62 protein-coding genes are annotated in these 55,633 nt (G+C 31.6%); 3 read left to right on the forward strand and 59 right to left on the reverse strand.

Annotated features, from left to right (window positions below; all coding sequences use genetic code 11):
• From IDG66_RS04380 to IDG66_RS04505, 26 genes are all read right to left on the reverse strand, one after another.
• A partial coding sequence (locus tag IDG66_RS04380) for a competence type IV pilus minor pilin ComGF (RefSeq protein ID WP_086040824.1) occupies positions 1 to 431 on the reverse strand: 431 nt, incomplete at its 3' end.
• Complete coding sequence (locus IDG66_RS04385; protein WP_000844413.1) at positions 349 to 648, reverse strand: hypothetical protein; 300 nt, start codon at positions 646 to 648, stop codon at positions 349 to 351. The genes IDG66_RS04380 and IDG66_RS04385, both read right to left, overlap by 83 nt.
• Complete coding sequence (gene comGD / locus IDG66_RS04390) at positions 635 to 1,081, reverse strand: competence type IV pilus minor pilin ComGD (RefSeq protein ID WP_001788899.1); 447 nt, start codon at positions 1,079 to 1,081, stop codon at positions 635 to 637. Before comGD ends, IDG66_RS04385 begins: the two co-directional genes overlap by 14 nt.
• On the reverse strand, positions 1,059 to 1,370 hold the full coding sequence (comGC, locus tag IDG66_RS04395; protein WP_000472256.1) for a competence type IV pilus major pilin ComGC: 312 nt from the start codon (positions 1,368 to 1,370) through the stop codon (positions 1,059 to 1,061). The genes comGD and comGC overlap by 23 nt, the downstream gene beginning before the upstream one ends.
• A 13-nt stretch (positions 1,371 to 1,383) precedes the next feature.
• Positions 1,384 to 2,454, reverse strand: a complete 1,071-nt coding sequence (comGB, locus tag IDG66_RS04400; RefSeq protein WP_000776422.1) for a competence type IV pilus assembly protein ComGB — start codon at positions 2,452 to 2,454, stop codon at positions 1,384 to 1,386.
• Positions 2,426 to 3,400: a competence type IV pilus ATPase ComGA gene (comGA, locus tag IDG66_RS04405; RefSeq protein ID WP_000697220.1), complete on the reverse strand. Its 975-nt coding sequence runs from the start codon at positions 3,398 to 3,400 to the stop codon at positions 2,426 to 2,428. The genes comGB and comGA overlap by 29 nt, the downstream gene beginning before the upstream one ends.
• A gap of 51 nt (positions 3,401 to 3,451) precedes the next feature.
• Positions 3,452 to 4,075 carry an MBL fold metallo-hydrolase gene (locus IDG66_RS04410; RefSeq protein ID WP_001223010.1) on the reverse strand — a complete coding sequence of 208 codons (624 nt, stop codon included), beginning with the start codon at positions 4,073 to 4,075 and terminating at the stop codon, positions 3,452 to 3,454.
• Complete coding sequence (locus tag IDG66_RS04415) at positions 4,072 to 4,401, reverse strand: MTH1187 family thiamine-binding protein (protein ID WP_001018871.1); 330 nt, start codon at positions 4,399 to 4,401, stop codon at positions 4,072 to 4,074. The genes IDG66_RS04410 and IDG66_RS04415 overlap by 4 nt, the downstream gene beginning before the upstream one ends.
• The gene (locus IDG66_RS04420) at positions 4,401 to 5,387 is read right to left on the reverse strand and encodes an ROK family glucokinase (protein WP_000161314.1); all 987 of its coding nucleotides are present in this window, start codon (positions 5,385 to 5,387) and stop codon (positions 4,401 to 4,403) included. Before IDG66_RS04420 ends, IDG66_RS04415 begins: the two co-directional genes overlap by 1 nt.
• Positions 5,384 to 5,587: a YqgQ family protein gene (locus IDG66_RS04425; protein WP_000087561.1), complete on the reverse strand. Its 204-nt coding sequence runs from the start codon at positions 5,585 to 5,587 to the stop codon at positions 5,384 to 5,386. The genes IDG66_RS04420 and IDG66_RS04425 overlap by 4 nt, the downstream gene beginning before the upstream one ends.
• The gene (locus IDG66_RS04430; RefSeq protein ID WP_001017865.1) at positions 5,568 to 7,031 is read right to left on the reverse strand and encodes a rhomboid family protein; all 1,464 of its coding nucleotides are present in this window, start codon (positions 7,029 to 7,031) and stop codon (positions 5,568 to 5,570) included. The genes IDG66_RS04425 and IDG66_RS04430 overlap by 20 nt, the downstream gene beginning before the upstream one ends.
• An 11-nt stretch (positions 7,032 to 7,042) precedes the next feature.
• Positions 7,043 to 7,582, reverse strand: a complete 540-nt coding sequence (locus tag IDG66_RS04435; protein ID WP_000164546.1) for a 5-formyltetrahydrofolate cyclo-ligase — start codon at positions 7,580 to 7,582, stop codon at positions 7,043 to 7,045.
• A gap of 208 nt (positions 7,583 to 7,790) precedes the next feature.
• Positions 7,791 to 7,940 carry a 50S ribosomal protein L33 gene (gene rpmG, locus IDG66_RS04440; protein ID WP_001265709.1) on the reverse strand — a complete coding sequence of 50 codons (150 nt, stop codon included), beginning with the start codon at positions 7,938 to 7,940 and terminating at the stop codon, positions 7,791 to 7,793.
• A gap of 112 nt (positions 7,941 to 8,052) precedes the next feature.
• Entirely contained in the window at positions 8,053 to 10,128 is a 2,076-nt protein-coding gene (locus IDG66_RS04445; protein WP_000919776.1) for a peptidoglycan D,D-transpeptidase FtsI family protein, read from the reverse strand.
• A 120-nt stretch (positions 10,129 to 10,248) separates the two neighbouring features.
• On the reverse strand, positions 10,249 to 10,848 hold the full coding sequence (locus tag IDG66_RS04450) for a superoxide dismutase (protein ID WP_000863556.1): 600 nt from the start codon (positions 10,846 to 10,848) through the stop codon (positions 10,249 to 10,251).
• A gap of 275 nt (positions 10,849 to 11,123) precedes the next feature.
• Positions 11,124 to 11,534: a Fur family transcriptional regulator gene (locus tag IDG66_RS04455; protein WP_001095260.1), complete on the reverse strand. Its 411-nt coding sequence runs from the start codon at positions 11,532 to 11,534 to the stop codon at positions 11,124 to 11,126.
• Positions 11,521 to 12,384: a metal ABC transporter permease gene (locus tag IDG66_RS04460; protein ID WP_000564316.1), complete on the reverse strand. Its 864-nt coding sequence runs from the start codon at positions 12,382 to 12,384 to the stop codon at positions 11,521 to 11,523. The genes IDG66_RS04455 and IDG66_RS04460 overlap by 14 nt, the downstream gene beginning before the upstream one ends.
• Positions 12,385 to 12,425: 41 nt before the next feature.
• The gene (locus IDG66_RS04465; RefSeq protein ID WP_001213908.1) at positions 12,426 to 13,211 is read right to left on the reverse strand and encodes a metal ABC transporter ATP-binding protein; all 786 of its coding nucleotides are present in this window, start codon (positions 13,209 to 13,211) and stop codon (positions 12,426 to 12,428) included.
• Between the two features lie 125 nt (positions 13,212 to 13,336).
• Positions 13,337 to 14,227, reverse strand: coding sequence for a deoxyribonuclease IV (locus tag IDG66_RS04470; protein WP_000924220.1), 891 nt, complete (start codon positions 14,225 to 14,227; stop codon positions 13,337 to 13,339).
• Positions 14,228 to 14,236: 9 nt separating this feature from the next.
• The gene (locus IDG66_RS04475) at positions 14,237 to 15,583 is read right to left on the reverse strand and encodes a DEAD/DEAH box helicase (RefSeq protein ID WP_001062177.1); all 1,347 of its coding nucleotides are present in this window, start codon (positions 15,581 to 15,583) and stop codon (positions 14,237 to 14,239) included.
• A 113-nt stretch (positions 15,584 to 15,696) separates the two neighbouring features.
• Positions 15,697 to 16,797, reverse strand: a complete 1,101-nt coding sequence (locus IDG66_RS04480; protein WP_000683932.1) for a Nif3-like dinuclear metal center hexameric protein — start codon at positions 16,795 to 16,797, stop codon at positions 15,697 to 15,699.
• Between the two features lie 2 nt (positions 16,798 to 16,799).
• A complete protein-coding gene (locus tag IDG66_RS04485) occupies positions 16,800 to 17,477 on the reverse strand; it encodes a tRNA (adenine(22)-N(1))-methyltransferase TrmK (RefSeq protein ID WP_000624585.1) in 678 nt (225 codons plus the stop codon).
• Positions 17,478 to 17,607: 130 nt separating this feature from the next.
• Positions 17,608 to 18,714 carry an RNA polymerase sigma factor RpoD gene (gene rpoD, locus IDG66_RS04490; RefSeq protein ID WP_001283055.1) on the reverse strand — a complete coding sequence of 369 codons (1,107 nt, stop codon included), beginning with the start codon at positions 18,712 to 18,714 and terminating at the stop codon, positions 17,608 to 17,610.
• A gap of 223 nt (positions 18,715 to 18,937) precedes the next feature.
• Positions 18,938 to 20,755: a DNA primase gene (gene dnaG, locus IDG66_RS04495; protein WP_001217235.1), complete on the reverse strand. Its 1,818-nt coding sequence runs from the start codon at positions 20,753 to 20,755 to the stop codon at positions 18,938 to 18,940.
• A gap of 60 nt (positions 20,756 to 20,815) precedes the next feature.
• Entirely contained in the window at positions 20,816 to 21,634 is an 819-nt protein-coding gene (locus IDG66_RS04500) for a pyruvate, water dikinase regulatory protein (RefSeq protein WP_000411298.1), read from the reverse strand.
• 10 nt (positions 21,635 to 21,644) lie between these two features.
• A complete protein-coding gene (locus IDG66_RS04505) occupies positions 21,645 to 22,268 on the reverse strand; it encodes a helix-turn-helix transcriptional regulator (protein WP_001797828.1) in 624 nt (207 codons plus the stop codon).
• A gap of 334 nt (positions 22,269 to 22,602) precedes the next feature.
• Between IDG66_RS04505 and IDG66_RS04510 the strand changes: the two genes are divergently transcribed.
• Positions 22,603 to 23,994 (forward strand): glycine--tRNA ligase, encoded by a 1,392-nt coding sequence (locus IDG66_RS04510; protein WP_001030080.1) that lies wholly within the window; start codon positions 22,603 to 22,605, stop codon positions 23,992 to 23,994.
• Between the two features lie 150 nt (positions 23,995 to 24,144).
• On the opposite strand, the gene recO is transcribed toward IDG66_RS04510, so the two are convergent.
• The 19 genes from recO to lepA all read right to left on the reverse strand — a co-directional run bounded on the left by recO (position 24,145) and on the right by lepA (position 42,950).
• Complete coding sequence (recO, locus tag IDG66_RS04515; protein WP_001566664.1) at positions 24,145 to 24,891, reverse strand: DNA repair protein RecO; 747 nt, start codon at positions 24,889 to 24,891, stop codon at positions 24,145 to 24,147.
• 27 nt (positions 24,892 to 24,918) lie between these two features.
• On the reverse strand, positions 24,919 to 25,818 hold the full coding sequence (gene era, locus IDG66_RS04520) for a GTPase Era (protein ID WP_000134765.1): 900 nt from the start codon (positions 25,816 to 25,818) through the stop codon (positions 24,919 to 24,921).
• Positions 25,819 to 26,223, reverse strand: a complete 405-nt coding sequence (cdd, locus tag IDG66_RS04525) for a cytidine deaminase (RefSeq protein WP_000121875.1) — start codon at positions 26,221 to 26,223, stop codon at positions 25,819 to 25,821. It abuts the gene before it with no gap.
• Positions 26,224 to 26,233: 10 nt separating this feature from the next.
• Positions 26,234 to 26,578, reverse strand: a complete 345-nt coding sequence (locus tag IDG66_RS04530) for a diacylglycerol kinase family protein (protein ID WP_000819532.1) — start codon at positions 26,576 to 26,578, stop codon at positions 26,234 to 26,236.
• A gap of 2 nt (positions 26,579 to 26,580) precedes the next feature.
• Entirely contained in the window at positions 26,581 to 27,048 is a 468-nt protein-coding gene (ybeY, locus tag IDG66_RS04535; protein ID WP_000494135.1) for an rRNA maturation RNase YbeY, read from the reverse strand.
• Entirely contained in the window at positions 27,049 to 27,996 is a 948-nt protein-coding gene (locus tag IDG66_RS04540; protein ID WP_001117767.1) for a PhoH family protein, read from the reverse strand.
• A 303-nt stretch (positions 27,997 to 28,299) separates the two neighbouring features.
• The gene (locus IDG66_RS04545; RefSeq protein ID WP_000110600.1) at positions 28,300 to 28,998 is read right to left on the reverse strand and encodes an SPOR domain-containing protein; all 699 of its coding nucleotides are present in this window, start codon (positions 28,996 to 28,998) and stop codon (positions 28,300 to 28,302) included.
• A gap of 16 nt (positions 28,999 to 29,014) precedes the next feature.
• The gene (floA, locus tag IDG66_RS04550) at positions 29,015 to 30,004 is read right to left on the reverse strand and encodes a flotillin-like protein FloA (RefSeq protein WP_000492114.1); all 990 of its coding nucleotides are present in this window, start codon (positions 30,002 to 30,004) and stop codon (positions 29,015 to 29,017) included.
• A 17-nt stretch (positions 30,005 to 30,021) separates the two neighbouring features.
• Positions 30,022 to 30,705, reverse strand: coding sequence for an NfeD family protein (locus tag IDG66_RS04555; protein WP_001802667.1), 684 nt, complete (start codon positions 30,703 to 30,705; stop codon positions 30,022 to 30,024).
• A 243-nt stretch (positions 30,706 to 30,948) separates the two neighbouring features.
• Positions 30,949 to 31,125 carry a 30S ribosomal protein S21 gene (gene rpsU, locus IDG66_RS04560; RefSeq protein WP_000048060.1) on the reverse strand — a complete coding sequence of 59 codons (177 nt, stop codon included), beginning with the start codon at positions 31,123 to 31,125 and terminating at the stop codon, positions 30,949 to 30,951.
• Positions 31,126 to 31,417: 292 nt separating this feature from the next.
• Complete coding sequence (mtaB, locus tag IDG66_RS04565; RefSeq protein ID WP_000108667.1) at positions 31,418 to 32,764, reverse strand: tRNA (N(6)-L-threonylcarbamoyladenosine(37)-C(2))-methylthiotransferase MtaB; 1,347 nt, start codon at positions 32,762 to 32,764, stop codon at positions 31,418 to 31,420.
• Positions 32,765 to 32,770: 6 nt separating this feature from the next.
• Positions 32,771 to 33,523 (reverse strand): 16S rRNA (uracil(1498)-N(3))-methyltransferase, encoded by a 753-nt coding sequence (locus IDG66_RS04570; RefSeq protein ID WP_001190118.1) that lies wholly within the window; start codon positions 33,521 to 33,523, stop codon positions 32,771 to 32,773.
• A gap of 1 nt (position 33,524) precedes the next feature.
• Positions 33,525 to 34,463: a 50S ribosomal protein L11 methyltransferase gene (gene prmA, locus IDG66_RS04575; protein ID WP_001104611.1), complete on the reverse strand. Its 939-nt coding sequence runs from the start codon at positions 34,461 to 34,463 to the stop codon at positions 33,525 to 33,527.
• Between the two features lie 3 nt (positions 34,464 to 34,466).
• Entirely contained in the window at positions 34,467 to 35,606 is a 1,140-nt protein-coding gene (dnaJ, locus tag IDG66_RS04580) for a molecular chaperone DnaJ (protein ID WP_001119021.1), read from the reverse strand.
• Positions 35,607 to 35,741: 135 nt separating this feature from the next.
• The gene (dnaK, locus tag IDG66_RS04585) at positions 35,742 to 37,574 is read right to left on the reverse strand and encodes a molecular chaperone DnaK (protein WP_000034716.1); all 1,833 of its coding nucleotides are present in this window, start codon (positions 37,572 to 37,574) and stop codon (positions 35,742 to 35,744) included.
• A 68-nt stretch (positions 37,575 to 37,642) separates the two neighbouring features.
• Positions 37,643 to 38,269 carry a nucleotide exchange factor GrpE gene (gene grpE / locus IDG66_RS04590; protein ID WP_000182215.1) on the reverse strand — a complete coding sequence of 209 codons (627 nt, stop codon included), beginning with the start codon at positions 38,267 to 38,269 and terminating at the stop codon, positions 37,643 to 37,645.
• Positions 38,270 to 38,300: 31 nt separating this feature from the next.
• Positions 38,301 to 39,278 carry a heat-inducible transcriptional repressor HrcA gene (hrcA, locus tag IDG66_RS04595; protein WP_000627140.1) on the reverse strand — a complete coding sequence of 326 codons (978 nt, stop codon included), beginning with the start codon at positions 39,276 to 39,278 and terminating at the stop codon, positions 38,301 to 38,303.
• A gap of 100 nt (positions 39,279 to 39,378) precedes the next feature.
• A complete protein-coding gene (gene hemW / locus IDG66_RS04600; protein WP_000218103.1) occupies positions 39,379 to 40,503 on the reverse strand; it encodes a radical SAM family heme chaperone HemW in 1,125 nt (374 codons plus the stop codon).
• A gap of 623 nt (positions 40,504 to 41,126) precedes the next feature.
• Positions 41,127 to 42,950, reverse strand: a complete 1,824-nt coding sequence (gene lepA / locus IDG66_RS04605) for a translation elongation factor 4 (protein WP_000368338.1) — start codon at positions 42,948 to 42,950, stop codon at positions 41,127 to 41,129.
• Positions 42,951 to 43,295: 345 nt separating this feature from the next.
• Between lepA and rpsT the strand changes: the two genes are divergently transcribed.
• Complete coding sequence (gene rpsT, locus IDG66_RS04610; protein WP_001274017.1) at positions 43,296 to 43,547, forward strand: 30S ribosomal protein S20; 252 nt, start codon at positions 43,296 to 43,298, stop codon at positions 43,545 to 43,547.
• A gap of 44 nt (positions 43,548 to 43,591) precedes the next feature.
• Here rpsT and holA read toward each other — a convergent pair whose 3' ends face one another.
• The 13 genes from holA to mtnN form a co-directional block, all read right to left on the reverse strand.
• Positions 43,592 to 44,566 (reverse strand): DNA polymerase III subunit delta, encoded by a 975-nt coding sequence (gene holA, locus IDG66_RS04615; RefSeq protein WP_001282568.1) that lies wholly within the window; start codon positions 44,564 to 44,566, stop codon positions 43,592 to 43,594.
• 56 nt (positions 44,567 to 44,622) lie between these two features.
• A complete protein-coding gene (locus IDG66_RS04620) occupies positions 44,623 to 46,824 on the reverse strand; it encodes a DNA internalization-related competence protein ComEC/Rec2 (RefSeq protein ID WP_001566670.1) in 2,202 nt (733 codons plus the stop codon).
• A gap of 4 nt (positions 46,825 to 46,828) precedes the next feature.
• Positions 46,829 to 47,290 carry a ComE operon protein 2 gene (locus tag IDG66_RS04625; protein WP_000439693.1) on the reverse strand — a complete coding sequence of 154 codons (462 nt, stop codon included), beginning with the start codon at positions 47,288 to 47,290 and terminating at the stop codon, positions 46,829 to 46,831.
• A gap of 91 nt (positions 47,291 to 47,381) precedes the next feature.
• The gene (locus IDG66_RS04630) at positions 47,382 to 48,068 is read right to left on the reverse strand and encodes a ComEA family DNA-binding protein (RefSeq protein WP_001793467.1); all 687 of its coding nucleotides are present in this window, start codon (positions 48,066 to 48,068) and stop codon (positions 47,382 to 47,384) included.
• A 39-nt stretch (positions 48,069 to 48,107) separates the two neighbouring features.
• Positions 48,108 to 48,824, reverse strand: a complete 717-nt coding sequence (locus IDG66_RS04635; protein ID WP_000084829.1) for a class I SAM-dependent DNA methyltransferase — start codon at positions 48,822 to 48,824, stop codon at positions 48,108 to 48,110.
• Positions 48,825 to 48,826: 2 nt separating this feature from the next.
• Positions 48,827 to 49,180, reverse strand: a complete 354-nt coding sequence (gene rsfS / locus IDG66_RS04640) for a ribosome silencing factor (protein WP_001088022.1) — start codon at positions 49,178 to 49,180, stop codon at positions 48,827 to 48,829.
• Positions 49,181 to 49,765 carry a bis(5'-nucleosyl)-tetraphosphatase (symmetrical) YqeK gene (gene yqeK / locus IDG66_RS04645; protein WP_001019324.1) on the reverse strand — a complete coding sequence of 195 codons (585 nt, stop codon included), beginning with the start codon at positions 49,763 to 49,765 and terminating at the stop codon, positions 49,181 to 49,183. It abuts the gene before it with no gap.
• Positions 49,755 to 50,324 (reverse strand): nicotinate (nicotinamide) nucleotide adenylyltransferase, encoded by a 570-nt coding sequence (gene nadD, locus IDG66_RS04650; RefSeq protein WP_000725167.1) that lies wholly within the window; start codon positions 50,322 to 50,324, stop codon positions 49,755 to 49,757. The genes yqeK and nadD overlap by 11 nt, the downstream gene beginning before the upstream one ends.
• 2 nt (positions 50,325 to 50,326) lie before the next feature.
• Entirely contained in the window at positions 50,327 to 50,617 is a 291-nt protein-coding gene (gene yhbY, locus IDG66_RS04655) for a ribosome assembly RNA-binding protein YhbY (RefSeq protein WP_000955235.1), read from the reverse strand.
• 3 nt (positions 50,618 to 50,620) lie between these two features.
• Positions 50,621 to 51,427 carry a shikimate dehydrogenase gene (gene aroE, locus IDG66_RS04660; RefSeq protein WP_000666748.1) on the reverse strand — a complete coding sequence of 269 codons (807 nt, stop codon included), beginning with the start codon at positions 51,425 to 51,427 and terminating at the stop codon, positions 50,621 to 50,623.
• 13 nt (positions 51,428 to 51,440) lie between these two features.
• Positions 51,441 to 52,541, reverse strand: coding sequence for a ribosome biogenesis GTPase YqeH (gene yqeH, locus IDG66_RS04665; protein ID WP_001280141.1), 1,101 nt, complete (start codon positions 52,539 to 52,541; stop codon positions 51,441 to 51,443).
• On the reverse strand, positions 52,542 to 53,069 hold the full coding sequence (locus IDG66_RS04670) for a YqeG family HAD IIIA-type phosphatase (RefSeq protein ID WP_000524902.1): 528 nt from the start codon (positions 53,067 to 53,069) through the stop codon (positions 52,542 to 52,544). It abuts the gene before it with no gap.
• 19 nt (positions 53,070 to 53,088) lie between these two features.
• Entirely contained in the window at positions 53,089 to 53,775 is a 687-nt protein-coding gene (mtnN, locus tag IDG66_RS04675; protein WP_000579275.1) for a 5'-methylthioadenosine/S-adenosylhomocysteine nucleosidase, read from the reverse strand.
• 313 nt (positions 53,776 to 54,088) lie between these two features.
• Here mtnN and IDG66_RS04680 point away from each other — a divergent pair, with 313 nt between their 5' ends.
• Positions 54,089 to 54,358, forward strand: coding sequence for a hypothetical protein (locus tag IDG66_RS04680; RefSeq protein ID WP_000829750.1), 270 nt, complete (start codon positions 54,089 to 54,091; stop codon positions 54,356 to 54,358).
• A gap of 201 nt (positions 54,359 to 54,559) precedes the next feature.
• Here the strand turns inward: IDG66_RS04680 and IDG66_RS04685 are convergent, their stop codons facing one another.
• Positions 54,560 to 55,324, reverse strand: coding sequence for an exotoxin (locus IDG66_RS04685; protein ID WP_029644402.1), 765 nt, complete (start codon positions 55,322 to 55,324; stop codon positions 54,560 to 54,562).
• Between the last annotated feature and the right edge of the window lie 309 nt (positions 55,325 to 55,633).

The raw sequence follows: 55,633 nt of genomic DNA on the forward strand, positions 1-55,633 counted from the left end.
GATTTATAGTAGATATTTGCAGTAAATGCTGTAACATTATTAATCATTGTTATATTTCCTCTGTCATTTACAACTTTAATAATTTTATTATTAATTAATTTGTATTCGATCATTTCTTCACCTTTATGTAAAATGATACGGTGTTGCCTAATTTCAATATCGTTTCTATCTACTCCTTTAAAATCATCTAGAATATCTCTTGAGAAAAATTCGAAATCTACAGTTGTTAAATCCCTACTTTCAATTAGAAAAGTTTTACTAAGTCTAATTAAGTCTGGAACAATTAGTAAAGTTATACTTATAACCATCATCGCTACTAACATTTCAATGAGCGAAAAAGCTTTGACATTAATACTGTATACATGTCTTTTGATAAGAAGTGGTATTTTTTGAAATAGCACAAATTTGTTGGTCACTTTGCTTAATATCATACTTCCCTATAGTTACCCCCTTCTTAAGTTCTTCTTTATTAATTTTAGATACAGTCGTCAAAATTACTTTAGAAGCATCAATTGTTTGTAGTTTATGGTTTATACTCGCTTGCATTTGATTCATCATTGGTATCAATAGTAATGTAATCAATCCAATTAGCAAAAATCCAGCCATACTATCTATTAAGAATGAACCTTTACACTTATAGCTTTTCATAACGAATTCTTCCTTTTTCAATATGGAATATTATTCTATAAATTGAATTGTTATTGTCAATTGTTATGCTACCAAATTTATTGATATTCCCTTTTTTATCAAAGGCAATAATATCAACTTTTGCAACATTAATTATTTTGCCTACTTTTAATTTTAGAAATCGTATTTTATTATTCTCTATTACTTTAATAGTGTCACTGTTTTCATAAAATCTAACATTGATATATCCTTGATTTGCTATAGCTTGCGACTTAATATAATTCAATTCAGTAATAAAAGAAATGATATTTGCCTCATCATCTATTACTCTAAGATTGCTTAATCCTTTAGATGTCATTGTCAAAAGTAGAAATATACTGATTAACATCATTACCACAAGCATCTCAATCATAGTAAATGCTGACTGCTTTCTAATTTGCAACTGCTTCTCCATTACTAATTGTGATTGTCTCTCCTGATTTACATGTCTTTTGTGCTTCTTTTATAAAACCATCTGCAATTAAGTCTTCAATAGACGATGGATTTCTATTATGTTTCAATGCATACGCTTCAATTTGACTATTAACCATTTTTACCTGTGCATTACAACCTGTTGATTGTATGTGAGCAGTTTGTTTAGCAATATTTGGAATGATTAAAATTAATAATAAACTGATGATTAATAACACTAATAGCATCTCTATCAATGTAAACGCTTGAGTTTTCTTAAGAAATTTAAACATATATTAACCTCCATTATTTTATACTTTGCATCATTTGAAACATTGGTAACATAATTACTAAATAAATTGCGACAATAAATAAACCTAAAATCAAAAATAAAATAGGCTGTAAAAACTGAGTCTGTTTTATCGCTTTATCTTCTATTTGTTTTACTAATATTTGTGAATATAACTTTAGTTCTACTTCTAGCTTCCCTCTCTTTTCACCTTGTAGCACAAACTTAATTAATTGAGGCTTAAAGCATTTTAGTTTTTCTAAAATTTGAGGCAAACCATATCCCATTTCTGAATAAGTTAATAAGTATTTACCTAGAAACTGTCTAAATGGATCACTACTATGGTTAATATAAACGTCTACTATTGATTGAAGTGTAATACCATTTTTATAAAACAACACTAATTCATTAGTTACAAAATAAGTTTTAAATAATTGGAAATAGCCTGATATTAGCGGTAGTTTCATCACAAAGTTTATCTTATTGAGCATATTTAAATTGTTATAAATTAATTTCATAATAATAGCCAACATAGATACTATTATGAGCATTACTACAATTATAGTAGGTAAGCTGGTAATGAAAAAAGACAATGTTTTTTGAAAAGAAGATAGTTGAATATTCATAGAAGTATATAATTGTTGAAACTGTGGAATTACTGTGAGGTTTAATATAATAATCATAGCAATAAAGATAGAAACTAGTATTAAGGGGTATTGCAGTGTCTTTAACAATCGTTGTTCTGACTTTCTATTCACTTTCATATAATTTACGGTTTCTTCTAGAACGTCTATAATATTGCCAAATCTTTCTGCCAAATATACTTGCATGACGATAGTATCGCTATAACCTATCAGTGATAATATTTGATTGCATGGTGCACCATTTGAAATTTCACTTAGAATGGTGGTACCTAATTGCTTATTTTTATATGTCATTTGAAGATTTAAAAATTGAAAACTTTGATACAGAGTGAAACCATATTTCAACAAATTACATAAATTTGAAAGTAAATCGATTTGTTGGGCCTTACTTAATTGTCGCTTCTTAGAATGTAGTTTAAATGTATTTATCCATTGTAGTTTCACAAATGACACCTGCTTTTGTCATATCATCAAGTTTATCTTCTAAGTTCTTAAATGATGATGGTAATGAATGATTATGGGAAAAGAAATATCGGAGTTGTTGCTGAGATAGAATTTCGCATACTAATTGTCGCTGTTGCTTAATAGTAGTTACAAGTCGTTGGTTTATAATTAAGTTAGTTGCCTGTATCAATTCTTGTACAGAAATGCCCATTTCTAATAGCCTTAAAATAGCACCTTTACAATCAGTTGCATGCAATGTAGTCAGAACAAGGTGACCACTTAAACTAGCCTGTATAACACACTTGGCAACATCTTTATCTCTGATTTCACCTATTAAAATAACATCAGGATCACATCTTAAAATAGCTTTAAACGAATTTACATAGTTAATGCCAGCTTTATCATTCACATTAATTTGGACGATACCAGGAATTTGCATCTCTACAGGATCCTCTATAGAAATTACATTTAAATTCAAGGCTTTATTCGCGTATGAGACCATTTGATACATTAATGTACTCTTTCCTGAACCAGTTGGCCCACTAAACAATAGTAATCCTTGTTTCTTATTCATGAGGTGTTTAAAATCATTGAATTTATAAGTTGATTTTTGTTGTTGAAAAAATTGAGGTACAATTCTGATAACACAACTTTCTTGGCCAAGTGACAATGGTAAAGTTGATATTCTCAAAAAATATATTTTATTGAAATGGTAACTATATCGACCGCTCTGTGCGACTTGCTGTGTAGAAACATCAAGCCCAGCTTGAAACTTCATATAAACTAATAACTTTTGATAAATGCTATTCCCAATTTGTTCATACTGCTCCAAGTTATCATTAATTCTAAATTTAATACTTACTTCATTTTTAACTGGAATAAAATGTACATCACTCGCTTTCATTTCTATCGCTTTATTAATTATTTCTTGAAATAGAATCTTCAAAAAAACACCTCCTACATATAATCACGTAGGAGGTGTTTTTATTACTTCAATTTAACCGTGTAAAAATGGATTTAATTGTTCATCATCAACCGTCGTATATGGACCATGTCCAGGGAATAAAGGTAAATCGCCTTCTAATTCAAATATTTTATCTTGAATAGAATCAACTAGCGTTTCATAATCACCTTTATATAAATCTGTACGTCCGATTCCATTATTAAATAATGTATCTCCAACAACTGCGAATTCATCGAACACATATGTTAAACTTCCTGGTGAATGTCCAGGTGTGTGTAACACATTAAACTTAAATCCTTCTATTTCTGTGCTACCTTCGTTTAACTTTTCAGGAGTTACCTTACTTGTAATAATTGGTAATCCATATTGCTTAAATTTATCTGCCCCATTTTTAACGGGATCTTTTAGAAAATCAAACTCTGCTTCATGCATATAAACCGGGACATCGAATCGATCAACTATATCATCGACTGCTCCGATATGATCAAAGTGTGCATGTGTTAATAAAATAGCTTTTAACGGTTTATTTATTTGGTTTAATTTTTTAATAATTTTTCCACTTTCACCTGAAGGGTCAATCAGAATAACAGCTTTGTCATTTTCGATGAAATACGTATTAGTATCAACTAAGCCTAAAGTTAAGCTTGAAATCCTCATAGGTTTTCACCACTATTTTCTAAATGTTTTTGTACTGATGTTAGTTTATCATTCATTTTTCTAGATTTGTCTCGTCGGTCATCAATACGGATATTTGTACAAACTCTACTTAAACCTTTATCAAAAGGTAATTCATGTATCACTTGCACAACTTCTAATACATCGCTTAATTCACCTTCAATTAGAGTATTCATTGGTGTTAATTGAAAATCAATTTTACCCATTGCTTTATATTCTTGAAGTTTTTTCTGAATATCTGCAATATATTTACTAACACTCGGACCTTCCGTTCCAACTGGAATAACAACCACATCAACAATAGCCATTATTTTACCCCCTCTTTATCTAATACATAGGTCTTGATTAATCCTGCTGCTCCTGTAATACCTGCATCATTACCTAATTTCGCTTGTACAATTTCAGTTTCAAATTGAGCAGGTGCAAATGTTAAATTATGATATTCTGTTTTAATATTTTCAATTAAAATAGGTCCTGCAGTAGACATTCCTCCACCTAGAACGATATATTTCGGATTACTTGTAACACTAATAATACTACATAAATATCCAATATAGTTTGCAACCTTTTCAGTAATGAAAATACAGAATTGGTCACCAGCTTTTGCCGCATCAAAAACAGCTTTTGCTGTAACCTTATTTTCTTTAATCAATTCTAATATAGAAGATCTAAACGTCAACTTCGGATAGTAGAAGTTAACTAAGTTAACAACGCCTGTCGCTGAAGCAACTGTTTCAATACATCCAGAACGACCACAATTACATTTAAATCGTTGATCGAAGTCTGCTCTAAAATGACCTATTTCTGCGCCAGAGCCATTATGACCATGTACGATTTCACCATTTGAAATAATTCCTCCACCTAGACCTGTACCAAGTGTGATGGCAACAACATCATCGGCACCTTCACCAGCACCTTTGTGTTTCTCCCCTAAAGCAGCTATGTTAGCATCATTATCTACATACACTGGACAATCAACGAATTGTTCAAAAATCTCACGTACATTAACTTTTTCTGGCCAATATAAGTTTACTGCTCCATTTACTGTACCTTTTTCAAAGTCAACAGGACCTGGTACACCAATACCTACGCCAAGTACATTTGAAAAATTATAATTATTTTCATTTACTTTTTCAACAAACGAATCATAAATTCCTTTCAAAAGTGTATATCCTGTACTATCAGATGTATCAGTGTGAATAGACCATTTATGTAATTGTTCTAATTCAGGTGTGAAAATACCTAATTTACAAGTCGTCCCGCCTACATCAGCTGCTAAAATAATTTTTGTCATTTCTGTTCATTCCTTCTCTGATTAATTATCAACGTACATTTCAAATATTCTTCCTTAGATAACAGTTCATATTGATACAATGATGAAATCTCCTGTTGAATCATTTCGTACATATCTTCTGGATTTTTAAAATATATTAGAAATCCGTAACTTTTCAATAACTGTTGTACATCATAAAAGTTATTTATTTTTCGACTCATTTGATTTAGTCAACTCTTTTTCTAAGTTAATATAATCTGCATTTTTAGGGTCTGCATTTAATGCTTTACGCACATATTTTAATGCTTTTTCATCATCATTTAATGAACGATTTGCTATCGCTAACTCAAAATTTAATAAACCTGATTTAGGAAACATTCTAAGTCCTCGCTCCCATTCTGTCATACCTTCGGACTTAGAATTGATAGTAGCCATAATCATACCACTTAAATAATATGTTTGATCATCGGCATAATTTTTATTTATTGTCTGCTTCACAATATTTTGAGCATTATCATAATTACCACTAGTCATATCATCTTTGATCAATTTATTATAAATATTATCTTCTTTAATTGTAAAAATTCTAATTTGAAGTGCAATAAATATAACAAGCATACCAATTAGTAAAATCCAAAAAATATTACGATTCACTTTATAGTAATAGCCAATTAAAGTTATTAATAAACCACCAATGAATCCTCCAATATGCGCCACAATATTTATATTTGACATAAACAGAGAAACACCAACTAATATCACTAATGCAATTAATAACTGTCCTAACATTTTTTTGTTAAATGTTTTTGAAACATACATCATCGCAAAAATTGATCCAATCAGACCAAATATAGCACCACTAGCCCCAACTGAAATTGTAGTCGTATTAAATGATAGTGATACAAAGTTTCCAAACAACCCTGCAATAAAGTATACAGTTAACATCCGCCATGAACCAATAATTGCTTCGACTATTTTACCAAAAATAAATAATGAAAGCATATTCATAAGTATATGTTCAAAACTAAAATGTAAAAACATCGATGTAACAATTCGATACCATTCACCATGTACGACATTAAAATGCACTAACCCGCCAACATCTAATAATTTTACATCCGAAAAATTATTTAAATATAAAATCATACATAACCATATTAAGACATTTACAAATATTATTGTGTATGTTGCCGGTGAAAATTTCTGCATATATTTATCTAAAAAGTTATCGGTTAATACTTTGCGTTTATAGAACATATATGTCTTTTTATCATTATCTTCTGAAATAAGTCTAGCCAAAAATATATTCGGCATATGCTTTATCAAATCTTTTGTGTGTCTTATAACATTGAATTTAATTCTAATTGGCGAAACTTCATTTAATTGTTCTTCTGAAAATTCCGATTCTGTAAAATAATAAAATTCAAAACTTTGTGGTTCGAAAGAAATAAAATTTGCTATTTCATCTTTGTGTTCAAGCACTTTCGCTTTGTCAAAACGTATTTCTTGGGTAGACTTGATATGTTGTTTAAAAATGACTACTTGTTTTTTTCTTTTATGGGCTAACCAAATTTCTTGGTCATCTTTTTCCCTACTGACAATATCAAAATTCAAGTACCTAATCCAATAATATATTGTTTTCCAAAATTGTTTGTCTATGTTCATTTAGTCCTCCACTATGCTGATTGATATATAATCAATTTATCGACTGGTTGATCGAATGATTCCGGTTCAAATGATGTTATTTGAAAATCGTATAATAAGCTTATTGTCTTTGTCTGATAATTAGCTAAAAACCTGTCGTAATAGCCACCACCATACCCAATTCTATATCCATCGTCTTGAAATCCAACACCAGGAACAACAATTAAATCTAGGTTATTCGTTGTTTCACCTTTTGAAGTTGGATAGTAAATCCCCTTATTATCGACATCAATATCTTTGAGATTAAATATTTCTTTAAAAGTCATTTGATGATTTAAATAATCCATTTTCGGTACAAAAATACGTTTATGATCCATTAAGGCTTGTTCAATAATAGAAAAAGTATCTACTTCATGATTAAAAGAAAGAACTAGCGCAATTGCGTTTGCTTCTTTGTATTCTTCAGTTGCAAAAAATTGATTTCTTAACCATGTGTCTGCTTTTCGCTTTTCAGCTTTATTAAAATTCTTCATTTTATGTAAAATGTATTTTCTAATCTCATTTTTAGTCACATTATCACCCACTTTATTCAATTCTATTATATCGTTAATAACAATACATGTCATTATGTTGTCATGATGAATTATGCGACAATTCTAAAATTTATTATTTCAATTGAAAATCTTTTATCATTTCATACGTGTGCATAATTAAAAAGGTGAAACCTCTTATTTTGAGATTTCACCTTTTTTATTGTTAATTTAAATTTAATTTTAATGATTATTTTGTTTCACGGTGTAAAGTTTGTTTGTTTTCACGTGAACAGAATTTCTTCATTTCAACACGTTCTGGATTATTTCTTTTGTTCTTAGTTGTAATGTAGTTTCTGTCACCACATTCCGTACAAGCTAAAGTTACGTTTACGCGCATGGTTATTCCTCCTTATCATTTCTAAATACGACTTTATTATTATACCAACATCTATAATATTTGCAAAGTTAAAATTTTACAACCATGCGCTACACAATCGTCAGGTTAAATTTTATTTGTCTTTGTCTTTATTTTTATCATCTTTACCTAACTGCTTAAAGTAGTAGTTAATTACATCTCTACCTAAGTCTCCACCTGTTAACCATGGTGGTGGTACAGGCTGATTTGTATATACAATTGAAAACGCTAATTTTGGATCATCAATTGGCGCGTATCCTATATAAGTAGAGTTAACTCTTGGCTCTCCGTTTTGGAACACTTCAGCGGTACCCGTTTTACCAGCAGTAGGTACTACTGTATCTTTAAAACTAACATATCCAGTACCATCTTTATCATTAAATGCCATTTTGAATCCTTCTTGAATTTGTTTGATTTCCTTTTCAGTATTATTAACCTTGTTCAAGACAGTGCCATTAATTTTCTTCTTGAGTGGACCAACCTCATCTTTATTAGTTGATTCATGAATCGTTAATCCAATGTGTGGCTGTATTCTATAACCATCATTCGCTATAGTTGAAACATATTGTGATAATTGTAATGGTGTATAGGTATCATATTGACCAATTGATAAATCTAGATAATTACCTGGATTATTTGTTAATGGTTCGATTTGACCTCTTGTTTCATTTGGTAAATCTATCCCTGTTTTCACACCTAAGCCTACTTGATTTAATCCTCTTCTTAGCTTTTGGGCAGGTGAACTTATGTCTGAAGGTAAAGCCATACCAGAATAATAAGGGTCTCCCGCTAATTTTAATGCTGTTTTAAACATATATACGTTTGATGAATGCATCAAAGCTTGCTTATCATTAATAGATACATGCCCGTTTTTATTGAAGTATGATCGTTTTGTCAAACCACCTTGGAAATGTAATGGTTCATCGACCATTGTTTCTCCAACTTTGATAGCTTTATTCTGATAACCAGCTAATAATGTTCCACCTTTTACAGAAGATCCAACCGCAAATTGAGAAGTAAACGTACCAATGTCATAATCAGTCATTTTACCACTCTTATTAATCTGCTTTCCGGCAAGCGCAAGAATGTCTCCATTTTTAGGATTTTGTACAACCATCATTGCATTATCCATATCTTTGGCACCTTGACTGCGAAGCTTCTTAATTTGTTTATCTAATAATGCTTCTACTTCTTTTTGAAGATCTATATCGATCGTTAATTTCAAATCTTGACCGCGAGCGCCAGGATTTAACACTTCTGAAGATGTAACTTTACCAGATTTGTCCGTTGTGTATTTCATTTCTTTCTTCTTACCACGCAATACATCTTCATATTGATATTCTAGGTAAGATTTTCCAACACGATCATTGCGTGAATATCCTTTGGATAAGTAATGTTCTGTCAATTCTTTTGGAATACCTTCAGCAGGTGTCGATACATCTCCGAATATACCTCTTAAAGTATCGCCATATGGATATTTTCTATCCCAATCCATAGACGTGTTAACACCTGGTAATTTGGAAAGTTGCTGAGAAACTGCTGCATACTCTTTTTCACTGACATCTTCATTTTTTATCATTTGTGGATCTAAAACTGTTCCTGCATTCATCTCTCGAAAAATAGCTAAAACTTGTAAATCTTTAGAAGACAATTCATCTAATTGTGATTTTCTGATTTTCGATAACAGTTGTTTATCATATTGATCTTGTTTAATACTTCCATCTGCTAACATAGCTTGTTCTTTTGTCATCATTGCTTTTGCTTTTTTAGGATGCAACTGAATCCAGAAATCTTTCTTATCACGTTCTGTAATTTTCTTAGTATCCATCTTGATTAGCTTTGATAACTTTTCAGCCGTATCCAACATTTCCGATTGTGTTGTTTTTCGACCCCTAGTATATGTAATAGCCATTTTAGAAGCATTATCAACTAAAACTTTCCCATTTCTGTCTAAAATACGACCTCTTGGCACAGACTCATTCACTGTAATGTTTTCATCATTTTTTATAATTTGTTTATAATGTGAGCCTTGTGCGATTTGTAAATAACCTAAACGTAGTACTAGTACTGCAAAAATAAATACAATCACACCAAATATAAAGTTAATTCTCTTGTTAATTGTATTTTGAACGATTTCATCATTTGATTTTTCTTTTAGTCTTTTTAACAAAACTACCTACCTCTATTCAAAGTCTTTCACTTTAAATCATATATGAATTTAGAAATTATTTCTATCTTTTTGACAAAAAAATAACGGTCTCATTTAAGAGACCGAACAAGTAATCATACTTTATTTTGTTGCATTATATAATTCGTCAACTTTTTCCCAGTTAACTACATTCCAAAATGCGCCAATGTAGTCAGGGCGTTTGTTTTGATATTTTAGGTAATAAGCGTGTTCCCATACGTCTAAACCTAAAATAGGTGTTTTACCCTCAGTTAATGGATTATCTTGGTTTGGTGTAGTCACAATTTCTAACTGGCCATTGTTTACGACTAACCAAGCCCAACCTGAACCAAAGCGTGCAGCTGCTTTGTCAGCAAATTCTTTTTTAAATTCTTCTAAAGAACCCCATTGTTCTTTAATTTTTTCTACTACAGTACCTTTTTCTTCTGAGTTTGGTGAAAGTAACTCCCAGAATAATGAATGGTTTAAATGTCCACCGCCATTATTACGTACAGCAGTTTGGATGTTAGCTGGTACACTGTCTAAATTAGCAACAATTTCTTCAATAGATTTAGATTCTAAATCTGTACCTTCTACTGCAGCATTTAATTTCGTAACATAAGTGTTATGATGTCTGTCATGATGAATTTCCATAGTTTCTTTGTCAAAATGTGGTTCTAATGCATCAAATGCGTATGGTAATTTTGGTAATTCAAAAGCCATAAATAATCATCCTCCTAAAATGTCTGTAAGTAAATAATAACAAGCAGTGACTGGTTCAACAAAGAATTTGCTTAAATTCTACTACTTATTATTTTCTCTACTCATTTAATATAACTCAAATCAAAAATAATTAAACATTTTGTATATAAAAAGTTAACAGATTTGCCATAAAATCATACGAACGGAGTATGAAATGAACCTTTATCTTCTATAATTTAAAAAATGAGATTTATGCATACATCTGACCAAATGTGCATAAATCTCATTTCTTTATATTAATCTTGGCAAGACTCACATACACCATAAACTTCAAGTTTGTGTTTGTGAATATTAACACCAGGTAGTGATAACTTTATCTGATCTATTGGACAATAATCTATTACCTTTGTATCTCCACACTTTTCACAGATAAAATGATGATGATGATGGTTTGTACAAGCGATTCTAAACTTCATTTCACCATCAAGTTCTGTATTTTCAATAATCCCTAAATCTTTAAATAAGTGCAGGTTTCTATATATTGTGTCGAATGAAATTCCAGGATAATTTTCATCCATAACTTGCTGTATATACTTTGCGTTTATATACTTATCTTCTTCGACAAAAATATCTAACATATCTTTACGTTTATCTGTATATTTTAAACCGTTCTCTTTTAAAATTTTAATAGCATCATTTGTATTCATTGATATTAGCTCCCTTTTTAAACTTCATTCGCATTTTCTGATAAGCCATTGTAATCATAAGTAAAATAACAAGTAGAACTACAATTACACCACCCGGAGAAATGTCCATATAGAAAGCTAGGACTAAGCCTAATATTACTGATAATTCACCTAAAAATACACTTAGTAATATCAATTGCTTAAAACTTTTTGTTATTCGCATACTTATTGCAATTGGTAACGTGATTAACGCACTTACTAACAGTATCCCTACAACACGCATTGAGGCAGAAATAACCATCGCTACAATAACAATAAATAAAAATTGAATCCATTTAGGAATGCCAATGACTTTACTATATTCCTCATCAAATGACAATATAAATAATTCTTTATAAAACAATGTAATAAACAGAACAACTATGATGGCAATGACAATAATCGTTGTTAAATCACTTATATTCACTGCGCTTATTGAGCCAAATAGCAATCCAACAATTTCTTGATTGAACCCATCAGCTAATGAAATGAAGATTGCACTCAAGGCGATACCAGCACTCATTATAATTGGAATAGCAATTTCTTGGTAAGCAGTGTATGACGTTCTTAATTTTTCAATTAGAAGCGCACCTACTATTGCGAATAAGATTCCAAACCACATTGGATTAATAAATACTAGTGTTGGCATAATAGTAAGTAAAAACATACCGAAAGATATACCACCTAAAGTTACATGACTTAGAGCATCAGCTATAAGTGATAGTCGTCTAACAACGATAAAAGCACCGATTAGAGGCGCAATAAAACCTATCAAGATACCACTAATTAAAGAGTACCTCATAAAATCAAAATTCAATAATGCATCTATCAATTGTGACACGCCTTTCCATTTTAAATAAACTCAAATCTTTATTAATTACAACATTCTCGATTATGCTGATGATCGACAAAACGTACAGGATGTCCATAAATTTTTGAAATTTCAACTTCATCAAGTGATTTAAACTCATCAGTTGTACCATGGAAATGCAAATGCTTATTTAAACATGCTACTTCAGTAGCAGTATCTGCTACAACACCGATATCATGAGTAACTAAGATAATGGTGATACCTTCTTGTTTTAATTGATCTAAAGTATTATAAAATTCACTTACATGTTTTGCATCAATACCATTCGTTGGTTCATCAAGTACTAATACTGCAGGTTCTGAAATCAATGCTCGAGCAATCATTACACGTTGTTGTTGACCACCTGATAATTCTGCTATATTTTTATGAATTAAATCACTTATATTCAGTCTTTCTAGTACTTTAATCACTTTTTCATTATCTTTGCTATTAAATGTTTGGAAAAGACGTTTTGTCTTTGTTAATCCGCTTAAAACAACTTCTTTAACACTTGCTGGGAAACCTGAATTAAAGGCATTTGCTTTTTGTGATACATAGCTTAATTTAATTGATGTTTTCTTATTTTTAAAATCAATACCTTCAACAAAAATCTCACCACTTTGTAAAGGTAATAACCCTAGAATCAACTTCAATAATGTTGATTTACCAGCACCATTTGGTCCAACAATTGCTAAAAATTCACCTTTATTTATTTTAATGTTTATATTTTCTAACACTTTTTTATGATCATAGTAGTAATTGACATTTTTCAATTCAAAGACTGGTGTCATCGTATTCTCACCTCGCATTCAACTATACAACTCCTAGTAACATATGTAAACAGTAATGTTTACGACTCAAAATTAGACAAAATAAAGAGATATGCCCCCTTCAAGTTTTATTTATCGCATTTCTTGAAGAGAGCATTATCATTTTATTGTTGCATAACCTTATTTTTTAATTCTGGGTCAAATTGCTGTTGTTTTAACATTTCAATTTCAAGTTTATATGGCGGTTTTTTATTTTTCTTATCTTCACCAACATAAGGTGTTTCTAAGATTTTCGGAATATCTTTAAAACTATCATGATGCACAATGTAATTTAATGCATCAAAACCAATGTAACCGAAGCCAATATTTTCATGTCGGTCTTTTTGAGCGCCACGGTCATTTTTAGAATCATTGACATGAACAACTTTGATTCTGTCGACTCCAATAATTTTATCAAATTCATTTAATACGCCATCAAAGTCCTCTTTCACATTATATCCAGCATCATGCGTATGACATGTATCAAAACATACTGATAAACGTTCGTTATTATGAACTCCATCAATAATACGTGCTAACTCTTCAAACGAGCGACCAATCTCTGTACCTTTACCTGCCATCGTTTCAAGCGCAATACGTACATTATTGTCATTCGTTAAAACTTCATTTAATCCTTCAATAATCTTATTAATTCCGGCATCAACACCAGCTCCAACATGCGCACCTGGATGTAATACAATATCTTTAGCGCCTATAGCTTGCGTTCTTTCAATTTCTTGTTGCAAGAAATCTACACCAAGATTAAACGTTTCTGGTTTGGTTGTATTTGCAATATTAATGATGTATGGTGCATGAACAACAATATTAGATAAGCCATATTTTTCCATCACTTCATGACCTTTAGTTATATTTAAATCTTCAATACTTTTACGGCGCGTGTTTTGAGGTGCACCAGTATAAATCATAAATGTTGTTTCACCATATTCATACGCTTCTATAGCAGAACCTTCTAACATCTTTTTACCACTCATTGAAACATGTGATCCTAATAACATAAAACACACCTAACCTTTTTTGTTTTGCTTACGTTTTTGTCTATTTTGCTGCTTACTAAATTGTTTACGCTCTTGACGTTTCATTTTTTCAACTTCTTGTTTAAATTTCTTCTTATAACCTGGTTTAACTTTGTTTTTAATTTTACTTCGAACTTTGTTCTTCACTTGATTAGTTAAATGGTCATCTTTGCGCATTCTTGCTTGACGCTGATTGTGCGCTTTAACTTCTTTTAACTCACCATCTTTAATATCAACAGTATTGAATACAAAACCGCGATCTTCTATTAATGAAATATTGTGTTCTTCATCAGGACTATAAAGCGTAATTGCTACACCTTTATAATTCCCACGACCAGTTCGTCCAACTCTATGCGTAAAGAAGTCAATATCATTTGGCACATCAAAATTGATGACATGACTAACACCTTCAATATCAATACCACGAGATGCTAAATCGCTGGCAATAACGTATTGGAATTCTAAATTACGTATACGTTTCATTTGTTGTTTACGTTCACGTGGCGTTAAACCACCATGAATCATACCAACTTTAATACCAGCTTCATTTAGTGAACGTGCTAAATCATTTGCATTATCTCTACTATTACAGAAAATAATACATAAGTATGGATTTAGTATATCAATTAAATTTAAAGTTTTTTCAACTTTAGCTGCACCTTTAGTAGGTATTAAAAAGAATTCGATGTTCTTTTTATTTTGTTTTTTACTGTCGACAGCTACATATTCTGGATGACTTAAATATTTATTTAAAAATGGTTGTAACTGTTGTGGAATTGTAGCACTAAACACCGCAATATTTGCATTATCTTCCAATCTTGCAGCAATGTAATCTACATCTTCAATTAATCCTAAGTCAATCATAAGATCCGCTTCATCAATAACTAAATATGATGCTAAGTGCACATGTAAATGTCCCGTTTTAGCTAAGTCATTAATTCTAGTAGGGGTGCCTATAATCAATTGTGGTTGTGCATTACAACGTTGTCTATCTTTCTCTATATCTGTACCACCAATAAAAACTTTAACTGAAACACCAGCTTTAAATTGGCTTAAATGGTTCGCTGCATCGTATAGTTGTTGTGCAAGTTCTCTTGTTGGTGCAACTACGATTGCTTGTGGTTCTTTTATTTCACTATCAATTAACTGCATTAATGGTAATAAAAATGCATGAGATTTCCCTGTACCCGTTTGAGATTGACCAATTAAATTTGTTCTCTTTAGTATTCTTGGAATAATTCGATTCTGAATTTCAGTTGGTTTTTCAAAATTAAGGTCTTTCACAGCGTCAATTAAACTAGATTCTAGATTAAATTGTTCGAATGGATGTTTTGCCATGATTTGGCCTCCTTATATGTTCATCTTTACTATTATAAAGTATAAATGTGCTATTTTAAATAAAAATATTAAAACCTCGAAATTTCAAAATTTAGAAATCCCGAGATTTTAGTTTAAATATATTGAAATGGATCTGTATTAATTGTAGATGCTTCAACATCTATATTTATTTTTTCTGTATTGAACCGATTCATTAGTAACGTTTTTAAACCTTCTTTCATCACATATTCGCTGTAATGATTAATATCAATTAAATTCACACCATGAATTTTAGCATCTAAGGCATCATGATGTTTAATATCACCTGTAACAAAGACATCTGCGCCTTGTTGGACAGCTTGATATTCATATCCAATACCTGAACCACCAATAATTGCAATACGTTTAATTTTCTGATTAGACTCACCAACAAAACGGACACTTGGGATATTTAATTTAGATTTAATATCAGCTGCGAAATCTTCCAATGTCATTTGATTATCCACTTCTGCCATAACGCCAAGTCCATAAAGGGATGTTTGTTTTATCTCAATAAAATCAAATACCGGTGTTTCATATGGATGGTATTGTTTAATTAATTGCTCAGCCCTTGACTTTTGATATGCATCTATCATAAATTCAATTTTAACTTCATCTACATATTCAATTTTATCAATTTGTCCTATTGTTGGATTAGCTTCACCAACTGGTTTGAATTGCCCTCTTCCTTCACTTTCAAAGAAACAATATTCATAATTACCTTCTTGCGCTAATCCATTTTCACTAAGCTTATCTTTAAATGGTCCAACATTATCCTTAGGTATATATGTTTGAACTTTATAGTATACATCTTGTTGATTATTTATTATTGAAATGTTCTTCAAACCCATCGCCTTCGCCAACATCATATTGACACCATACGGATTTACATCTAAATTTGTATGCATCGCTATTAAATTAATGTCATGTTGAATTAGTTTTCTAATGATCAAACCATAACCATTAGCTTTTAATGATGTTACGCCTTTAAAGATTAGAGGATGATGACTAATAATAGTATTATAACCTTTTTCGATTGCTTCATTTACTACTTCCAACGTACAGTCTAATGCTGTTAAAACACCAGTAACTTCAACATCTTCATCACCTATTAACAATCCTACATTATCCCAAGATTCAGCAGTACTAAATGGCACATGATGATCTAACAATGTCATTAAATCAGCTATTTTCATTACTATAACACCCTTTCAATTACAGCAATTTCGTCATTAATTTGAGCTAAACGTTGATGATGTTGTTCAGTATTGAGTTTCGATTTAATATGATAAAGTGCTTCTAACTCTCTTTGCCATTTTTTTATAAAATATTCATTTTTGTTGTTCAGCAATTTTGGTCCGAATTTCAATCCATCAGATGATAGCTCTATTAATTGTGTAGAATATTCTGCTACAACAATTTCATAAATATGGCCTTTTTCTTCCATTATTATTTCATCAATTATTTCATAATTCAATTGTTGTAATGTTTGTCTTAAATTTTCAGTTTGGATATTACTTTGTAAAATCAACCTTGGATGTTGACTTAACTTATCTTGCCCATCTTTTAAAATTTTAGCAATAAGTGGTCCGCCCATACCACATATTGTGATATTATCGATTACGTCCTCAGGTTGAATAACACTTAAGCCATCCCCTAAACGTACATCAATTCTATCTACTAATTGGTTTGCAGCTACATTTTTTACAGCAGCTTGAAAAGGGCCTTGAATAACTTCTCCAGCAATACCGCATTCGCATAAATGGTTTTGAATTGCATAGATTGGCAAATAAGCATGATCTGAGCCAATATCCGCGATTGTACCTTGTTTTAAAAATCGACTTACCGTCGTTAATCGGTTATTTAACGAAATCATTTTATTCTCCTTTATGAAAAAAGAGGTTGAACATTATTCAATGTACCAACCTCACTCAAGTTAAATCTTAATCTAAAAATAAATAAGCGCTTATTCATGTCTTGGTATCAATCATTAAAATTGATATAAATTAATCCATAAAGTCTTTCAAACGTTTACTACGACTTGGATGTCTTAATTTTCTAAGTGCTTTTGCTTCAATTTGTCGAATACGTTCACGTGTAACACCGAAAACTTTACCAACTTCTTCAAGTGTTCTTGTTCTGCCGTCATCAAGACCAAATCTTAATCGTAATACATTTTCTTCTCTATCAGTTAATGTATCAAGCACATCTTCTAATTGCTCTTTTAATAATTCATAAGCAGCATGATCTGAAGGACTTTGTGCTTCCTGATCCTCAATAAAGTCTCCTAAATGACTATCATCTTCTTCACCAATTGGCGTTTCTAATGAAACAGGTTCTTGCGCAATTTTTAAAATTTCACGAACTTTTTCTGCTGGTAAATCCATTTCTTCACCAATTTCTTCTGGTGCTGGATCTCGACCTAAGTCCTGTAATAATTGACGTTGAACACGAATTAATTTATTAATTGTTTCTACCATATGCACAGGGATACGAATCGTACGTGCTTGGTCAGCAATTGCACGAGTGATTGCTTGTCTAATCCACCATGTTGCATATGTTGAAAACTTAAATCCTTTGTTAAAGTCAAATTTTTCAACAGCTTTAATAAGACCCATATTACCTTCTTGGATTAAATCAAGGAATAACATACCACGACCTACGTATCTTTTAGCAATACTTACAACTAAACGTAAGTTCGCTTCTGCTAGTCTTGATTTTGCTACTTCATCACCTTGTTCAATACGTTTGGCTAATTCGATTTCTTCTTGTGCACTTAATAAGTTAACACGCCCAATTTCTTTAAGGTACATACGAACTGGGTCATTTATTTTAACACCTGGAGGGGCACTAAGATCACTTGGATTCAGTTTCTCGTCAGTATCTGAACTATCTTTTTCATTAACTAGTGAAATATCATTATCATTTAATTGATCAAAGAAATCATCCATTTGATCAGAGTCGATATCAAAATTCTGAAGTTTTTCAGCAATTTCTTCATGACTTAAATGACCCTCTTTTTTACCCTTTTCAATTAATTGCTTCTTAACATCTTCTAATGTTAATGTCGGATCAATTGTTTGTTTTTTAATTTTAACTGTGTTATCAGACATGAAACGGCCTCCCGATTTTAAATATGAACATTCGAAATTTATTCAATATTGCTATTTTAAACTAAATTCTTAATTAATTCATCCATATTTTTAATTTTATTTTACAAATTGGAACTAATCCCAATATTTATTTTTCAATAGTGTTGTTTAAATGCGGTAACTATCATTTACCCTTATACATTTTGACATAATCATTATTCGTATTATTCTTTAAAATCACATGCTACATGCGTTCTTTATTCTTAGCAACAATTTGCTGTAAATAGTATTTTTGTAATTCTACATCGCCAATCCTTGTAGCTTCCCTTAATTTATGATTCAATGACTCAATTGTTTCTTGTCCTTTTTCATTAATAACATTGACATAATCATCAATTTCATTTTCATATGGTTCGTCATTCAAATTATATTGTTCTAAGCTAATTAGTGTTTCTCTCAACTCATTTGAATTAACATACTGCACAGCATCACTGATATTATATTGATCATTTTCCGCATAAAAATCATGTAAGACTTCGAATACATATTTAAAATGCTGATTTGTGAAGTTATCCTTATCAACACTTTCATAATAATTTAAAAATGTATCTTTATCTCTCATTAAATGTTTTAAAAATGCTCGCTCCGCTTTTTCTTGACGGCTCAAATTGTCAAATTGTGCCATACCAATTGGCTCAGGTTCAATATAACCGCCATACTCATCATAACCGCCATACTCATCATCTGGATAATAATTGGCTGGTGCTTGATTGAATTGTATTTCGTTAGCTAATTGCTCAGGACTAACATTGAAAAATGGTGCAACATCATTTAAAGCCTTTTGTTGCAAAATCGATGATTTCATAAGCGAAATATCATGACTTAGTTCTTTCAAATAACGTTCATATGAAAGGTCATTATGTGCAATTTCATCTTTTAATATACTCACTTTATAATGTGCAAATGACTTTTTGTCATTTTTTACAAAAGCAGTAAATGCGTCGTTGCCATACTTACCAATGTATTCATCCGGATCCATGCCTGATGGCAATTGTATAACAAATACATTTAGCCCTTGCTGTAATAAATGTTGACCTGTTTTAAGTGTTGCTTCACTACCCGCAAAATCCCCATCAAACATTAATGTTATATTTAATGTTAACTTTCGTATAAAAGTAATATGTTCATCTGACAACTGTGTCCCCATTGTTGCAACAACGTTTTTCAAGCCAGCAGTATCAGATTTTATAACATCCATAAAACCTTCTAGTAATACGATTTCATCTAATTTTCTAATTGATTTACGCGCTTTATCTAAGTTGTATAACAACTTTCTTTTTTGAAAGATAGGTGTTTCAGGACTATTTAGGTATTTTGGTTCTTGACCGGTATATGTTCGACCTGAATATCCAACAATTCTTCCTTGCGCATTTTTCAAAGGAAACATAATACGATTTCGAAATCTATCGTAATAACTGAAATTTTCTTCGTTACGTGATAATAATCCGGCTTCATATGCTAATTCAATATCGTAACCCTTTTTTTGAAGAAAATCATGACAAAAATGTGAGCTATCGGGTGCAAAGCCAATGCCTCGCTCTTTAATAAGCGCATCTGTAAAACCACGTTCTTGTAAGTATGTTAATGCTTGTTCGCCTTCGACTGTCTTTGTTAAAGCGTAATAATAAAATTCTTGTATTAACTCATGCATTTCAATCATTTGTAAATCATCAGAAGCAATTTGAACATTTGAGTTAAATTGTGTTGCCTCAATATCTACAGCAACATTAACTCTATCACCTAATTCTTTAACCGCTTCAACAAATGATATGTCTTTAATTTCTTGAGTAAATTGAAAAACATTGCCACCTTTTTTACAACCAAAACAATGACAGATTTGTTTATCTTCAGAAACTGTAAATGAAGGTGTCTTTTCATCATGAAAAGGACACAAACCTATATAATTGCGTCCTCTCTTTTCTAGTTTTACATATTCACTTACCAAGTCTAAAATGTCGGTTTTATCTTTTATTTCATTAATGATCGATTGATCTATTCGCAAATTAAATCACCTATTAAGCATTAGTTATACTATTATACCTAATTTTTGACAAAAATGAAATCATTTCGATTTATTTTGTTCAATATAATGGATTATATCGTTTGCTGTTTCTTCGATTGCTTTTTGAGAAACATCAATGACAGGACATCCAATTTCACTTACGATTTCTTCAAAGTAATTCAATTCTTCTTGGATTCGAGCTTCTGTTGCATAACGAGCTGTGTCACCTAGTCCCAATTGTTTTAATCGCTCTTTTCTAATGCGATTTAATTTTTCTTCACTTATTTTAAGTGCGATACATTTCTTTGGATCAATATCATATAAGCCATCTGGCGGTGTCACTTCTGGTACAATCGGTACATTCATAACTTTGTAACTTTTATGCGCTAAATACTGGGATAATGGTGTCTTTGAAGTTCTCGAAATACCAAGTAAAACAATATCAGCTTTAGGTAATCCTTTAGGATCTTTACCATCATCGTATTTAACTGCAAACTCTATCGCATCAATTTTCTTGAAATATGCATCATCTAATCTATGAACGATACCTGGCTCATTATAAGGTTTTTCTTCAACCGAAGCTGATAATAAATCCATTAATGGCCCCATGATATCGACAGACTTCAATTGGAATTCTGCTACTTTCTCACTCATATATTGCTTCATTTCAGGTTTAATAAGTGTATAAACAATGATAGCATTTGTATCTTTTGCAACTTGAATCACTTCATCAACATCTTCAAAAGATTCAATATATGGATATCTTAATAATTCATTTTTACATTGCTTAGGATTGAATTGTGAAATACCTGCCCTAGCAACTAACTCTGCCGTTTCACCTATAGAATCTGAAGCTACGATAATTTTAATTTTTTCCATTACTTCTCACCTATTCTTTATATAATGCTACTAATAACTTAGCTATTGTTGTTTTGGAAATTCTTCCAATTACTTCATACTTTTGATTATCTTTTTTTCTTACAATTGGAATCGAATCAATTTCTTTTTCAATCATTCTATCTGCTGCGTATATGACTAATTCGCTTTCCTCTAAATAAGTGACATTAGGCATACGTGTCATATTTACACTGATAGGTACTGTATGAATATCTGCTCCAATCATTGAAGCTCTTAATAAATCTTTTCTTGAACACACACCAACAAAATCGTTATCTTCATTAATAATAAATAATGTACTTACATCTTCTAAAAAAATTGTACAAATAGCGTCATAAACTGTTGTATTCTCTCTTAGCACAACAGGTTGAGACATATAGTCCTTAACCTCAAATTGTCGAAGTTTTTCATTAAAAAACTTACCTTTTGATTTACCTGAATAATAATATCCAACTCGGGGACGCGCTTCTAAAAAACCTGACATTGTTAATATCGCTAAATCTGGTCTAAGCGTTGCTCTTGTTAAATTCAACTTATCTGCTATTTGTTCACCAGTAATGGGTCCTTTAGTTTTAACAATTTCGATGATTCGTTCTTGTCTTTGACTGAGTTCTATAGGTCTTCACCCCTTTTTTATTCACTTATTATTATACCGATATTTCTTTCATGTCACAAACACATTAATTTTACTTGCCTTTAAATAATCTATCAATTAGAATAAACGTACAGCGAGTTAAGGATAGTGTAAGCTTAACAATAAGATTGGCGCAACGAATCATTTTAAAATAAAAGCGAGTGACTACACTAATTTGGGTGGAACCGCGGGTTAAATACGTAACTTATTTTGTATTATATACAATTTAAAATATTAACTCGTCCCATGGAAGTAAAGCATATTTACTATGCTGTTATTTTCCATGGGGCGTTTTCATGTATGAGGAGAGGTAATTATGGCAAAAGATATGGATACAATTGTTTCATTAGCAAAACACAGAGGTTTTGTGTTCCCTGGTAGTGATATTTACGGTGGTTTATCAAACACATGGGATTATGGTCCTTTAGGTGTTGAATTAAAGAATAATGTTAAAAAAGCTTGGTGGCAAAAATTCATTACACAATCACCGTTTAACGTTGGTATCGATGCTGCAATCTTAATGAATCCAAAAGTATGGGAAGCTTCAGGACACTTAAACAACTTCAACGACCCAATGATTGATAATAAAGATAGTAAAATTCGATATCGCGCTGATAAATTAATTGAAGATTATATGCAAGATGTTAAAGGTGATGAAAACTTCATTGCCGATGGTTTAAGTTTTGAACAAATGAAAAAAATTATTGACGATGAAGGTATTGTTTGTCCTGTAAGTAAAACTGCTAACTGGACTGAAATTCGCCAATTCAATTTAATGTTTAAAACATTCCAAGGTGTAACTGAAGATTCTACAAATGAAATTTTCTTACGTCCTGAAACAGCACAAGGTATTTTTGTAAACTATAAAAACGTGCAACGTTCAATGCGTAAAAAATTACCATTTGGTATCGGTCAAATTGGTAAATCATTCCGTAATGAAATCACTCCAGGTAACTTCATTTTCAGAACAAGAGAATTTGAACAAATGGAACTTGAATTCTTCTGTAAACCTGGAGAAGAAATCGAATGGCAAAATTATTGGAAAACTTTTGCAAGTGACTGGTTAACAAGCTTAAATATGAGCAGTGAAAATATGCGTTTACGTGATCATGATGAAGATGAATTATCTCATTACTCAAATGCAACAACTGATATTGAATATAAATTCCCATTTGGTTGGGGTGAGTTATGGGGTATCGCAAGTCGTACAGACTTCGACTTACGTAAACATGCTGAACACTCTGGTGAAGATTTCAGATACCATGATCCAGAAACGAACGAAAAATATATTCCATATTGTATCGAGCCATCACTTGGTGCAGATCGTGTAACATTAGCTTTCTTATGTGATGCATATGATGAAGAAGGCGTTGAAGGTAGTAAAGATGCACGTACAGTTTTACACTTCCATCCTGCATTAGCACCATATAAAGCAGCGATTTTACCTTTAAGTAAGAAATTATCTGGCGAAGCGATTAAGATTTTTGAGCAATTAAGTTCTAAATTCTCAATCGATTTCGATGAATCACAATCTATCGGTAAAAGATACCGTCGTCAAGATGAAATCGGTACACCTTATTGTGTAACATTCGACTTTGATTCATTAGAAGATAATCAAGTTACAGTACGTGACAGAGATTCAATGGAACAAGTTCGTATGCCAATCTCAGAGTTAGAAGCTTTCTTAACTGAAAAAACAAAATTCTAATTAAAAAGACTCTCCACCATATGTGGTGGCTATATAATTTATAAAAAGAGATACTGGTTAGTAAAATTGCCAGTATCTCTTTTCTATTCGAAAAAGGTATTCAAATAAACACATCTATGTGGCTACTTGAATACCTTTTATTATTTTATGTTATTGTTCCAATCTTTTTAATTGGTTGATTAGTTTCTGACTTTTAAAAAACATACCTGCATATTCACGATATAACATTAAAATGATATCTGACATTTCATCAATAATTTCTTGATGGATATTCAATGAATTCATTTTATCTATCGGTAATTTTTGTAATACATCTAATAAATATAGTGTTTTATTCGATAATATAACTGCATGTACATCTTTAGAAGCCTCTTGCCTTGAAATCGCACCGTCAAACTTAAAACTATAACCTATTAAATCTGCTTGTGTGTCATTACCACTCACAGCACAGCGATTAAATGATGCAGTAAAACCAAATCGTTTCATACACTTTAACATAACTACGACTGACATTAACTGTGCAGATGTACCTGATTCTATTTTTTCAAGAACAAATTGTAATAATTGATAGTTATATGGTGCAATGTCACCTTCATCCATTGAGCGCTCAATAGTTTCAGCTGCCAGAGACGCATAACTGCTTACGAAAAGGTCCATTTGTAATTTATAATGTTGACTAATAACATCTACAGAATTTAACGTTCCCATACCTCGCCACTGATTGTAAATAAACAAACCATAAACAAACAATTGCGTTTGCGCTTGTAAACCCGTCTTAACTTTTTTAGCACGCCTAGCCATAAGTGGTACTTTTGCACCATGCTCATTTAAAATCGTGATAATTTTATCAGATTCACCATAATCAACTGCTTTGATGATAATCCCTTTTTGGCGCATTAACAATTATCTTCACCACTTTTAAGATTAATCTTGGTCTTCAACATAACCAATTTGGCGAATAAAGTTAACTTTGTTTCGCCAGTCTCTTTGAACTTTGACCCATAATTCTAAGTAAACTTTAGAGCCTAGAAGCATTTCTATATCACGTCTCGCACGTTTCCCTACTTCTTTTAACTTTTTACCGCCTTTTCCAATGACAATTCCTTTTTGCGAATCTCTTTCAACATATATAGTTGCTTCGATATGAACACGATCTTCGCTTTCTTTAACCATACGGTCCACATTAACACCAATCGCATGAGGGATTTCTTCACTTGTAAGATGAAGGATTTTTTCACGAATGATTTCACCCACTACAAATTGTTCAGGATGGTCTGAAATTTGATCATCTGGATAATATTTAGGTCCTTCGGGTAAATACGTCTTTAAAACATCAATAAAATGATCTACATTTAGCCCTTCTAATGCTGAAATAGGTACAATCTCTGTAAAGTCCATATAACTTTGATATTCTTCAATCTTTGGCATTAATTCATCTGGATGCACTAAATCTATTTTATTTAATACTAAAAATACTGGTGTCTTAACATTTTTCAACATTTCTATAATATATTCATCACCTCGTCCAATTTCCTCATTGGCATTAACCATAAACATGATTGCATCTATCTCAGATAATGTATTTTTAGCGACTTTCATCATATAGTCACCTAATTTGTGTTTAGGTTTATGAATACCTGGCGTATCAATGAATATAATTTGCGCGTCATCTCTTGTCATAACACCTTGAATTTTATTTCTAGTTGTTTGAGCTTTATCGGACATGATTGCTATTTTATGGCCGATCACTCTATTAACAAATGTTGACTTCCCTACATTTGGTCTACCTATAATTGAAACAAATCCTGATTTATGTTCTGTCATTTATTCTAAATCCTTTCCTGAAAATCCAAATGGTAGTAACTCTGCGACTGTCATCATAACCATATCTCCTTTATGATTTGTCATATACACAGGCATATCATCATCACATAATTCCTTTAAAACTTGACGACATGCACCACAAGGTGATGACGGTTTATCTGCATCTACGGTTACAGTTATTGATTCAAAATCACCTGGTCTGTATCCTTGAGAAATTGCCGATACCAAACTAGCTCGTTCAGCACATATCGATAATGGATAAGAAGCATTTTCTACATTGGTACCATAAAAAGTTCTACCGTCTTTCGTTTTTAAATAAGCTCCTACTTTAAATTGACTGTATGGCGAATATGATTCTTGTTGTGCTTTTCTAACTTCTTGAAAATAATGAGGTTGATAACTCATATATGCCTCCCTAAAATAACGCTATAAAATGTGGTAAAAATACTATTAAACCTATAATAAATGCTAATATTGAAACTATAAGTACACTAAAAGCCGCTATATCTTTTGCGTATTTAGCTAAATCATGATATTCAACGGTCACTAAATCGACAACATATTCAATAGCAGTGTTTAAAGCTTCAACAGTGAGAACTAATGCAATAGCAATGAGTATAAATATCCACTCAATACGATTAATATTTAGTACGAGACCAAAGACAATAGCAACAATCATTGCAAACACATGTAAAAGAAATTTATAGTCTTTTTGAATTAAGATTTTCAGCCCATCAAGTGCATATTTAAACCTTTTCATAATTAGCCTCGTGTTAATCCATATGCGTTTAATATTGTATCTTGTCGACCAAACATTTCCTTTTCATCCGCTTCAGTCATATGATCATAACCTAATAGATGCAAAAATCCATGTAATGCTAAAAATCCTAATTCTCGTTCAAAAGAATGTCCGTAATTGTTTGCTTGTTCTTGCGCTACATCCGTACAGATAATTATATCCCCTAAAACACGTGGTATATCAAGACCACTAAAATCAATCTCTGGCTCATCTTCTTCTAAAGCAAATGAGATTACATCTGTAACTTTATCTTTATCTCTATATGTTCGATTAATTTCTTGTATTTCTTGTTTATCTACAAATGTAACAGAAAGCTCAGCATCGTCTTCTATATGCTCTTCTTTTTTAGCAAATTCTAATAAATCTTCAATTTGTTTATACCACGCATCTTTAACTAAGCCTGTGTGATCGCTAAAATCTATCGTAAACATTTAATTCTCTCCTTCATAATGTTCAATGATCTTACTTACCAATGGATGTCTTACTACATCGCTCTGATCTAATTTCAATATACTTATACCTTTAACGTTGTGTAACCTACTGACCGCTTCCTTAAGTCCACTTTTAACACCTTTAGGTAAATCGATTTGAGTTTGGTCACCAGTAACTACCATTTTTGAGCCAAAACCTAGTCTTGTTAAAAACATTTTCATTTGCGCATGTGTCGTATTCTGCGCCTCATCAAGAATTACAAATGCATCTTCTAATGTTCGTCCGCGCATATATGCAAGTGGCGCTATTTCGATAATGCCTCTTTCAATAAATCGCTCTGTTTGTTCACGCCCAAGAACAGTATATAGACCATCATATAAAGGTCTTAAATATGGATCTACCTTTTCTTTCAAATCTCCTGGTAAAAATCCAAGTGACTCTCCTGCTTCAACAGCAGGTCTTGTTAATACAATACGTTTAACAGCACCTTTACGGAGTTGCTTTGCTGCATAAACTACAGCTAAGAATGTCTTACCTGTACCAGCAGGACCTATACCAAATACTAAATCATTATTTTTCATGGCATTAACATATATACGTTGCCCCATCGTTTTCGCACGAATCGTCTTACCAAATGCATCTTTAGTTATCTCTTCATCATATAAATCTAACAGATGTTGAATTGTGTTATTATGCGCCATTTTAATAGCTGCTTCAACATCTTTAATTGTAATATTATTACCTAAATCAATAACCTTCAGCAAATTGATTAATACTGATTCCGCTTTTTCTACGTTTTCTATTTTTGTACCTTTAACGGCAACTTCTTGTCCTCTTGCATGGATGACAACATCGAAACTCTCTTCAATTGCTTTTAAATGTTCATCATTATTTCCAATTAAAGCTTGAGATTGATTCATATCGTCTATTTGTATAATTCCAGGCATACACGCGCTCCTTTTCATATATCATTTATATTCATTCTATGATGCTTTAATATCTACTTAATTATATCATGCAATTGATTGATTTAAACATCTTTGCATTGACTTACTCATTTTTCTTTAATTTAAAATAATCATTTATACTTTTCACCTTGTCATAAAAGCAGATTCAATTTTAGACTAATCAATTTTTTGTTGTAATTTAAATAACTAATATTTCTCGAAAGATTCTCTTTGTTTTTCAATTTTTCTTAACGTAAAAAAACAAGCAACTACCATTACGATAGTGCTTGTTTTCAAAAAATTTTATAATTGTTTTGGTTTAGCTAAAATTTCTGACCATATCATACCATTGATTACTTCATCTTTATCAAATTGGAACGCTGATTTAGTCAAATCTTTTTCGACATTTTGAGAATTAAGCAACTGCTTTAATTTCAAACGTTTTGTACGTTCAGATAAGTATTTATCCTCAATAATATCTCTAGCACGTTTTTCCATTTTAGCAATTTGCTTTTCTTTTTCTCTATCAATGTCAGTACGAATCGTTTTAATATCATCTCTAAGTGATTTTTCTAATTGACGTCTAATTTCGTCAGAATTATCTTGTCTAGAAGGTCTATGTTTCTGCTCCACCGGTTCTGCTTTAGGCACTGTAATTGGTTTCTCTGTCATCGGTTTTGTTTCTGGTTGTTTTTTAGGTGCCATAGGTTCTACAACAGGTTTCGATTTAGGCTCTTCCTTTGGAAGTTCATCGAATAAAGGTGGTAACGTATCATCATATTTTCGTTTCGATGATTTCTTTTCTTCTTCATTTAATTCTTCACTTATTTCTTTAAACGTTCGCTCAATTTCTTCAAAAAAGCCACCTTTTTTTGGTTCATTATCGGTAGATGTTTTTTGAGGTGGCTTTTGATTTTGTCTATCTTTATGACTATTTTCGCGCATAGTAGTAATGATAGAAATGATCACTGATATGACAAAAATTAGAATACCGACACTCATTTAATCACCTCTCGACTTAATGTTCAGGTGACTCATCATCACTTTGATCAGTTCGTTTATTAATTGCATTTCTCATGCCTGTATCAGCTTCGATATTTTTCAAATTATAATAATCTTTAACACTGATATTACCTGAACGTAATGCTTCAGCCATAGCTAATGGTACTTCAGATTCGGCTTCAACTACTTTAGCATGCATTTCTTGTACACGCGCTTTCATTTCTTGCTCAGTTGCTACAGCCATAGCTCTACGTTCTTCAGCTTTTGCTTGTGCAATATTTTTGTCTGCTAATGCTTGTTCAGTTTGTAAGTCTGCACCAATATTTTTACTAATATCAACGTCAGCAATATCAATTGATAAAATTTCAAATGCAGTACCTGAATCTAAACCTTTGCTTAAAACTGTTTTAGAAATATTATCTGGGTTTTCAAGTACTTCTGTATGATGCTTACTAGAACCAATTGTTGAAACGATACCTTCACCAACACGTGCGATGATTGTTTCTTCACCAGCACCACCAACAAGTCGAGCAATATTAGCTCTAACTGTGATACGAGCTTTGGCTTTCACTTCAATACCGTTCATTGCTACACCTGCGATAAATGGTGTTTCAATGACTTTAGGATTAACAGACATTTGAACCGCTTCTAATACGTCACGTCCTGCAAGGTCAATTGCAGCAGCACGTTCGAAAGGAAGATCAATGTCAGCACGTTGTGCAGCAATATTAGCGTCAACAACTCTGTCAACATTTCCTCCTGCTAGATAATGCGATTCTAATTGGTTTGTTGTTAATGCTAGTCCTGCTTTATGCGCTTTAATTAATGGCGCTATAACTTTTCTTGGAGATACACGACGTAAACGCATACCAACCAATGTACCTATACCAACATGAACGCCAGCTGCTAACGCTGAAATCCATAAACCAATGGGTACAAATGAGAATAAAATAAGTAATGCAACTACTATAATAACTGCTATTACGATAAAACTTAAACTAAACATGGTATCGCTCCTTTTAATTAATCTACTTCCCTCACAACTACTCTTGTTCCTTCAACTTCAAGGATTTTTACCGTTTTATTGCGTAAAATAAAGTTGCCATCTGAAACAGCATCAATACGTTCATTTTCACAAAAAATAATCCCTGCAGGTCGAAGATCTGTAACTGTTTGAGCAGTCTTTCCTACGAGGTGCGAGCGGTTATCATGAGAATTGTAACCTGACTCAGAATTAGTTGAATCTTTTAAGATAACTTTATCCAAAAACGGAATCTTTCTGTTGAAAATCTTCACTAATATCACCCATTCTACAATCGTTAAAATCAAGGCAACGATAACATTCGCAAGCATAAATAGCAAATTATCACCGAGCGTTGTTATGCTTATAGTTATCAGTATCATGCCAATAATACCAATTACTGCACCAACTACAAATAATTCAATTACAACTAATATAACGCCAATTGAGAATATTAAGATAGAATGCATATTGACATTTCCTTGGATTAGAAATCCCAAAAATAAAATAAGTAATGATAATGTGGCGATAATACCAGCTGCATTGATTTTTTTAGAGTAAAGTTGATATACAAATCCTAAGAATGTCAAACAGGTTAATATTAACGTAAAAATAGGTTGAACAATTATATTACTAACTTGTTCAACCCAAGTATCTCCAGCCGTTGATTCCAAGATAGTTGTCATTTGTAAAAAATTATTATAACTCACAATTTCACCTCGCCCTCACATTAATTATACATGAAATTGAATATACTTTATAGTTATAAGAACCTATAGAATATCAATTTGATTATTTATAAACTATATAACTTTTTTTAATTAAAAATTGACAACAAAAAAACATCACATATTAGTGTAAGACACTAACTTGTGATGTTTGTTTTATATAATTAATATTCGTGTTGAGGGAGTCAACAGAGGTATTAATTATTTGAATTTACGTTTACGTGCAGCTTCTGATTTCTTTTTACGTTTTACGCTTGGTTTTTCGTAAAATTCACGTTTACGTACTTCTTGGATTGTTCCACTTTTAGAAACTGAACGTTTAAATCTACGTAACGCATCTTCAAGTGATTCATTTTTACGTACTACTGTTTTAGACATCTGTATTTCCCTCCCTCCAAATATCAACGGAACTTTATAGTCAATTGCACAGTAAAACTATGCATTTATAAGTATAATATATCTGTAATTTATGGTCAATTAGTAAATTGTTTTTTATTTGAAACATATTTCACATCAAAATCACAAAGACTTTTAGATTTTGTTCTAAAAATCTCTTAATAATTTATTTAATGAGAAGAGTTGCTTATATAGTAAATTGTGAAGCCGTTAAAACAACGTTACAAAACCTATATCTTTAATACGGAACCTTATGGTATGAATCAAGGAATACTTAAACTAAAACTTCTCTATCAGATTTATTTGTTGCGAAATCAACAACTTTAATTGCTTGCCCTTCATTTAATGGATAATTTGCTTGCGTAATTTTAACTTTTACAATTTGACCTATGAGTGATTCGTCACCTTCAAATTGTACTTTCATATAATTATCTGCATATCCAACTAATGTGCCTTCTGTGTCACCCTGTTCCTCAGGAATTACTTCAAGCACATCTTGATCAAATTTAGACGCATATAACTTTCCGAGTTGATTGCTTAGCGTAATTAACTTATGCACCCGTTCATTTTTAATTTCTTCATCAATTTGGTCATCCATTCTTGCAGCTGGCGTGCCAATTCTAGGAGAATAAGGGAAAACATGCAGTTCAGAGAACTTATGCTTTACGATAAAATCATATGTTTCTTGGAACTCTGCTTCAGTTTCACCTGGGAAACCAACAATTACATCACTCGTAACTGCCAAGTCTGGTAAAGCTTTATGCAATTTTGTTAATCGTTCTGAAAATCTATCCATTGTATACTTACGTCTCATACGTTTTAATACTGTATCTGAACCAGATTGTAATGGAATATGCAAATGACGCACAACTTTTGTTGAACGTTCTAAAACGTCAATTACTTCATCTGTAAGTTGACTTGCTTCAATTGAAGAAATTCGAATTCGTTCTAATCCATTAATCGTTTCAAGATCACGTAATAATTGGGCCAAGTTATAATCTTTTAAATCTTGACCATATCCACCTGTATGAATTCCCGTCAATACAATTTCCTTATATCCTGAATTCACTAGTTGCGTCGCTTGTTCAACTACTTTTTCCGGATCTCTTGAACGCATTAAGCCACGAGCCCATGGAATAATACAGAATGTGCAGAAGTTGTTACAACCTTCTTGAATTTTTAATGACGCACGTGTTCTATCTGTAAAATATGGGACATCTAATTCTTCATATTTACGATTTTTCATGATATTTCCAACACCATTAATTGGTTGGCGTTCTTTACGGAATTCATCAATGTAACCTAATAGTTTATGTCTATCTTGTGTACCAACTACTACATCGACACCAGGAATTTCCATAATTTCAGCTGATGAAGTTTGCGCATAACAACCTGTTACACAGATTACAGCATCAGGATTTTGTCTTATTGCACGTCTAATTATTTGACGACTTTTTTTATCACCTGTATTCGTTACTGTACAAGTATTAATAACAAATACATCAGCATTCGCTTCAAAGTCAACGCGCTCATAGTTTGCTTCTTTAAATAATTGCCAGATTGCTTCAGTTTCATAATGGTTTACTTTACAACCTAATGTGTGAAACGCAACTGTTGACATAAATATTCACCCCATTAATTCTTTTTCATAACTTATTGCACTTAACGCATACAATGGCGCAGTTTCTGCCCGTAAAATTCTCGGTCCAAGACCAACAACTGTACTAGTATTACTAAATAATGAAATTTCATTTTCTGACAAACCACCCTCAGGACCAAAAATCATCAACACTTTATCCTGAGCCTTGAATTGTTGTAAAGTTTGCTTGAAATTGCTTAACTCACCATCTTTTGCTTCCTCTTCATATGCAATAAGAATATAGTCATAATTATCAATAGTATCACAAATTAATTTTAAATTCGACTCGAATTGAATAGATGGAATCACTAAACGATAGCTTTGTTCAGCAGCTTCTTTAATTATTTTTTGCCAACGCTCTATCTTTTTGGCAACTTTTGCCTCGTTTAATTTAACAATTGAACGTTCCATGCTCACAGCTATAAATGATGAAGCACCCAATTCAGTAGCTTTTTGTAGCAACCACTCATATTTGTCAGCTTTGATTAGTCCACTGCAAATCGTAACATCAACTGGCAATTCTGTATTAATATTTTGTTTTTCTTTTAAATCAACTGCAATTTTATCACTTGTTATATCAGCAATTTCACATAAATAAACTGTTTGATCATTAAAAGTTAAAATAATTTTACTACCAACATCATATCTCATTACATTTGTTATATGATGAATATCTTCTTTTTTTGTAATAAAAAAACGCTGACTTACATCAGCGTTTTGGTCTATGAAATAACGTTGCACATTATTCACTCACTTTCTGGCCAACAAGACAAACCCAACCGTTGTCATGTTGTTCTGAAATAATTTTAAAACCTACACGCTCCATATGTGACTGTATACCTTCATACTTCTCTTTTATAATACCAGAAGTAATAAAATAACCGCCTTCATTTAGAGTATTATAAGCATCTTCAATCATTTCATCAATAATATGCGCTAAAATATTTGCTATTACAATATCAAATTTTTCTGTTTCGTCTTTCAATAAGTTACCTGGAACAGCTTCAATTAACGTTTCACAATGATTTCTTCTGAAGTTTTCTTTAGCTACACTCACTGCCATTTCATCAATATCCAACGCTTTAATACGTTTTACACCGATTAGATGACTTGCAATACTTAATATACCTGAGCCAGTACCAACATCAATTACTGAATGCTGTGGCAATACATATGTTTCTATTGCCTTCAAACACATACTTGTAGTCGGATGATCACCTGTTCCAAAAGCCATACCTGGGTCGAGCTCAATGCAAAGCTCTTCATCCGCTTCTTTAGCATATGTTTCCCAACTAGGAACTATTGTGAACTTCTTCGACGCTCGGAATGGATGGAAATAGTTTTTCCATTCATTTTCCCAATCCGTCTCTGCAATAATTTGCTCACTGAATTGAACGTTATGTTGATCAAGTTCATCTAAATTTAATAACTCATCTTTAATTTGCTGTCGCAACTTATCATCATAAGTCATTTCATTAAAATAGGCTTTCAATCTTACTCCCTTATCTGGATAATCCTCTTTTTTCAAAGCGTAAATTTCACCGTATTTATCTTCTGGTTGGTTAATTAAATCATCTGAATCTTCTATCACGACACCATTTGATCCATGATTTTCAAGTATATTGGTAGCCAATTCTACTGCTTCATGATTAATAATAATTGAAAGCTCTGTCCAGTTCATACTTTATTCTCCCTTAAAGAATCTTTTTGCTCTATCTTTAAAATTCGAAGGTTGTTCATTAATTTCTTCACCATTTAATTGGGCAAATTCTTTCATTAGTTCTTTTTGTCTATCTGTTAATTTAGTAGGCGTTACTACTTTAATATCAACATATAAATCTCCGTATCCATAGCCATGAACATTTTTTATACCCTTTTCTTTTAAGCGGAATTGCTTACCTGTTTGTGTACCAGCAGGGATTGTTAACATAACTTCATTATTTAATGTTGGTATTTTTATTTCATCGCCTAAAGCTGCTTGTGGGAAGCTAACATTTAATTTGTAATAAATATCATCACCATCACGTTTAAATGTTTCAGATGGTTTAACTCTAAATACTACGTATAAATCACCAGCAGGTCCTCCATTCACGCCTGGAGAGCCTTCACCAGCTAATCTAATTTGTTGTTCATTGTCGACACCTTCAGGTACTTTCACTTCTAATTTAACTGTTTTATTTTCAGTACCTTTTCCGTGACATGTTGGACAAGCTTCTTCAAATTCTTGACCACTTCCATTACATTTAGGACAAACTTGTTCAGTACGAACTCTACCTAAAATTGTGTTTTGTTCTACAGCTACATGACCAGCGCCATTACAGTAACTACAAGTCTTTTTACTTGTTCCAGGCTTTGCACCATCACCATGACATGTTTCGCATGTTACATCTTTACGGATTGAAATTTCTTTTGTTGTACCAAATACCGCTTCTTCAAATGTTAATGTCATTGTATACTGAAGATCATCACCTTTTTGCGGTGCATTTGGATCTCTTTGTCTGCCGCCACCGAAGAAAGAGCTAAAGATATCTTCAAAACCGCCGCCACCGAAGCCACTAAAACCGCCAAAGTCAGAGCCATTGAATCCTTGTCCACCAAAACCTTGTGGACCATCATGTCCAAATTGATCATAGCTTGCGCGTTTATTATCATCACTTAAAACTTCATAGGCTTCAGAAATTTCTTTAAACTTTTCATCTGCACCTTCTTCTTTGTTAATATCTGGATGATATTTTTTCGAAAGCTTTCGATACGCTTTTTTGATTTCATCTTTTGAAGCATCTTTACTAATGCCTAAAACTTCATAATAGTCTCTTTTGGCCACAGCTATCTCTCCTTTTCTTAATTAACTCATATAGTTTAACGTAATATGTCATACTATCCAAATAAAAAGCCAAAGCCAATGTTCTATTGACTTTGACTTTTCAGATCATGACAACATTCTAATTGTATTGTTTAATTATTTTTTGTCGTCGTCTTTTACTTCTTTAAATTCAGCATCTTCTACAGTACTATCGTTGTTTTGACCAGCATTTGCACCTTGTGCTTGTTGTTGCTGTTGAGCCGCTTGCTCATATACTTTTGCTGATAATTCTTGAATCACTTTTTCAAGTTCTTCTTTTTTAGATTTAATATCTTCTATATCTTGACCTTCTAAAGCAGTTTTAAGAGCGTCTTTTTTCTCTTCAGCAGATTTTTTATCTTCTTCACCGATATTTTCGCCTAAATCAGTTAAAGTTTTTTCAACTTGGAATACTAGACTGTCAGCTTCGTTTCTTAAGTCTACTTCTTCACGACGTTTTTTATCTGCTTCAGCGTTAACTTCAGCATCTTTTACCATACGGTCGATTTCTTCGTCTGATAATGAAGAACTTGATTGAATTGTAATTCTTTGTTCTTTATTTGTACCTAAGTCTTTTGCAGTTACATTTACAATACCGTTTTTATCGATATCAAACGTTACTTCAATTTGAGGTTTACCACGTTCAGCTGGTGGAATATCAGTCAATTGGAATCTACCAAGTGTTTTATTATCCGCAGCCATTGGACGTTCACCTTGTAATACGTGTACATCTACTGATGGTTGATTATCTACTGCTGTTGAATAGATTTGAGATTTAGATGTAGGAATCGTAGTGTTACGTTCAATTAACGTATTCATACGTCCACCTAAAATTTCAATACCTAAAGATAGTGGTGTTACGTCTAATAATACTACGTCTTTAACGTCACCTGTGATAACGCCACCTTGGATTGCAGCTCCCATTGCCACTACTTCGTCCGGGTTTACTCCTTTGTTAGGTTCTTTACCGATTTCTTTTTTGACAGCTTCTTGTACTGCTGGAATACGAGTTGATCCACCAACTAAGATAACTTCATCGATATCTGAGTTTGTTAAGCCAGCGTCTTTCATTGCTTGGCGTGTAGGTTCCATTGTTCTTCTAATTAATGAATCTGATAATTCTTCAAATTTAGAACGAGTTAAGTTTACTTCTAAGTGTAATGGACCGTTTTCACCAGCTGAGATAAATGGTAATGAGATTTGAGTTTGTGATACACCTGATAAGTCTTTTTTAGCTTTTTCAGCAGCATCTTTCAAACGTTGTAATGCCATTTTATCTTGAGATAAGTCTACGCCATTTTCTTTTTTGAATTCTGCAACTAGGTAGTCAATAATTACTTGGTCAAAATCATCACCGCCAAGTTTGTTGTCACCGGCTGTTGATAGTACTTCGAATACACCGTCACCTAATTCTAGGATAGATACGTCAAATGTACCGCCACCTAAGTCAAAAACAAGAACTTTTTCATCTTTATCAGTTTTATCTAAACCATATGCTAATGCTGCAGCTGTTGGTTCATTAATGATACGCTCAACTTCTAAACCAGCAATTTTACCAGCATCTTTAGTTGCTTGACGTTCAGCATCGTTAAAGTATGCAGGTACTGTAATTACAGCTTTGTCAACTTTCTCACCTAAATAGCTTTCAGCTGTATTTTTTAAGTTTTGTAAAATCATAGCTGAGATTTCTTGTGGTGTGTATGATTTACCTTCAATATCTACTTTATAATCAGTACCCATATGACGTTTAATAGATTGAACAGTGTTTGGGTTTGTAATAGCTTGACGTTTAGCTACTTCACCAACTTGAGTTTCTCCATTTTTGAAAGCTACAACAGATGGTGTTGTACGTGAACCTTCAGGGTTTTGAATTACTTTTGGCTCATCGCCTTCTAATACTGTTACACATGAATTTGTTGTACCTAAGTCTATACCAATAATTTTACTCATAATAAAATTCCTCCATTTAATCATTAAATTAATTTAATTTTAAACAATGTCTTTTCGCCAAATTTAAGTTATTGGTTTACTTTGACCATTGATGGTCTTAATACTCTATCTTTAAGCTTGTATCCTTTTTGTAGTTCTTGAGTGATTTCGCCAGATTCAAAATCAGGGTTATCATCTTGAACTACAGCTTGGTGAATATTTGGATCAAATGCTTCACCTTCAGTTTTAATAACTTCAAGACCATTATCTTTTAGTGCGTTAATCAAACTTTCATGCACCATTTGTACACCTTTTTGAAGAGATTTAAAAGTCTCATCATCACCTTCAATTTGAAGTGCACGTTCTATATTGTCTATTGCTGGTAAAATATCTGTTAACACACGTTGTGCTTGATATGTTTTATTTATTTCATTTTCTTTTTGAATTCTACGCTTATAATTTTCAAACTCAGCGTAGAGCCTTAAATATTTCTCTTCGTTTTCATCTGCTAATTGTTGAAGTTCATTAATTTTTTGATCTTTTGGATCTATTTCTTCAATAACATTCTCGTCAGACGTTTCTTCTATTGCTTCATCTTGTAAATGACCTTTACTTTCTTCAGCTTGTTCAACTGAATCATCAATATTTTGTTTGACGTTTGTTTCTTCAACTGTTGATTCAGTGTTTTTTTCAACTGATTCGTCTTTATTTGTCATTTTCTGTCCTCCAATACTTTCTAATCCATCATTACCAAATTCTATTTAATAATTGAATGACATTTTGATAATGCATAGCTGTAGGTCCAATCACAGCGATTTGACCTTTTAACGTTTCATCAAAATGATATTGACTTGTTACAATTGAAATATCACTTAAGCTGTCATCAATTTCATTACCAATTTTTACATTAATATTTGGTGAAGATATATCTTGTAATAATTCTGCAATTCTATTTGATTCTATATATTGTAGAATGGGCTGAATTGAAGATACATTACTTTCATTCAATGCATCAATAAGTTTAACCTTTCCACCCATATAAATGCTATTACTTTGATTAGAAATATGATTATTCATCGTATTTAACAATTTATTGATAAATATTTCTTCCTGCTCTGATTGAACAAAAGAGACAATATCATCTTGTAAATTCTGATTAAACTCAGTTAGTTTGTTTGTAACAAAATTTGATATTGTATTTAGTTTGTCATTATTAAACGGTATGTCTGAAGCAAGATGTACATGCTCAACATGACCTGATGAAAATACGATAACCATTATAACTAAATTAGGATTAGCACGAATCAAGTGTACATTATTGATAATATCTTGTTTATGATTAGGATGAACAACTAAAGTTGTATATTGAGATATATTTGATAATTCATCTGCAAAATATGTCAATGCTGATGATACATCATATTGATTCTCAACTAACAATTGATTTAATCGTCTTAATTTATTTGTTTTTTGATGAGATGTTTGTTCAAGTAAACGATTGACATAATACCTAAAACCTAATTGTGATGGCGAACGCCCTGAAGAACTATGTGTCTTTTCGATATAGTTTAAATCTTCAAGCTGTTTCATCTCATTTCTAATTGTAGCAGGACTAACATTCAAGTTATGTCGCTCAATTAGTGTTTTAGAACCAACGGGTTGTCCAAAATCAACATAATCCTCAACAATTGCGTTTAATATACTCAATTGCCTATCTGTAATCATGTTTTCACCTCATTAGCACTCACTTATCTCAAGTGCTAATTATAATTTATCAAATTGGTCAAAGTAAGTCAATGTTAAAGACTCGAAATTTCAATTTTTTTTAATCATTTATTAGGAAAGCTTCAAAAACCTCATTACCTATGACTTTCCCTCGCTTTGTTAGTGCAATCGCATCGTTCTTTTCTACAATTAATTCCTTCTCTTTTAAATTATTTATTGTTTGACCAAAGACACTTTCAATAGATTGGTCAAACTTCTTTTTGAACCTACTACTACTCACACCTTCATTTAAACGCAAACCAAGAAACATTTCTTCTTCCATTCTCTCAGTCAAAGAAGGTTTATTTGATACTAAAATTGCTTTACTTTCTTTATTTATAGCTTTGATATAATGATTCACTGGATTGATATTCGTATAACGCACACCATCTACATAACCACTTGCACCTGCTCCAAATCCATAATATTCCTCATTAAACCAGTAAACCTTATTATGTTCTGATTCATGGCCATCTAATGCAAAATTAGATATTTCGTATTGATGGAAAGGAGATTGTTCTATCTTAGACATCAGCAACTGATACATGTCAGCACCTAAATCCTCATTAGGAAGTTTAAGCAACCCTTTTCTATACATATTATAAAATTGGGTTTTAGGTTCAAGTATTAAGCCGTAACTCGAAATATGTTGAATATCCATATCTAAAGCTAGATCTAAACTTTGTTCAAAATCTTCAATCGTCTGTTTCGGTAAATGATACATTAAATCTAAACTGATTGATTTAATACCTGCGTTTTTAGCATTTAACACCGAAGTGTAAATATCTTCAGTATTGTGCGTTCTACCTAAAACAGACAATAACTCCGGCTTGAATGTTTGAACGCCCATTGAAATTCTGTTTACTCCATATTTTTCTAATAGTTGGACTTTCTCTTTAGTTAACTCATCAGGATTTGCTTCAAATGTATACTCGCCTGTGATTGTAAACGTATCACGTATTGCTTTAAGTAATCTTTCCAACTGATTAATAGAAAGGGCCGTTGGTGTGCCGCCACCTACATACATGGTCTTTAAGTTCCTATATTTTGCTGTAGACATTTCTGTTATTAGTGCATCTAAGTACTCATCTACAGGTTGATTCTGTATAAAATATTTATTGAAATCACAATATGTACATATTCTTACACAAAATGGAATATGTATATATGCACTTTGTACCGTCATTTTAATGCCCCGCTTCTCAGACTGTTTATCCAATCGGCTATATCCTGTTGGACTATCTGCAATTATTCTTACTTTTAACTTTAACGTTTAATCAATGGTTGTCTAATATATCGATTCATTTTGATATTTATTCTTGTTTAGAGGGAGTGAGATAGAAATAATAAAGAACCACTAATGATTTATTATGTAGTGGCTCTTACACATTAGCCAGATGTAATATGTCCATAAAAATAAAATTACATGAGTAAAACTCATGCATAAGGGAGTGGGACAGAAATGATATTTTCGCAAAATTTATTTCGTTGTCCCACCCCAACTTGCATTGTCTGTAGAAATTGGCAATCCAATTTCTCTATGTTGGGGCCCCACCCCAACTTGCATTGCCTGTAGAATTTCTTTTCGAAATTCTCTATGTTGGGGCCCCACCCCAACTTGCACATTATTGTAAGCTGACTTTTCGTCAGCTTCTATGTTGGGGCCCCATTGTTATAAGCTCATTTTTAACTCTGTCGATGGCTGCCAATATAACATTGTAAAGCCCAGGACGTTAATTTATCCTAGGCTCCCTCTTTTTAGTTATTAAACTTTATTCATTGTAAATTGTTAATAAATTTTTAAAAAACTTATTCGTCATCCATTTTCAATACAGCCAAGAAAGCATCCTGTGGAATTTCAACATTACCAACTGCTTTCATCTTAGCTTTACCTGCTTTTTGTTTTTCAAGTAATTTACGTTTACGGCTTATGTCACCGCCATAACATTTAGCTAAAACGTTTTTACCCATTGATTTAATATTTGTACGCGCTACAATTTTTTGTCCTATTGCAGCCTGTACAGGTACTTCAAATTGCTGTCTTGGAATTAACGTTTTAAGTTTTTCAACTAATGCTTTACCACGTTCATATGCAAAATCTCTATGAACTATGAAGCTTAGCGCATCCACTTTATCACCGTTTAATAAAATATCCATCTTAACTAAATTACTTTCTTTATTTTCGATGAATTCATAATCAAATGATGCATATCCTTTAGTATTAGATTTAAGTTGATCGAAGAAATCAAATACAACTTCAGCTAAAGGTAATTCATAAACAATATTTACACGAATATCATCTAAATAGTCCATATTTATAAATTGTCCACGTTTACGTTGACATAATTCCATTACTGCACCTACATAGTCATTTGGAACCATCATAGTTGCACGAACATATGGCTCAAATATTTTATCAATTTTATCACGATCTGGCATTTGTGCTGGGTTATCAACCGTCACTTCTGAACCGTCCCTTAAAATACATTGATAAATTACAGATGGTGCTGTTGCAATTAATTCAATGCCAAATTCTCTTTCAATTCTTTCTTGAATTATTTCCATGTGTAACATACCTAAGAAACCAGTTCTATAACCAAAACCTAATGCTTGTGACGATTCAGGCTCAAATTCTAATGATGCATCATTCAATTGTAATTTTTCTAATGCTTCTCTTAAATCATTATAATTTTTGTTATCTATTGGGAACAGTCCGCAATATACCATTGGATTCATTTTCTTATAACCTTGCAATGGTTCTGATGCAGGTCTACTAGCTAATGTGATGGTGTCACCAACCCTAGAATCATCAACATTTTTAATACTTGCAATAATATAACCAACATCACCAACTGTTAATTCATCAACTGGAAGCTGCTTAGGTGTATTAATTCCAACTTCTGTTACTTCGAACTCTTTACCAGTCGCCATCATTCGAATTTTATCTCCGGCTTTAACAACACCGTCTACAATTCTTATCGATGAAATTACCCCTCTATATGGATCATACTCAGAATCAAATATTAACGCTTTTAGTGGTGCTTCTGGGTCGCCATCTGGAGCTGGCACAACTTCAACTATTTTCTCTAGTATCTCTTCAATTCCAATGTTAGATTTAGCACTTGCTAAAACAACATCGTCTTGGTCTAAACCTATCATATCTTCAATTTCTTGTTTCACGCGTTCAGGTTCTGCAGCAGGTAAATCAATTTTGTTAATAACAGGCAATAACTCTAACTCATTATCTAATGCTAAATAAACATTTGCTAATGTTTGTGCTTCGATACCTTGAGCCGCATCTACTACTAAAATCGCGCCCTCACAAGCTGCCAAAGAACGTGACACTTCATATGTAAAATCGACGTGTCCAGGCGTATCGATTAAATGGAATGTATAAGTATTTCCATCTTTAGCTTCGTACTTTAAACGAACTGCGTTTAATTTGATTGTAATACCACGTTCTCTTTCTAAATCCATTGAATCTAGTAACTGATCTTGCATATCTCTTGTTTCAACTGATTTGGTATTTTCTAAAATTCTATCAGCCAATGTAGATTTTCCGTGGTCAATATGTGCTATAATCGAGAAATTCCTTATATTCTCTCTTCTTTTTAAGCGTTGCTCATTATCCATTTTATCCTTCTCACTTTCATAAAATAAACCCGTATTATCTTTCGCATCTTTGATATAATAACGTTTTTAATAGGTAAATGCAAACGCCATAATCTTGGATGAACTTTGAAATTATAACAATCTTTATTTAAATACATACTTGCGATATGTTAATATGTTAATTACGTACTTATAATTATAAAACGTATTGATTGTGTTTCCAACACAATTTATTAAATCTGCAAAATTTTAAGCTAACCCCATCAAATAAATGATTGCACAACGGTTAGACTTTTGTTAAAATATTTCTTGTTGTAATCAAATAAAATTTTGATAAGATGAACTCACTTTTAGGAGGTGACAGAAATGGCAAATATCAAATCTGCAATTAAACGTGTAAAAACAACTGAAAAAGCTGAAGCACGCAACATTTCACAAAAGAGTGCAATGCGTACAGCAGTTAAAAACGCTAAAACAGCTGTTTCAAATAACGCTGATAATAAAAATGAATTAGTAAGCTTAGCAGTTAAGTTAGTAGACAAAGCTGCTCAAAGTAATTTAATACATTCAAACAAAGCTGACCGTATTAAATCACAATTAATGACTGCAAATAAATAATCTTTTTAAATAAAAGTTCAAGCGCATGCTTGAACTTTTATTTTTTATAAAGATAGAATGAATAATTCCAGTATTAACTGTTTATCCATATATGATGATTTAAGTTTATAATCAGTTTCCGCACAAGCATCTATAATATTCAATAATTCATCAAGTTGATAATGTCTTACTTGTCCTAACGCTAATTTTACTCTGTATGGATGTACGCCTATTGTTTTAGCAATTTGCTGTCCACTATATCCTTTTTGACTCAAAATCTTACATTGATAAAATAATCGGTAATTACTTGTGATTAGTGCAAGTAATTTAATAGGTTCTTCTTTCATAGTTATTAAATCTTTTACTAAATGAATTGCTTGTTCTTTCTTTCTTTTCTGAATGTATTCAGTCAGTAAAAATACATTTTGCTCTAAACTTCTATTAATAATTTGGTTAACATCCTGCTTATTAATTGTTGGTCTATCGCCTAAAAATAAAATCAACTTTTCTATCTCTTGTGAGACAATATTAAAGTTAATACCTGTCAACTCAATAAATAAATCTAATGCATCTCTTTTGATATCTTTGAAATTCTCATTTAATTTACTTTGAATCCATTTTTTTATTTCTTCTTCAGACATTTGCTCTATTTTTTTAAGCCTTGCATGCTTTTTTAGAGTTTTAGTTAACTTTTTTCTTTCATCAAGTTTATTTTGATATATCTCAAAGACAATCAAATTTTCGCCATCATATTTTTCAATAAATTCTATTAATTGATTTACATTATGAGCCATATCTTTTGGCGCTTTTTCACCTGTAAATATATATGCATTTTTAACCAAAATTGCTTTTTTATCTGAAAAGAAAGGCAATGTTAATGTTTCTTCAACAATTGGTGCAATCTCTGTTTCGTATAAATTATATTTCACAAAGTTAAAGTCATCTCTATCACTTTTCAAAAATTGTGATATAATTTCTGCACTTTGTTTTTCAACCAATTCAGGCACATCTCCATAAATAGCTACAATATTGTCGCTCATTCATTACACCCTTTCATTCGTTTGACACATCAATAGATTATATCATGTTTCTGTATCTATAAACCACTTGCATTTCCATAAGAGTTTGAATCAACTTTTAAATTATCATCTAAGTCAATTGTAACTTGACCGTTTTGTTGACTATTGTAAATGCGACTGCGAATCCTTTGCAATCGTTTAACAACTTCTATATTAGGAAGATGATACATATTGTTCTTCCCAGAAGAAATCAAACTTATTTTAGGCTTAATCATCTCTATAAATTCTTTAGAACTACTTGTCTTGCTCCCATGATGACCTACTTTTAAAATATCAATCTCCGGCAAGTTATATTTTTTTAGTAGTAAAGATTCATTATTTTTACTAGCATCGCCCATTAATAAAACTTTTTTATTTTGATATGTAATCATAGTAATAATCGAATACTCATTTTTATCTCGGCTATTTGGAATAAAACTATCAAAAAATAGAAAACTACTATCTCCAAGTTTAAAACTACTAACTTGTCTTACATCTATAAGTTTAATGTTGTACTTATGGCTTAATTTCGATAATAACATCAATGTATTACTACTATATCCCTTATTGTATATCTCTATATGTTTAATTTTAATATGACTAATAATATATTCCACTTCACCAATATGGTCATTGTGTGGATGTGTTAAAATTAGATACTCTAATTCATTTATCCCTCTTTCATTTAGCGTTGGTAAAATATGATATTTAGAAATTGAATAACTAGGTTGTTTAGTATCATCAATCACTTTCCCACCTGTATCAATCAAGACATTTTGGTTCTTACCACCTTCATATAAAATACTGTCTCCCTGCCCCACATTTAACATTGTAATTTTGTGATGTGAATTTGTTGGAAACGTTATTAATAATGTCAGAATAATTATAGTCCAAACCGTAACCAATATATATTTACGTTTAGCCAATAACCAAAATATGTAATAAACAGAAATTATAAATATTATAAATATCCAATCATTAAACTTGGTAACAGAAAAATGTGATTGCTTGATTCTTGTGAATAGGTCTAGTAACCAGTCATGAAAATTAAAACTTAGGTCAACCAAGTAATTTAGCGGCGTTAATCCCACAATAAAATGACTTGTAATAAAGAATAAAATAGATAGCGGAAACAATATAATCGAATAGTACGGTACAAAAATCAAATTAGATAAAAATCCCACCCATTGAAGTTGATGAAAGTTTGGAATGGCAACGATAAATGAAGCTAATTGTGCAATAAACGTAATTATGAATAATGATTGTAACTTTGACAATTGCTGTAAAAAAGGAAAAAGTAGCATAATAAAAAATGAAATGATGAATGAAAATTGAAATCCAATATCATAAACAACTAGTGGATTTAAAATAAACATAATTATAAATGCAAATGCTAATAGCTGAATACCCTTTATTTTAATTTGCTTAGTAATAAGCAGTACAAGAGTTGTCATTATTATAGCTCTTACAGCACTAGGTGCATAATTTGTGTATTGAGCAAATAAAGCTAATACAATGATTGTAATTCCTTTAATGACAAATAAAGGTAAATTTAATCGTTTTAAAGGTTTGTAAATTAAGAATACAATTGCAGCTATATGCGAGCCACTAACTGCCAGCAAATGATATATACCTATCTCTTTAACACGTTCCTTAAATTGCTCATTAATTTCTTTTACGTCACCAGTAATCAATGCCATAATACGATCCGGAAACTTAATACCCGAATCATAAATTCGATTCATTATAAACTGTTTATGTTTCTCAATTAAATTAGACCGGTTCGATTCTAGGCAGCTTTGTACAACTATACTTTGTAATTTAAGAGTTACAAACTTATTGTCATTAACTTTGAATTGTCCTTTAACAATACAATTACGACTTTCAATTTTCTTTAAATCAAAATTCTTTTTATTTGTTAAAAAGAAAGGATATATTTCATTTTTTAAACTCAACCTACCTTTATATGTGTCACTACCTTGACGTTGAATTTGGATTACTTGAGCACGCTCATTAAACTGAGAATTACGTTCAATATAATTGATATAATTAAATATTGCTTGTTGTGAATAATGTAAATACCATGAGGAGAAAATGATTAAAAAGAGAGAAATAGGGGCATAAACGATTTTATTTTTACGATAAGTAATATACAAAAGTAAAATGAAAAGAAATGTAGAGAGCACTTTGCTAGAATTCCAAAGCACTCCTACAATCATTGATAACGCGACATACAGCAAAACATTAACCTTTAGTCAGATATTTAGCAACATATTCTGGTGAAAATGGAATTTTTTTAAATTCAATACCAGATTGTTTGAGTAATTTAGTTGCATATTCATGGTTATGATAATCTTCTGCATAGTAGATACGCTTTATACCTGCTTGAATAATTGACTTTGTACAATTTAGGCATGGAAAATGAGTAACATAGATTGTTGCACCTTCAGTAGATACACCTTGTTTTGCACATTGTAATAAAGCATTCATTTCTGCATGTATCGTTCTGATACAATGTCCATCTTCAATTAAACATCCTTCATCTATACAATGCACCTCGCCAGCTACAGAGCCATTATAACCACCAGCAATAATACGATTATCCTTAACAATCGTTGCACCTACAGATAATCTTTGACAAGTTGAACGTAATGCTAGCAAATGACTTTGTGCCATAAAATATTCTTCCCATTTGATTCTTTCCAAGATGTTCACCTTCCATACTTAAAATTTAGTAACATTTTCTATTAATATAAGATTAATCACAAAAAATAAAATTTGCAATTAAAATAATCCATTATATCGTGAAATAAGATTTCAGTTTATCAAAAGTTTTACTTCCAAAACCTTTTACTTTTTTCAAATCGTCAATTTCTTGAAATGCACCTTGTTGGTTGCGATATTCAACAATTGCATTAGCTTTAGCTTGCCCTACTCCAGGAACAGACATCAATTCTGATACAGATGCGGTATTTAAATTTACTTTAGTATTATTTGTGTTCCCATTTTTTACATGCACACTGTTTACTCCAATTTGTGGTTCAACATTCTTTTGTCCTTTATGAGGTATGAAAATCATTTTTTGATCTGTTAATTTTTCAGACAAATTAATTTGACTTACATCTGCATCCTCCAATAATTGTGCTTTATCAAGTAAATCAACTACTCTATCCTTAGATGTCATTTTATAAACATTAGGATGTTTAACAGCACCTTTTACATCGACATATACAGGACCCTTATTTTTGGAATTATCTCCATCTTTGACCTGGACATCTTCTACTTTGGACAAACTACTATTTTCACTAGTGCTTTGTTTCAGAGCATTATCTTTATTTTCAAAATTTCTTGAAGTATAATCATCTTGTCTCCAGAATATAAAACCAATTAATACCATAATTAAAACAACAGCACTTATAATATATAACTTCCATTGAGTTAAAAAATCTTTATAGCGTAATAAAAATTGATACAATAAAACCACTCCTCAACTTTATACACGTCTGAGCGAGTGGTTTTACTTTTATTTTTTCGCAATGAAAAACAATCTTTCTGCATCTTCATTATGTTCATCTATATTAAAATCAGTAAATGTTTCAACATGTTTAAAACCAACTTGAGCTAACCAAGACAAATATGTCTTTTCATCAAATGTTCTCTGAAAATGAGACTCATCAAATCTTGAATATGTTTCATCTTCATGTCGAATGAAAAATGTCATATCATGATAAACACTTAAAGGTAAATCTCCTTGCACAGCATCCCATGCTAAAAAAATGTCCCCTTTATCATCAATATAACTTTGATTATTAAACAAAGTCATCATTTTATAAACAGTATGTACATCAAAAATAAATACACCTGAATCAGTCAGATGATGATAAACATTGATGAATGTTTCAATCACTGCAGTTTCATCTTGCAAATAATTTAGAGAGTCACAAAAAATAGTGATGATATCAAATTGTTGTTGCAAATCAAAAGATGTCATATCTCCTTCAAGCCAATTTACATTTGCTGATTTTTGAGCTGCAACAGTCAACATATCAACACTTAAATCCATACCAGTAACATTACCTAAAGCTTCTAATTGAACTGTTAAACTACCAGTACCGCATCCAATATCTAAAATATTTGATTCATCTTTGCAGTGATTTTTTACAATTTCAAACCATTTTTCATATGGTTGATCTTGAGTCAATTGATCGTACACTAGGCTCATTTCTGCATATTGCGACATAATTAATACGCAACCTGACTATATGATTCTAATGGTGCATCTTGATATAACTTTTCAATATTATAATAATTTCTTTCGTCTTTATGGAAAACATGTACCACAACATCAGCTAAGTCAATTAATATCCAACGCGCTTCATTGTATCCTTCCATACGTTTTACTTCTATATTTTGTTCATTGGCTACTTCTTTCACCGCTCTAGCAATCGCTTGAACTTGTCGTTCATTATTTCCGTGCGTTACAACAAAATAATCTGTCATATCGCTGATACCTTTCATTTCTAAAGAAATCGTATCTTCGCCTTTTTTATTGTCAATTGCATCCACAGCAATTGCTAATAATTCTTGTGAATTCATTTAATCATCCTTTATTCTTTCGTCACTATAGTTATAATAATTTAAACAGTCAATCGTCTTATTATATACCGTAATATCTTTCTGTATTAAAAATAGTACTGTGCGTTTAGAAATTTCATAAATTGTCTTATCTAAACTACCTTGATTGTATGCCATATCTCGAATATCATCAACTCCTGGGATTGTTCTTCCAGGTTCGATGTAATCTGCAATAAAAATCAGTTTTTCAGTTTTTGTCATTTGTTGACGTCCAGTAGTATGGTATTTGATAGCCATTAATACTTCCTCATCATTGATACCATATTCATGTTCCATGATTGCTGCACACACAGGGCCATGCAATATTTCACTACCATAACTCAGTAGATCATTACCTAATTCGTATTGTCGAACAATTTGATACATTTTACCTAAATCATCATATTTACAGAAATCATGTAATACACCTGCTAATTCTACTTTACTAGTGTCTCCATCATAAATTTCTGCCAATTTAATAGCTGTTTCTGCAACTCTTAAAGAATGATTATAACGTTTCTCTGGCAGTTTCTCTTTTGCAAGCCGTTTTGCTTTTTCAATGTTCATATAATCCTTCCCCCTTAATATAGTTTTCAACGGATTTAGGAACAAGAACTTGGATAGATTTCCCTTCACTAACTCTTTGTCGAATCATTGTCGAACTTATATCTACCCTAGGTATCTGAATTGCAATCATAGCATTTTCAACATTTTGACTATTTTTGTCTCGATTTACAACTACAAAAGTAACCATTTCTTTTAAGTATTCAATTTGATACCATTTCTCTAGTTGGTTATACTGATCCGTCCCAATAACAAAGTACAACTCACTGTCTTTGTGTTGCTCCTTGAATGCCTTGATCGTGTCATAGGTATAACTCTGACCACCACGTTTAATTTCATCGTCGCAAATATCTCCAAAACCAAGCTCGTCGATAATCATCTGTATCATTGTTAATCTGTGCTGAACATCTATAAAATTATTGTGCTTTTTCAATGGAGACATAAAACTAGGTAAAAAATAAAATTCATCTGGCTGTAATTCATGAAATACTTCGCTAGCTACTATCATATGTGCAGTATGGATAGGGTTAAACTGACCGCCGTAAAGTACTATCTTTTTCATTATTATGGCAATTCAATTTCTTTATTTTCTTTAGATTCTCTATAAATCACTATCATAGATCCAATCACTTGCACTAATTCACTACGCGTAGCTTCGCTTAATGTTTCAGCTAATTCTTTTTTATCATCAAAGTTATTTTGTAGTACATGTACTTTAATCAATTCTCTGTTTTCTAACGTATCATCTATTTGTTTAATCATATTTTCGTTGATACCGCCTTTTCCAATTTGAAAAATCGGATCAATATTGTGTGCTAAACTTCTTAAGTATCTTTTTTGTTTGCCAGTAAGCATATGTTATTCTCCTTTTAATTGTTGTAAAACTGCTGTTTTCATAGAATTAATATCAGCATCTTTATTAGTCCAAATTTTAAAGCTTTCCGCACCTTGGTAAACAAACATATCTAAGCCATTATAAATATGGTTTCCCTTGCGCTCTGCTTCCTCTAAAATAGGTGTTTTATACGGTATATAAACAATATCACTCATTAAAGTATTGGGAGAAAGATGCTTTAAATTAATAATACTTTCGTTATTTCCAGCCATACCCGCTGGTGTTGTATTAATAACGATATCGAATTCAGCTAAATACTTTTCAGCATCTGCTAATGAAATTTGGTTTATATTTAAATTCCAAGATTCAAAACGAGCCATCGTTCTATTCGCAACAGTTAATTTGGGCTTTACAAATTTTGCTAATTCATAAGCAATACCTTTACTTGCACCACCTGCGCCCAAAATTAAAATGTATGCATTTTCTAAATCTGGATAAACGCTGTGCAATCCTTTAACATAACCAATACCATCTGTATTATACCCTATCCACTTGTCATCTTTTATCAAAACAGTGTTAACTGCACCTGCATTAATCGCTTGTTCATCAACATGATCTAAATACGGTATGATACGTTCTTTATGAGGAATTGTGATATTAAAGCCATCTAATTCTTTTTTCGAAATAATTTCTTTAATTAAATGAAAATCTTCAATTGGAATATTTAAAGCTTCATAAGTATCATCTAATCCTAAAGAATTAAAATTTGCTCTATGCATAACGGGCGACAAGGAATGTGAAATAGGATTTCCGATAACTGCAAATTTCATTTTTTAAATCACCTTATAAAATAGAATTTCTTAATACAACATCAACATTTTTAGGAACACGAACGATTACTTTAGCTCCTGGTCCTATAGTTATAAAGCCTAGACCAGAGATCATAACATCGCGTTTCTCTTTGCCTGTTTCAAGTCTAACAGCCTTTACCTCATTAAGATCAAAATTTTGTGGATTTCCAGGTGGCGTTAATAAATCGCCAAGTTGATTACGCCATAAATCATTGGCCTTCTCCGTTTTAGTACGATGTATATTCAAGTCATTAGAAAAGAAACAAACTAACGGACGTTTACCACCTGATACATAATCTATGCGCGCTAGACCGCCGAAGAATAATGTTTGCGCCTCATTTAATTGATATACGCGTTGTTTTATTTCTTTCTTAGGCATAATAATTTTCAATTCTTTTTCACTAACTAAATGCGTCATTTGGTGATCTTGAATAATACCTGGTGTATCATACATAAATGATGTTTCATCTAAAGGAATATCTATCATATCTAAAGTTGTTCCAGGGAATCTTGAAGTTGTTACTACATCTTTTTCACCAACACTAGCTTCAATCAGTTTATTAATCAATGTAGATTTCCCAACATTCGTTGTCCCTACAATATACACATCTTCATTTTCTCGAATATTCGCAATTGATGATAATAAGTCGTCTATGCCCCAGCCTTTTTCAGCTGAAATTAATACGACATCGTCAGCTTCCAAACCATATTTTCTTGCTGTTCGTTTTAACCATTCTTTAACTCGACGTTTATTAATTTGTTTCGGCAATAAATCCAATTTATTTGCTGCTAAAATGATTTTTTTGTTTCCGACAATACGTTTAACTGCATTAATAAATGATCCTTCAAAGTCAAATACATCCACGACATTGACGACAATACCCTTTTTATCCGCAAGTCCTGATAATAATTTTAAAAAGTCTTCACTTTCTAATCCTACATCTTGAACTTCGTTATAATTTTTCAAGCGGAAACAACGTCTGCAAATCACGTCATCACGAAACATATTATGCTCTGGTACAAAACCAGGTTTATTTTTATCTTCAGATTGAAGTGGCGCACCACAACCGATACATTTTAAAATGTCAGACAATCAATTTTCCTCCCATGTGATATAACCTTTTTTACTGAAATGACGTAATAATCGTCTTTCAATTAATCTATTAAACTTAGTAATAAAGCCATCAGTTCGTTTAACTGGAACAACCATAATTGTATATAGACCTCGACGATTACCACCAAATACATCAGTAAGCATTTGGTCACCTATAACAACAGTTTGATCTGGTCTGATATTCATCTTAGTTATTGCTTTATCAAACGCTTTCCCCATTGGCTTTCTCGCTTTAAAAATAAAATCGATGTCTAAATGCTGACTAAAACTAGCAACACGAGACTCATTATTATTAGACACGATTGTAATAGTGATTCCTTTTTCATTAGCTTCCTTAAACCATGCTTTAACACGTTCTGTAGGTTCTTTAACATCCCAACCTACTAGCGTATTATCTAAATCTGTAATAATACCTTTAACGCCTTTGTCCACTAACTTGTCTAAATCAATTTGAAATATTGATTGAACATATGAATTCGGCATAAAAAACTTGCGAACTAAACCCATTTAACTCACCTTTACCTTTTTATAATTGAGACACTAATGCTTCAACAGTTTGACTTGATGATACAGCTGCTTTTTCTAAAAATGCTTCGAAGCTCATTTCCGCTTCTCCATTTGCTAAGTCTGAAACTGCACGAACTACAACAAATGGTACATTAAATTGATAACATGTTTGTGCAATTGCAGTTGCTTCCATTTCAACCGCCATCGCATTTGGAAATGCTTTTTTAATTTTTTGACGTTGTTCAACACTACCGATAAAGCTATCACCACTTACAATTAAGCCTACTTTAGCTGTTAATTGTTGTTGTTGTACAACTTGAGATACTTTTTCTATTAAAGGTTTACTTGATTGAAATGCTACCGGCATCTGTGGTATTTGTCCATATTCATAACCAAATGCTGTTGCATCCGCATCATGATATTTTACATCATCACTTATAAGAACGTCACCTACATTTAAACTTTCATCTAAAGCTCCAGCAGAACCTGTATTAATAATGACGTCCGGTTTAAACTTATTAATTAATAATGTCGTAGAAATTGCAGCATTAACTTTTCCAATGCCGCTTTGGGTAATCACTACTTCTCTATCTTTTAAAATGCCAGTATAAAATTTAACATGTGCAACTGAAATTTCGCTTAATTGTGTTAATTTATTTTTTAATATTGTTACTTCTTCTTCCATGGCACCAATTATACCAATCATCCTTTGATTCACCTCTTTTAAAAAATCCTAGCATTTGTTATTTTATCACATTTTAATCACTACAACGACAAGTATCATGATTTTCATTACTGTATAAAACTTTTGCTTTATTTTTATAAAAAGCTCTTTCAATAACTTGGTATCATAAATAATTATTTTTGAACTCATAACAGTGAATTCGATGCTTCTAATTTGTCTATTTTTCAAAAACTAATCATATCAATTACATCAACCAATCGTGTCAAGAAACTTTATTAAATAACAGGAAAATGATATGTTTAAAATAATAATGATGAAATAAGAGGATTTTACAATGGCTGAAAATAATCAAAATAGTCTCGTAACAAAGATAGCTACATACGGCAGTTTTATTGCAATTGCGTCGTTTGTCATTTTATTTATAAGTATATTTTTAAAGTTTTCATTTAATATCGAGTTTACAGCAACAATTATGAACATATGTCGCTACACTCTAATTCTAGGATTTATACTTATGTCCTTACCTGATGTTGTTGATAAAAACATCAAGAAAATTATATTCGATGCATTTATTATCATCGTCTTTATCTTCTTTTTACTATAGTAGTTTTATTTTGTAATTACACAGTTAATCATATTTGTTTCGTATCGAATTCCTGTGTGTATTAAAGATAATTCTAATAGAAAACAGCAGTAAGACTTTTCTAAGTGTTATCATCCTTACTGCTGTTTTTATTTGTAACAGTATAATGACAGGTACTTTATATTTCACTGTCAAAGATTATTAATGATTAACTTAATTAAATTATGATTTGAATAAATAGATATCTAAATGCAATTTGTCACTATTGATAGTTTTATTATCAGCATACATTTTTAATACCTCATAACCATACTCACCATTTAAATTATAAAAATTATATTCTATATTTTGTTCATCATCATTATGATATTTAACATACCCTTTAACAATGTCGCCACCTTGTTCGTACAACTTATACTTCTCATTCAAATAATTTCTTAATTGAACATCTAATTCTTGAATGGTAACAATTTTCTTTTTCGTTTTTACTGCTGTTAATTCTATTTCTGCTTGATGTCCGTCAATCCATAAATTACAAGGTATATTCTTATAATCATCGTACTTATTATTGTCACTTAAAGTAACACCACCATAACTACATTGCGTTTTATTGGTTGCTCCCCCATGACATCCATATCCATAATTTCCAGCAAATATATCGATATCCTTATTTATAAATTTCTTTGAAAGTGCCTCATTTTCGAATTCAACTTTAAAATCTTTTTTCCAATCATCATTTACGAACATGTCATGAAATAACAAATCATGCTTCAACAGTCTATCGTTTGTGTTTTTATTTTCAAGCTGAGTTGGATTGATGAATGACATCTTAGCATTACTTAGACGCTTTGAATCAAACTTACTTTTATGATGTAAGTCTGAATATTCGATTGCACTTGCTGAATTTGTCAAAATTTCTTCTAACAATAATATTAAAATAAATCCTGTTAAATATTTAACTTCAAACTCCCCAAAACAATTATTAATTTACATTTGAGAGCGAGACATAAATGATAAACAGGCTGGAAAATAAATCAATGTTCTATGCTCTACGAAGTTATATTGGCAGTAGTTGACTGAACGAAAATGCGCTTGTAACAAGTTTTTTTCAATTCAAGTCAGGGGCCCCAACATAGAAGCTGGCGGAAAGTCAGCTTACGATAATGTGCAAGTTGGGGTGGGACGACGATAAAGAAATACTTTTTCTATAGAAATTAGTATTTCTTATGCATGAGTTTTACTCATGTATTCCTATTTTTAAGTACACATTAGCTGTGGCTAATGTGTAAGAACCAC

Origin of the sequence: Staphylococcus sp. EG-SA-18 (genome assembly GCF_017151825.1) — a bacterium.
Taxonomy (GTDB): domain Bacteria; phylum Bacillota; class Bacilli; order Staphylococcales; family Staphylococcaceae; genus Staphylococcus; species Staphylococcus aureus.

Bases quoted from the DNA above. Each gene is read 5' to 3' on its own strand.
- IDG66_RS04385 (WP_000844413.1), bottom strand. From the start codon at position 648: ATGAAAAGCTATAAGTGTAAAGGTTCATTCTTAATAGATAGTATGGCT.
- comGD (WP_001788899.1), bottom strand. From the start codon at position 1,081: ATGGAGAAGCAGTTGCAAATTAGAAAGCAGTCAGCATTTACTATGATT.
- comGC (WP_000472256.1), bottom strand. From the start codon at position 1,370: ATGTTTAAATTTCTTAAGAAAACTCAAGCGTTTACATTGATAGAGATG.
- IDG66_RS04410 (WP_001223010.1), bottom strand. From the start codon at position 4,075: ATGAGGATTTCAAGCTTAACTTTAGGCTTAGTTGATACTAATACGTAT.
- IDG66_RS04415 (WP_001018871.1), bottom strand. From the start codon at position 4,401: ATGGCTATTGTTGATGTGGTTGTTATTCCAGTTGGAACGGAAGGTCCG.
- IDG66_RS04420 (WP_000161314.1), bottom strand. From the start codon at position 5,387: ATGACAAAAATTATTTTAGCAGCTGATGTAGGCGGGACGACTTGTAAA.
- IDG66_RS04425 (WP_000087561.1), bottom strand. From the start codon at position 5,587: ATGAGTCGAAAAATAAATAACTTTTATGATGTACAACAGTTATTGAAA.
- IDG66_RS04430 (WP_001017865.1), bottom strand. From the start codon at position 7,031: ATGAACATAGACAAACAATTTTGGAAAACAATATATTATTGGATTAGG.
- rpmG (WP_001265709.1), bottom strand. From the start codon at position 7,940: ATGCGCGTAAACGTAACTTTAGCTTGTACGGAATGTGGTGACAGAAAC.
- IDG66_RS04450 (WP_000863556.1), bottom strand. From the start codon at position 10,848: ATGGCTTTTGAATTACCAAAATTACCATACGCATTTGATGCATTAGAA.
- IDG66_RS04455 (WP_001095260.1), bottom strand. From the start codon at position 11,534: ATGAATACAAATGATGCTATTAAAATTTTAAAAGAGAACGGTTTAAAA.
- IDG66_RS04465 (WP_001213908.1), bottom strand. From the start codon at position 13,211: ATGCGAGGTGAGAATACGATGACACCAGTCTTTGAATTGAAAAATGTC.
- IDG66_RS04470 (WP_000924220.1), bottom strand. From the start codon at position 14,227: ATGTTATTAGGATCACATGTTTCAATGAGTGGTAAAAAGATGTTAGAA.
- IDG66_RS04475 (WP_001062177.1), bottom strand. From the start codon at position 15,583: ATGGCAAAACATCCATTCGAACAATTTAATCTAGAATCTAGTTTAATT.
- IDG66_RS04480 (WP_000683932.1), bottom strand. From the start codon at position 16,797: ATGAAAATAGCTGATTTAATGACATTGTTAGATCATCATGTGCCATTT.
- IDG66_RS04485 (WP_000624585.1), bottom strand. From the start codon at position 17,477: ATGATTTCGTTAAATAACCGATTAACGACGGTAAGTCGATTTTTAAAA.
- rpoD (WP_001283055.1), bottom strand. From the start codon at position 18,714: ATGTCTGATAACACAGTTAAAATTAAAAAACAAACAATTGATCCGACA.
- IDG66_RS04500 (WP_000411298.1), bottom strand. From the start codon at position 21,634: ATGGAAAAAATTAAAATTATCGTAGCTTCAGATTCTATAGGTGAAACG.
- IDG66_RS04510 (WP_001030080.1), top strand. From the start codon at position 22,603: ATGGCAAAAGATATGGATACAATTGTTTCATTAGCAAAACACAGAGGT.
- recO (WP_001566664.1), bottom strand. From the start codon at position 24,891: ATGCGCCAAAAAGGGATTATCATCAAAGCAGTTGATTATGGTGAATCT.
- era (WP_000134765.1), bottom strand. From the start codon at position 25,818: ATGACAGAACATAAATCAGGATTTGTTTCAATTATAGGTAGACCAAAT.
- cdd (WP_000121875.1), bottom strand. From the start codon at position 26,223: ATGAGTTATCAACCTCATTATTTTCAAGAAGTTAGAAAAGCACAACAA.
- IDG66_RS04530 (WP_000819532.1), bottom strand. From the start codon at position 26,578: ATGAAAAGGTTTAAATATGCACTTGATGGGCTGAAAATCTTAATTCAA.
- ybeY (WP_000494135.1), bottom strand. From the start codon at position 27,048: ATGTTTACGATAGATTTTAGCGATCACACAGGCTTAGTTAAAGATGCG.
- IDG66_RS04540 (WP_001117767.1), bottom strand. From the start codon at position 27,996: ATGCCTGGAATTATACAAATAGACGATATGAATCAATCTCAAGCTTTA.
- IDG66_RS04545 (WP_000110600.1), bottom strand. From the start codon at position 28,998: ATGAGTGTCGGTATTCTAATTTTTGTCATATCAGTGATCATTTCTATC.
- floA (WP_000492114.1), bottom strand. From the start codon at position 30,004: ATGTTTAGTTTAAGTTTTATCGTAATAGCAGTTATTATAGTAGTTGCA.
- IDG66_RS04555 (WP_001802667.1), bottom strand. From the start codon at position 30,705: ATGACAACTATCTTGGAATCAACGGCTGGAGATACTTGGGTTGAACAA.
- rpsU (WP_000048060.1), bottom strand. From the start codon at position 31,125: ATGTCTAAAACAGTAGTACGTAAAAATGAATCACTTGAAGATGCGTTA.
- mtaB (WP_000108667.1), bottom strand. From the start codon at position 32,764: ATGTCAACAGTTGCGTTTCACACATTAGGTTGTAAAGTAAACCATTAT.
- prmA (WP_001104611.1), bottom strand. From the start codon at position 34,463: ATGAACTGGACAGAGCTTTCAATTATTATTAATCATGAAGCAGTAGAA.
- dnaK (WP_000034716.1), bottom strand. From the start codon at position 37,574: ATGAGTAAAATTATTGGTATAGACTTAGGTACAACAAATTCATGTGTA.
- grpE (WP_000182215.1), bottom strand. From the start codon at position 38,269: ATGACAAATAAAGACGAATCAGTTGAAAAAAACACTGAATCAACAGTT.
- hrcA (WP_000627140.1), bottom strand. From the start codon at position 39,278: ATGATTACAGATAGGCAATTGAGTATATTAAACGCAATTGTTGAGGAT.
- hemW (WP_000218103.1), bottom strand. From the start codon at position 40,503: ATGACGGTACAAAGTGCATATATACATATTCCATTTTGTGTAAGAATA.
- lepA (WP_000368338.1), bottom strand. From the start codon at position 42,950: ATGGATAATGAGCAACGCTTAAAAAGAAGAGAGAATATAAGGAATTTC.
- rpsT (WP_001274017.1), top strand. From the start codon at position 43,296: ATGGCAAATATCAAATCTGCAATTAAACGTGTAAAAACAACTGAAAAA.
- holA (WP_001282568.1), bottom strand. From the start codon at position 44,566: ATGAGCGACAATATTGTAGCTATTTATGGAGATGTGCCTGAATTGGTT.
- IDG66_RS04635 (WP_000084829.1), bottom strand. From the start codon at position 48,824: ATGTCGCAATATGCAGAAATGAGCCTAGTGTACGATCAATTGACTCAA.
- rsfS (WP_001088022.1), bottom strand. From the start codon at position 49,180: ATGAATTCACAAGAATTATTAGCAATTGCTGTGGATGCAATTGACAAT.
- yqeK (WP_001019324.1), bottom strand. From the start codon at position 49,765: ATGAACATTGAAAAAGCAAAACGGCTTGCAAAAGAGAAACTGCCAGAG.
- nadD (WP_000725167.1), bottom strand. From the start codon at position 50,324: ATGAAAAAGATAGTACTTTACGGCGGTCAGTTTAACCCTATCCATACT.
- yhbY (WP_000955235.1), bottom strand. From the start codon at position 50,617: ATGCTTACTGGCAAACAAAAAAGATACTTAAGAAGTTTAGCACACAAT.
- aroE (WP_000666748.1), bottom strand. From the start codon at position 51,427: ATGAAATTTGCAGTTATCGGAAATCCTATTTCACATTCCTTGTCGCCC.
- IDG66_RS04670 (WP_000524902.1), bottom strand. From the start codon at position 53,069: ATGGGTTTAGTTCGCAAGTTTTTTATGCCGAATTCATATGTTCAATCA.
- mtnN (WP_000579275.1), bottom strand. From the start codon at position 53,775: ATGATTGGTATAATTGGTGCCATGGAAGAAGAAGTAACAATATTAAAA.
- IDG66_RS04680 (WP_000829750.1), top strand. From the start codon at position 54,089: ATGGCTGAAAATAATCAAAATAGTCTCGTAACAAAGATAGCTACATAC.